This is a genomic window from Burkholderia sp. AU16482 (assembly GCF_002223285.1).
GTDB lineage: Bacteria > Pseudomonadota > Gammaproteobacteria > Burkholderiales > Burkholderiaceae > Burkholderia > Burkholderia semiarida.
The window spans coordinates 733,599-789,157 of record NZ_NKEY01000003.1 but is presented as its reverse complement, the minus strand read 5'-3'; the positions used below and the strand labels follow the sequence as shown (position 1 = coordinate 789,157).

Sequence of the window (55,559 nt, the reverse complement as noted above, 5' to 3'; positions counted from 1 at the left end):
CATGACTGTTGTTCTCCGTCATCAGCCGAAACGGCCGGTGATGTAGTCTTCCGTTTCCTTGCGCACCGGCTTGATGAAGATCTTTTCGGTTTCGCCGAACTCGATCAGCTCGCCCAGGTACATGTAGGCCGTGTAATCCGAGCAGCGCGCGGCCTGCTGCATGTTGTGCGTGACGATCACGACCGTGTAGTCGCTCTTCAGCTCCGCGATCAGCTCCTCGATGCGGCCCGTCGAGATCGGGTCGAGCGCCGAGCAAGGCTCGTCGAGCAGCAGCACTTCCGGCCGGATCGCGATGCCGCGCGCGATGCACAAGCGCTGCTGCTGGCCGCCCGACAGCCCGTAGCCGCTCTGGCCGAGCTTGTCCTTCACTTCGTTCCACAGCGCGGCCTTCGTGAGCGCCCACTCGACGCGGTCGTCCATTTCCGAGCGCGTGAGCTTTTCGAACATCTTCACGCCGAACGCGATGTTGTCGTAGATCGACATCGGGAACGGGGTCGGCTTCTGGAACACCATGCCGATCCGCGCGCGCAGCAACGAGATGTCGCGCTTCGTCGTCAGCAGGTTCTCGCCGTCCATCAGGATTTCGCCTTCGGCGCGCTGCTCCGGATAGAGCGCGAACATCTTGTTGAACGTGCGCAGGAGCGTCGACTTGCCGCAGCCCGACGGGCCGATGAACGCCGTCACCTTCCCTTCGGGAATGCGCAGGTTGATGTTCTTCAGCGCGTGGAACTTGTTGTAGAAGAAGTTGAGGTTGTTGACCTCGATCTTCGCGTTCAGCGGCGCGAGCGGACGGCCGTGCGCCGCGTCTTGCGTGCCGGCGGGCGCAGCAGTGCGCTCGACGGGATTCAGGTGGCTTTCTGCCATATTCATCGGATTGCTCCGCCGTTACTTTTTCGAGAAGATCGAGCGCGCCAGGACGTTCAGTCCGAGCACCCCGAGCGTAATCAGGAACACGCCCGCCCACGCGAGCGACTGCCACTCCGCGAACGGGCTCATCGCGAACTTGTAGATCGTGACGGGCAGGTTCGCCATCGGCTGGCTCATGTCGACCGAGAAGAACTGGTTCGACAGCGCGGTGAACAGCAGCGGCGCCGTTTCGCCGGCAATCCGCGCGACCGCGAGCAGCACGCCCGTCACGATCCCGCCGACCGACGCGCGCAGCGTGATCTTCAGCACCATGCGCCACTTCGGCGTGCCGAGCGCGACGGCCGCTTCGCGCAGCGCGTTCGGCACCAGCTTCAGCATGTTCTCGGTCGTGCGGATCACGATCGGAATCTGCAGCAGCGCGAGCGCGATCACGCCGGCCCAGCCCGAGAAGCGCCCCGACTTCGCGACGACGATCGCGTACACGAACAGGCCGATGACGATCGACGGCGCCGACAGCAGGATGTCGTTGATGAAGCGGATCGTGCTCGCCAGCAGGTTCTTCTGCCCGTATTCGGCGAGATAGACGCCCGCGAGGATGCCGATCGGCGTGCCGACCAGCGTGCCGAAGCCGCACAGCAGCAGGCTGCCGACGATCGCGTTCGCGAGACCGCCGCCTTCCGTGTTCGGCGCCGGCGTCGATTCGGTGAACAGTTGCAGCGACAGGCCGCCGACGCCGAGGTGCACCGTGGTGTAGAGAATCCACACGAGCCACAGCAGGCCGAATGCCATCGCGGCGAGCGATGCGGTGAGCGCGATCGCGTTGATGGCCTTGCGCTTGCGCTGCAGGCGGTTGCGCATCGCGTCGAGCACGGCGCCGTCCGGCCCCGGGAAATTCATGATGGGCTCGCTCATTTCTTGCCCTCTCCCTTCTCGAGACGAAGCAGCAGCAGTTTGGAGATGGACAGCACGATGAACGTGATCACGAACAGGATCAGCCCGAGTTCCATCAGCGCGGACGTATGCAGGCCCGGTTGCGCTTCCGCGAATTCGTTCGCGAGCGCCGACGTGATGCTGTTGCCCGGCGCGAACAGCGACACGCTGTCGAGCAGGTTCGTGTTGCCGATCACGAAGGTCACGGCCATCGTTTCGCCGAGCGCGCGGCCGAGGCCGAGCATCACGCCGCCGATCACGCCGGTCTTCGTATAGGGCAGCACGACCTTCCACATCACTTCCCAGGTCGTGCAGCCGATTCCGTATGCCGATTCCTTCAACAGCACCGGCGTGACCTCGAACACGTCGCGCATCACCGACGCGATGTACGGGATGATCATGATCGCGAGGATCACGCCGGCCGCGAGGATGCCGATGCCGATCGGCGCGCCGGACGTCAGCGGGCCGAGCACCCACACGTCCTTGAACAGCCGGCCGATCGGCTTCTGGAAGTACTCGGCGAAGATCGGCGCGAACACGAGCAGGCCCCACATGCCGTACACGATCGACGGAATCGCGGCGAGCAGCTCGATCGCGATGCCGAGCGGACGGCGCAGCCACACGGGCGCCAGCTCGGTGAGGAACAGCGCGATGCCGAAGCTGACGGGCACCGCGATGACGAGTGCGATCAGCGACGTCACGAGCGTGCCGTAGATCGGCACGAGTGCGCCGTAAATGTCCGAGTTGGGATCCCACTCGGATTGCCACAGGAAGCCGAGGCCGAACTTCTGGATGGTCGGCATCGACGCAATGATCAGGGAAACGATGATCCCGCCGAGCAGCAGCAGGGTCACGATCGCGGCGAGCCGCGCAAGGCCGCCGAACAGGACATCCCCGAGACGGCTCGGCGCGCGCTGCTGCGCAGCGTCGGGCGATCGTGAGGACGTGTATGAAATATCAGACATGGGTGCCTGCTTTGGATCGCCGGGCGCCGTGACGCCCGGCCTTACCGCACACACTGCCCGACCGGCGCGGCCGGGCAGCGAACCGCTGGATCGCTTACTCGGCGGCGACCGGCTTGCCCGACGCGTCGGTCACCTTCGTCTTCCATTGCTTGCGGATTTCCGTCTCGACCGTCGCCGGCAGCGAGATGTAGTCGAGGCTGTCGGCAGCCTTCTCGCCGTTCTTGAACGCCCAGCTGAAGAACTTCAGCGTTTCCGCGCCCTGCTCCGGCTTGTCCTGCTTCGCGTGCAGCAGCACGAACGTCGCGCCGACGACCGGCCAGGCTTCCTTGCCCGGCTGGTTCGTCAGGATCTGGTAGAACGACTTCGACCAGTTCGCGCCTGCCGCCGCGGCCTTGAACGTTTCCGTCTTCGGCTCGACCACCGTGCCCGTCGAATTCTTCAGGGCCGTGTAGACCATGTTGTTCTTCTTCGCGTACGCCCATTCGACGTAGCCGATCGCGCCCGGCAGGCGCTGCACGAAGGCCGCGACGCCGTCGTTGCCCTTGCCGCCCGTGCCCGTCGGCCAGTTGACCGTCGTGCCTTCGCCGATCTTCGACTTCCACTCGTCGTTGACCTTCGACAGGTAGTTCGTCCAGATGAAGCTCGTGCCCGAACCGTCGGCGCGGCGGACCACGGCGATGTCCGTATCCGGCAGCTTGACCTTCGGGTTCAGCGCGGCGATCGCCGGGTCGTTCCACTTCTTGATCTTGCCGAGGTAGATGTCGCCGAGCACCGGGCCCGACAGCGTCAGTTCGCCGGCCTTCACGCCCGGCACGTTGACGACCGGCACCACGCCGCCGACCACCGTCGGGAACTGGAACAGGCCTTCCTTCGCGAGCTCTTCATCCTTCAGCGGAGCGTCCGAACCGGCAAAATCGACCGTCTTCGCGACGATCTGCTTCAGGCCGCCCGACGAACCGATGCCCTGGTAGTTGACCTTCGAACCGCCGGACTGCTGGTAGTCGGCAGCCCATTTCGTATAGATCGGCATCGCGAACGTGCTACCTGCGCCCGTGATGTCGGCAGCGTGGGCGGCGACGGCGAAAAGCGCGCCAGCCAGGCCGGCAATCGCGGTTTGCATCAATTTCATGAGACCTCCAGTGTGTGAGCGGATGACTACGGCACCGCGAAGGTTAGGGGCTGCTCATGACGGTAATGTGACAATCGATGAAACTGGCGTGACAGTAACATGACTGGTTGAAAGGGAGTATGGGGTGGCGCGCCGGCGGCGCAGCGGCGGTGATGGCGGCAAGAATTGCCTGCCTCGGAGGGCGGACGGACGCCGTTTTCACCGGTGGGCGGGCGCGTCGTGGCGTGGCGTCAGCCGGGGCGGGAAGCCCGGTGCGGAGGCTGGCCGGCTTCCGGGGTCGGATGCGTGATTTGAGCGGAAGACTGCGTGGGCGGAAGGTCAGCTCTATCAGTACGGCAAACCTTTGCGTCCGACAAAATCACGGCGCCCGAAGGCGCCGCACGCAAATTCGTCAGAGCCGGCGCGCGGGCGGTCGAACCACCGCGCGCCGCTGACATGGATCAGCTCGTCGCCGCCCGCACCGCGTCGGCAATCGCCTCCGCATGGCGCGCCGCATCGGCCGCCTGCTGCGCTTCGACCATCACGCGCAGCACGGGCTCCGTGCCCGATGCGCGGATCAGCACGCGTCCGCTACCGGCAAGCGCGGCTTCGGCGGCATCGATCGCGGCGCGAATCGACGCGCTGCCCTTCCAGTCGGCGCCCGGCTTCATCCGCACGTTGATCAGCTTCTGCGGGAATAGCGTGACGCCGTCGAGCATCTGTGCGAGCGTGCGGCCGCTGCGCTTCAGCGCGGCCAGCACGAGCAGCGCCGACACGATGCCGTCGCCGGTCGAATGCCGGTCGAGCGACAGGATGTGGCCCGACCCTTCCGCGCCGAGCTGCCAGCCGTGCTCGCGCAACTGCTCGAGCACGTAGCGGTCGCCGACCGCCGCGCGGACGAACTTCACGCCCTCGCGCTGCAGCGCGACTTCGACGGCGAGATTCGTCATCAGCGTGCCGACCGCGCCGTCGACCTTGCCGTCGGTCGCGATCCGATCCTTCACGAGCACGTAGAGCAGTTCGTCGCCGTTGTACAGCCGACCGGTCGCGTCGACCACTTGCAGGCGGTCGGCATCGCCGTCGAGCGCGATGCCGAGATCGGCGTGGTTCGCCCGCACCGCACGCACCAGCGCGTCCGGCGCGGTCGCGCCGACGCCGTCGTTGATGTTGAAGCCGTTCGGCGCCACGCCGATCGGAATGACGTCCGCGCCGAGTTCGTGGAACACGTGCGGCGCGATCTGGTACGCGGCGCCATGCGCGCAATCGATCACGAGCTTCAGCCCGCGCAGGTCGAACGCGGCCGGGAACGTGCTCTTGCAGAATTCGATGTAGCGGCCGGCCGCGTCGTCAAGGCGGCGCGCCTTGCCGAGACCGTCGGACGCCGCGCATTCGAGCGGCTTGTCGAGCCACGCTTCGATCGCGGCTTCGGTGTCGTCGGGCAGCTTGTTGCCGGCCGCCGAGAAAAACTTGATGCCGTTGTCGTGATACGGGTTGTGCGACGCGCTGATCACGACGCCGGCCGACAGACGCAGCGCGCGCGTCAGGTACGCGACGCCGGGCGTCGGCATCGGGCCGGCCAGCATCACGTCGACGCCGGCCGCCGAGAATCCGGCCTCGAGCGCGGCTTCGAGCATGTAGCCCGACACGCGCGTGTCCTTGCCGATCAGCACCGTCGGACGCGAGCCCGCCGCGACGTCGGCCGAGCCGGCCAGTACCTTGCCGGCCGCATAGCCGAGACGCAATACGAAATCCGGCGTGATGGGCGCTTCGCCCACCGTGCCGCGAATGCCGTCCGTGCCGAAATATCGACGTCCCATGGGGTCCTTCCTCCTTCGTTTTTCTGACTTGCTTATCGTTGCCGCGCGGCTGCGCGCACGGCATTCCAGACTTTGAGCGCATCGACCGTCGCCGCGACGTCGTGCACGCGCACGATCGCGGCACCGCGCTCGACCGCGCACAACGCGGCCGCGACGCTCGCCGCGACGCGCTCCACCGGCGGCTTGCCGCCGATCACCGCACCGAGCATCGACTTGCGCGACATGCCCGCGAGAATCGGATAGGCGCGCCCGTCGGGGCGCGCGGGCGCCGTGTCCGGCAACGCGGCCAGCAGCGCATAGTTGTCGTCGACGACCGCCTTGCCGAACCCGAAGCCGGGATCGACGCAAATGCGCTCCGCCACCACCCCCGCGTCGCGCAGCGCCTGGGCGCGCGCGGCGAGAAAATCGCGCACGTCGGTCACGACGTCGCCGTAGTCAGGTTCGCCGGCCTGCATCGTCTGCGGCTCGCCCAGCATGTGCATCGCGCACAGCCCGCTGTTGCCCTCGCGCACCGCGTCGATCGCACCCGGCTGGCGGAACCCCCAGATGTCGTTGATCAGGTCCGCGCCGGCGGCCAGCGCCGCACGCATCACAGCCGGCTTGTAGGTATCGATCGACAGCGGCACGTTCAGCGGCCGCAGCGCCTCGACGAGCGGAATCACGCGCGCGAGTTCCTCGTCGAGCGGCACGGGTGGTGCGCCGGGGCGCGTCGATTCGCCGCCGATATCGAGCAGATCCGCGCCTTCGGCAATCATCCGTTCGGCCTGGCGCAGCGCATCGTCGCGCGCGAGGAAGCGGCCGCCGTCGGAAAACGAATCGGGCGTGGCGTTGAGGATGCCCATCACGAGCGGGCGTTCGAACGTCAGTTCGAAGCGGCCGCACCGGAGCGGCGCGGGAATGAACGGGGACACTGCGGAATCGGACACGAGCAACGGACGTGGATGAATGCAAAACGGGCCGGTGTGAAGCCACACCAGCCCGTATACGGCGCTAAAGCGGAGATTATGCCGCCGGCGACGCCGGCGCCGGCGCGGTGCCCGGCTTGACCTCGGCGGCGGCGCTGCCGCCGCCCGACGAATCGCCGCCGACAGCCGGCGAGCTCTTCGGCGAGCGCGGCGGACGACCTTCCATGATGTCGTTGATCTGATCGGCGTCGATCGTCTCCCACTCCATCAGTGCGGCCGTCATCGCTTCGACCTTGTCGCGGTTCTCTTCGAGCAGGCGGCGCGCGAGGTTGTACTGTTCGTCGAGCACGCGGCGGATTTCCGAATCGACCTTCTGCTGCGTCGCTTCCGAGATCGTGCGCGTGAAGCCGCGGCCGAACGGCGACGCATCGTTCTCGTCGTCGACGTACACCATCGGCCCGAGCGCGTCGGTCATGCCGAATCGGGCGACCATCGCGCGCGCCGTCTGCGTGGCCTTGTTGAAGTCGTCCGATGCACCGGTGCTGACGAGGTTCATGAACAGCTCTTCGGCCACCCGGCCACCGAACAGGATCGCGAGGCGGTCGAGCAGGTAATCCTTCGAATACGTCTCGTTGTCATGCTCCGGCAACTGCCACGTGACGCCCAGCGCGCGACCGCGCGGGATGATCGTGACCTTGTGCACCGGGTCGGCCTTCGGCAGCAGCTTCGCGATGACCGCGTGGCCCGACTCGTGATACGCGGTGGCGCGCTTCGCTTCCTCGCGGATCACGGCCGACTTGCGCTCCGGACCCATGAAGATCTTGTCCTTCGCGTCCTCGAAATCCTGCATCTCGACGATGCGCTTGCCGCGACGGGCGGCGAACAGCGCAGCCTCGTTCACGAGGTTTGCGAGATCGGCGCCCGAGAAGCCCGGCGTGCCGCGCGCGATGACCGCCGCGTCGACGTCGTTCGCGATCGGCACCTTGCGCAGGTGCACGCGCATGATCTGCTCGCGGCCGCGGATGTCGGGCAGCCCGACATAGACTTGGCGGTCGAAACGGCCCGGACGCAGCAGCGCCTTGTCGAGCACGTCGGAACGGTTGGTGGCGGCGATCACGATCACGCCCGAGTTCGCCTCGAAGCCGTCCATCTCGACGAGCATCTGGTTCAGCGTCTGTTCGCGCTCGTCGTTGCCGCCGCCCATGCCGGCGCCGCGATGACGGCCGACCGCGTCGATTTCGTCGATGAACACGATGCACGGCGCATGCTTCTTCGCCTGCTCGAACATGTCGCGCACACGAGCCGCGCCGACACCGACGAACATTTCGACGAAGTCCGAACCCGAGATGCTGAAGAACGGCACCTTCGCTTCACCCGCGATCGCGCGGGCGAGCAGCGTCTTGCCGGTACCCGGAGGGCCGACCAGCAGCACGCCGCGCGGAATGCGGCCGCCCAGTTTCTGAAATTTCTGCGGATCGCGCAGGAAGTCGACGAGCTCGGACACTTCTTCCTTCGCTTCGTCGCAGCCCGCGACGTCGGAGAAGTTCACCGCGTTGTTGTTCTCGTCGATCAGCCGCGCACGCGATTTCCCGAACGAGAACGCGCCGCCTTTGCCGCCTCCCTGCATCTGCCTCATCATGTAGAACCAGAACACGATGATCAGGATCGTCGGCCCGAGGTAGTACAGCGCGGACATCAGCGCGTTCGGCTCGTCGTCGGCCTTGCCGCTGACCTGCACGCCGTACTTCATCAGATCGCCAACCATCCAGATGTCGCCGGGCGACACGATCTGGTATTTCTGGCCATCAGCCGGAGTGACGGTGAGGTTGCGCCCCTGAACGATGACGTTCTTGACCTTGCCGTTCTTGGCGTCATCCATGAACTGCGAATAGGACACGCCTTCCTGGACGCGGGGCTTGTCGAACTGCTTGAACACCGTAAACAGCACCAGTGCGATCACCAGCCACACCGCTGCCTTCGAAAACATATTGTTGTTCAAAGCACCACTCCTTCACTCGTAGACGAGCGCCTACATTTTCCTTGCGGCGCCCCTCGGTCATTCTAATCCAGTCCGACCACCCCTGCCATAAGCATTGACAACCGCCGCGATAGCGCTTCGCTTGTCCGGCAAGGGCCGGAGCCCGTTTGCGGCAGCGCCTGCGCGTCAGCGCGGATGCTTCAGCTGCCGACCCAAAATGAACGTTTCGGACGATTTGTCGCGAGATGCCTTGGGCTTGCGCGGCGCGACAACCTTAAACTGCTGTTTGAACTTCTCGACGATCTGGCTGTAGCCGCTGCCGTGAAAACACTTCACGAGCAGTGCACCGTCCGGCTTCAGATGGTTCTGCGCGAATTCGAGCGCCAGATCGCAGAGATGCTCGATACGCGCCGCGTCCGCCGACGCCACGCCTGAGAGGTTGGGGGCCATGTCGGAAATAACAAGGTCCACCGCGCGGCCTTCGAGCACTTCTTCGAGCCGGTGGAGGACGTCGTCCTCGCGGAAGTCGCCCTGCAGGAAATGGACGTCGGCGATCGGCTCCATCGGCAGGATGTCGAGCGCAACGATCGTGCCGTCGATGCCGCCCTCGCGCTCCGCGTCGCGCTTCTTGCCCTGCGCGAGCTTGTTGCGCGCATACTGGCTCCAGCTGCCCGGCGTCGCGCCGAGATCGACGATCACCTGGCCCGGACGGATCAGCTTGTCCTGTTCGTCGATTTCCTTCAGCTTGTACGCGGCGCGCGCGCGATAGCCCTCCCGCTGCGCCATTTTGACGTACGGGTCGTTGATGTGGTCGTGCAGCCAGTGCTGGTTGAAGCGGTTTTTTGCCATTCGAAAGAGAGATTGCTGCCCATTGCTTCGTGAAGCCGCGCTTTTAGCGGATAATACGCGTCTTCTTCGCGCGGCTGCGGCCCCTTTTCAGGCCCAAGCCGCGATTTTACGTGGTTTCGGCGCACGGCTGACGCGGTATCGCCCCGCGATCGCTTTTCAGTCAGCGCGCCCTTATTTAGATTTCGACATTTCCATGCCCGCCCTTTCGCTTTCTCCCGCCGAGCGCTCCGCGCTGCGCTCCCAGGCCCATGCGCTCAAGCCCGTCGTGCTGATCGGCGCCGAAGGGCTGACCGACGCCGTACTGAAGGAAATCAAGGTGCACCTCGACGCGCACCAGTTGATCAAGATCCGCGTGTTCGGCGACGAGCGCGACGAACGCATCGCGATTTACGACGAGATCTGCGACCGTCTGAACGCGGCCCCGATTCAGCATATCGGCAAGCTGCTGGTGATCTGGAGGCCGGAAGCCGCGGCGGCCCCGGCCCGCGGCCGCCGTGCCGGCGCGCTGCCGAGCGCGGCGGAAGCCGCCGACGACAAGAAAGGCCGCGCGCCGCGCACCGTCAAGGTCGTCAAGGTGTCGCCGAACGCGAGCCCCGTGCGCCGCCCGCGGCCCGTGAAGGTCACGGTGCGCGGCAACGAGCGTGTGACGGCGGGCGGCACCGTGAAGCGCGCGAAAAAGCGGCAGGCCAGCACCAAGCGGCCGTTCCAGGACAAGTAAACCGCTTGCGCGGCACGGATGCCCGTGCCGCCCTGCCCCGTCGTTGCGCAACGCGCAACGACGGGCGCTCAGGCTTCGCGCGCCGGCAGGCGCCAGATCAGCATCAGCCCCAGCACGCTCTCGACGAGATAGAACACGCTCGAGACGCCGTGCAGCATCCCGAAGCGGCTCGCATACGGCGAATTCGCGATATCGGTGCCCGCGTCCATCGCGGCCACCCGCAGCGCGTTCATGAACGGCTGCAGCGCAAAATACCCGACCAGCACGCACACGACCATCGCGGCGACGATCCAGCGCACGCGGCGATACTCGTTGCCGCCCCGCCGCACCTGCTGGTTCGACAACGCGAGCAGCAGCACGCCGCACACGATGCCGACGATCGCCTCGATGCGGAACAGCTGGGCGGCGACCGAACCGGCCGTCATCCGCTCCAGCGTCTTGAACAGGACGGGCGCTACCGCATACCCGATCGTCAGCAGGCTGCCGACCCATACGGCCGACAGCAGACGGAACACGCGATGCGGCATCACGTCGCCCCGCTTCAGATGTAGCTGACCGAGATGATTTCGTACTCGCGCACGCCGCTTGGCGCCTGCACGGCCGCGACGTCGCCTTCGGACTTGCCGATCAGCGCGCGCGCGATCGGCGAGCTGACCGAGATCAGGCCGTGATCGATATCGGCTTCGTCGTCGCCGACGATCTGGTACTTGACCGTGTCGCCCGACTCGAGATCCTCGAGTTCGACCGTCGCGGCGAACACCACGCGGCCATCGGCGTCGAGCACCGTCGGATCGATGATTTGCGCGGCGGACAGCTTGGATTCGAGTTCCGCGATGCGGCCCTCGATAAAGCCCTGCTTTTCCTTCGCTGCGTCGTATTCGGCGTTTTCGGACAGATCGCCCTGTGCGCGGGCCTCCGCGATCGCGTTGATCACGGCCGGCCGCTCGACGGACTTGAGGCGCTGCAATTCATCGCGCAGTTGCTCCGCGCCACGCTTTGTCAACGGAATGGTGCTCATAAACGGCTCAATCGCTAAAAACGGCTATAAAAAAAATCACCGCGATTAAGCGCGCTTCCGATGCACTGGAAACACCGCCTAATCGCGGCACGTGTTGCTTCGACAGGTAACTGAACGCTTAGTTTAGGCGAGCGTGAAGACCTTGTAAATCATAGACTTCCAGATCCTTCAGGTAGCGCAGGCCCTCGACGGCCGCGCGCGCGCCCGACATCGTCGTGTAGTACGTGACCTTGTGCGCCTGCGCGCTCATGCGGATCGAACGCGAATCGGCGATCGCCTGGCGCGTCTCGTCGACCGTCGTGAACACGAGCGCGATCTCGCCGTTCTTGATCATGTCGACGATGTGCGGACGCCCGTCCTTCACCTTGTTCACGACCTTCACCGGCACGCCGGCCGCTTCGATCGCGGCAGCCGTGCCCTTGGTCGCGACGATCGGGTAGCCGAGGTCGTGCAGCATGCGCGCGACTTCGACGGCCTTCGGTTTATCCGCGTCCATCACGGTCAGCAGCACCGTGCCCGACTCCGGCAGGCGCGAACCGGCCGCGAGCTGCGACTTGAACAGCGCTTCGCCGAACGTGCGGCCGACGCCCATCACTTCGCCGGTCGAACGCATTTCAGGCCCGAGGACCGGGTCGACGGTCGGGAACTTCACGAACGGGAACACCGCTTCCTTCACGCTGAAGTACGGCGGCTCGACTTCCTTCGTCACGCCCTGCTGCGCGAGCTTCTGGCCGACCATCGCGCGCGCCGCGATCTTCGCGAGCGGCAGGCTGGTCGCCTTCGACACGTACGGCACCGTGCGCGACGCGCGCGGGTTCACTTCCAGCACGTAGATGATGTCCTGCTTCGAGCCGTCCGCCTGCGGCACCTGCTGGATCGCGAACTGCACGTTCATCAGGCCGACCACGTTCAGCGCCTTCGCCATCGCGCCCGTCTGCCGCTTCAGCTCGGCCACGGTTTCCTTCGACAGCGAGTACGGCGGCAGCGAGCATGCCGAGTCGCCCGAGTGGACGCCCGCCTGCTCGATGTGCTCCATCACGCCGCCGATGAACACGGCTTCGCCGTCGCAGATGCAGTCGACGTCGCACTCGATCGCGTCGTTCAGGAAGCGGTCGAGCAGCACCGGCGAATCGTTCGACACCTTCACTGCCTCGCGCATGTAGCGCTCGAGGTCGCGCGGCTCGTGGACGATTTCCATCGCGCGGCCGCCGAGCACGTACGACGGACGCACGACCAGCGGATAGCCGATTTCGTCGGCCAGCGCGAGCGCTTCGTCCTCGGCGCGCGCGGTGCGGTTCGGCGGCTGGCGCAGGCCGAGGTCCTGCAGCAGCTTCTGGAAGCGTTCGCGGTCTTCGGCCGCGTCGATCATGTCCGGCGACGTGCCGACGATCGGCACGCCGTGCGCCTCGAGGTCGAGCGCGAGCTTCAGCGGCGTCTGGCCGCCGTACTGGACGATCACGCCGACCGGCTTTTCCTTGTCGACGATCTCGAGCACGTCCTCGAGCGTCAGCGGCTCGAAGTACAGGCGGTCGGACGTGTCGTAGTCGGTCGACACCGTTTCCGGGTTGCAGTTGACCATGATCGTTTCGTAACCGTCCTCGCGCATCGCGAGCGCCGCGTGCACGCAGCAGTAGTCGAACTCGATGCCCTGGCCGATCCGGTTCGGGCCGCCGCCCAGCACCATGATCTTCTTGTTGGTGGTCGGCTGCGCCTCGCACTCTTCCTCGTAGGTCGAGTACATGTAGGCCGTTTTCGTCGCGAACTCGGCCGCGCACGTGTCGACGCGCTTGTAGACCGGGCGCACGTTCAGCTCGACGCGGCGGCGGCGGACGTCTTCCGGCGTCGCGCCGAGCAGCTTCGCGAGGCGGCGGTCGGAGAAGCCGCTCTGCTTCAGGTAGCGCAGCTCGTCGAACGTCAGCGACGCGAGCGTGCGGCCCACGAGCGCCTTTTCCTTCAGGATGATCTGCTCGATCTGCTCGAGGAACCACGGGTCGATCGCGGTTTCCGCGAAGATTTCCTCGGCCGTCATGCCGATGCGGAACGCATCGCCGACGTACCAGATGCGGTCCGGGCCCGGCTCGTGGATCTCGATCGCGATCTCGTCGCGGTTGGTCGACTTCTCGTCGAGACCGTCGACACCGACCTCGAGGCCGCGCAGCGCCTTCTGGAACGATTCCTGGAACGTGCGGCCGATCGCCATCACCTCGCCGACCGACTTCATCTGCGTGGTCAGGCGCGAATCGGCTTCGCGGAACTTCTCGAACGCGAAACGCGGGATCTTCGTGACGACGTAGTCGATCGTCGGCTCGAACGACGCCGGCGTCTGGCCGCCGGTGATTTCGTTCTTCAGCTCGTCGAGCGTGTAGCCGACCGCCAGCTTCGCGGCGACCTTCGCGATCGGGAAGCCGGTGGCCTTCGACGCGAGCGCCGACGAACGCGACACGCGCGGGTTCATTTCGATGACGACCATGCGGCCGTCCTTCGGGTTGATCGAGAACTGCACGTTCGAGCCGCCCGTATCGACGCCGATCTCGCGCAGCACCGCGAGCGATGCGTTACGCAGGATCTGGTATTCCTTGTCGGTGAGCGTCTGCGCGGGAGCCACCGTGATCGAGTCGCCGGTGTGCACGCCCATCGGGTCGAGGTTCTCGATCGAGCAGACGATGATGCAGTTGTCGGCGCGGTCGCGCACGACTTCCATCTCGTATTCCTTCCAGCCGAGCAGCGATTCTTCGATCAGCAGCTCGCGCGTGGGCGACAGGTCGAGACCGCGCTTGCAGATCTCCTCGAACTCTTCGCGGTTGTATGCGATGCCGCCGCCCGAGCCGCCGAGCGTGAACGACGGGCGGATCACGACCGGGTAGCCGCTGCCGCCCGTCTCCGCCATGATCTGCGCGTGCACCTGGATCGCTTCTTCCATCGAATGCGCGATGCCCGACTTCGCGGAGCCGAGACCGATCTTGGTCATCGCCTCCTTGAACTTCTGGCGGTCCTCCGCCTTGTCGATCGCTTCCGGCGACGCGCCGATCAGCTCGACGCCGAACTTCTCGAGCACGCCGTGGTGGTGCAGGTCGAGCGCGCAGTTCAGCGCGGTCTGGCCGCCCATCGTCGGCAGGATCGCGTCCGGGCGCTCCTTCTCGATGATGCGCGCGACGACTTCCCACGTGATCGGCTCGATGTAGGTCACGTCGGCCGTGTTCGGGTCGGTCATGATCGTCGCCGGGTTGCTGTTGACGAGAACGACCTTGTAGCCCTCCTCACGCAACGCCTTGCAAGCCTGCGCGCCCGAATAGTCGAACTCGCACGCCTGGCCGATGATGATCGGGCCGGCGCCGATGATGAGGATGCTCTTGATGTCTGTGCGTTTTGGCATGGCTTGTGAATTCAATAAGTAATCGTTGTCGTGGGTCGGCCGGCGGCGCTCAGCTCATGGTCGCGAGCGCCAGCTTCACCGAGAAACCGATGAACAGGCCGCCCACGCTGCTCGCCGCGCCTGCCGCGAGCTTGCGGCGGCGGCGGAAATGCTCGGCGAGCCGCGCGCCCGCGAAGATCAGCGTGCTCAGGTACAGGAAGCTCGCGCATTGCGCGATCGCCCCGAGCACGACGAACGACAGCGCGGGATGCGGGAATGCCGGGTCGACGAACTGGATGAAGAACGAGATGAAGAACAGGATCGCTTTCGGATTCAGCAGGCTCACGATCAGCGCTTTCCGGAACGGTTTGTCGAAAGACCGCTCGCCGTCGACAGCCTGCCGGGCCTCGACCGGCGCATCGCCGCGTGCGCGCAGCTTGCTCCACGCGCTGCGCAGCATCCCGGCGCCGATGTACAGCAGGTACGCGGCGCCGCCGTACTTGACGACGGAGAACAGCAGCGGGTTCGCCTTCAGCAGCGACGCGACGCCCGCGGCGGACAGCACCATCAGCACGGTATCGCCGACGAACACGCCGCAGGCCGCGCGATAGCCGGCCTTCACGCCGCGCTGCGCGGCGAGCGACAGCACGTACATCGAGTTCGGCCCCGGCAGCAGGATGATGAAGATCACGCCGAACACGTAGGTCCAGATATCCGTGATGCCGAGTGCGTGGCCGAACATGATGTGAATCTCCCGTCCTTCGGTTGCGTCGATGACGTTAAGCGGTGCGCTGCTTCGCCGCGTCCATCAGCGCGGTGAAACGGTCGAACAGGTAGCCGATGTCGTGCGGGCCGGGCGACGCTTCCGGGTGACCCTGGAAGCAGAATGCCGGCTTGTCGGTCAGCTCGAAGCCCTGCAGCGTGCCGTCGAACAGCGACACGTGCGTCACGCGCGCGTTGGCCGGCAGCGAATCGGCGTCGACCGCGAAACCGTGGTTCTGCGACGTGATCACGACGCGGCCGTCGCCGAGATCCTTCACCGGATGGTTCGCGCCGTGGTGGCCCGTCTTCATCTTCAGCGTCTTCGCGCCGACCGCGAGGCCCATGATCTGGTGGCCGAGGCAGATGCCGAAGGTCGGCACGCCGCGCTCGATGAAGGCCTTCGTGGCCGCGATCGCGTAATCGCACGGCTCCGGATCGCCGGGGCCGTTCGACAGGAAGATGCCGTCCGGATTCAGCGCGAGCGCGTCTTCCGCACTGGCCTGGGCCGGCAGCACCGTCACGTGGCAGCCGCGCTCCGCGAGCATGCGCAGGATGTTGTACTTGACGCCGAAGTCGTACGCGACGACGCGGTACTTCGGCGCTTCCTGCATGCCGTAGCCGCCTTCGAGGCGCCATTCCGTCTGCTTCCACTCGAACGGCTTGGTGGTCGACACGACCTTCGCGAGATCCATGCCGGCGAGGCCCGGGAACGAGCGCGCCAGCTCGATCGCCTTCGCTTCGTCGTCGGAACCCGTCAGGATGCAGCCGTTCTGCGCGCCCTTGTCGCGCAGGATGCGGGTCAGCTTGCGGGTATCGATGCCGGCGATCGCGACGACGCCTTCGTCGCGCAGGTAGTCGCCGAGCGTGCGGTCCATGCGGAAGTTCGATGCGAGCGTCGGCAGATCGCGGATGATCAGGCCGGCGGCATGGACTTTCGTGGCTTCGACGTCTTCGGCGTTGACGCCGACGTTGCCGATATGCGGATAGGTGAGCGTGACGATCTGGCGCGAGTAGCTCGGATCAGTCAGGATTTCCTGATAGCCGGTGATCGCGGTATTGAACACGACTTCGCCGATCGTATGGCCTTCGGCCCCGATCGAATAACCACGAAAGACCGTGCCGTCGGCGAGTGCAAGCAAGGCGGGAGAAAAAGACGGCAACACGGGAGGCTCCTTGGGGAACACCCTGCTGCCGACCTGTTTACCCTGCCGCGCGAGCGCCGCGCTGCGTGGGCGCGCGCGGTCGCTTGCTGGACGCGGCCTGCGTTGTCGAGACGCGAACCCGGCGCGTGGCGCACGAGGCTTCGCGGCATCGCCCGGCTGGCGGCGTGCGGCGGATGAACGGGATGAATGAGGTAGGCGCTAGGGTGCGAGGTTGATCAGCACAAACTTTCAAATTATAGCCTGAAAATGGGCCTATCTTCAATTGATATGGCCGTCCGATCATGGGCGCGCCGCGCTCGGCGGCGCGGCGCGGCGTGCTGCGGCCCCGTTTCCGCGGCCGCCCCACCCGTGAGCGTACCGCCGGATCAGTGCGCTTGGCCAGCGCCGCGCGCGGGCCACACGTACCAGACTGCGCTCGCGAGCTGCAGCGCGAGCAGCACGCCCCACGCGGTGAAGTGCGCGGCGGCCGGATAACGGCCGTCGACCGCCGGCCAGTGCGACAGCACGGCGCCGACGCCGATCTGGAACGCAAAGATCAGCAGGAAGATCACGAGCGTGAGCGTCGTGTTCGCACGGCCGATCAGGTGAGCGGGAAAGTGGCCGGCCATCACCGCGTAGGTCAGGATGCCCACGCCGCCGAACATCCCGTAGGCGGCCCACAGCACGGCCGGCGGCAACGGCACGCGCGCGACGATCGCGAGCTGCGTCGCGACGAACAGCGCCATGCCGATGCCGCAGGTGGCGTAGACCGACACGCCGCGCCGCTCGAGCACGCGCGCCGCCGCACCGAAGCCGACGCAGCCGGCCATCATCGCGAAGCCGAGCACCGACACGAGGCGCGCGGCATGCGGCGCGTCGAATCCGCCGACATCGCGCAGATACGGCCCGACCCACAGCGACTGCATCGCGTAGAACACGCCCTGCGTGACGACGGAGAACGACGCAATCTTCCAGAACGCGCGGCTGCCCAGGATATGCCACGTGCCCTTGAACTGGCCGACGAGCCCGCCCTGGTGGCGCGCCTGCTGCGCGTCGGGCGCGCCGATGCCGATCGACGCCGCGACGGCCACCGTCAGCACCGCGAGGCCGAAACAGATCGCACGCCAGTTCGCCCAGCCGAGCAGCCAGGTCAGCGGCGAGCCGACCATCACGCCGCCGAGGCCGCCCACGGCCATCACGAGGCCGTTGACGAGCGGCAGCCGGCCGACCGGGAAATGCTGCGCGAGCGCCTTGAACGCCGCGCCGAGACACACCGATACGCCGACGCCGATCAGCAGGCGGCCGACCATCATCGCGCCGATGCCGTGCGCCGTGCCGAACACGGCCGCGCCGGCCGCCGCGAACAGCAGCATGCCGGCCGTGACGCGACGCGGGCCGTAGTGGTCGAGCATCACGCCGGCCGGGATCTGCGCGCCCGCGAAGCCGAGGAAATAGAGACTGGTGAGCAGGCCGAGATCGGCGGCCGACAGGCCGAGCTCGTGCGTGACGAACGGCGCGAAGCCCAGATTGACGCCGCGAAACACATACGAGACGAAATACCCGACCGAAAACAGCGCGAGCACCCTCACCTGCACCGACGACATCGCTTCCCCTTGTCATATGAAGACGCGCGACGCAGCGCCGCCGCGCCGCGCACAAACGAACGAACGCACAAACGAAAACGCCGTCACCTCGGTGACGGCGTTTCGTCGAATTCGTCGGATGATAGCGCAATCGTGCGGGCCTCACCGGCCGTTACGTCGCGCGGCAGCCGCGCTCGCTTCGCTTACTTCTTCTTGCCCTTGTGCGCGGCGGCCCTGGCCGGCGCGGCTTTCGCGGGCGCGGCCTTCGCCGGCTTCGCCGACGACTTGGCGGCGCCGCCGCGCTTGCCGCCGTGCGACTTGCCGCCCACCGCCAGGCTCGCGCGCTCGATGCGCGCACCGCCCGTCGACGTCGCGATCCGCTCCGGACCGGGTTCCGCCGGCACCGCGCGGCCGACCGGCACGTGCAGCACGAGCGCCTGGCCCGGCATCGCGAGATCGCGGTGCGTACGGTTCCACGCCTTCAACTGGCCGACCGATACGCCGTAGCGGCCGGCGATCGCCGCCATCGACTGCTTGCGGCGCACGCGGATCAGCATCTTGCGCGTGTCGGGGACGTCCGGCTCCATCGCGAGCGCGCCGTTTTCGGCGACGTCGGCGCTGATGTCCTCGTCATCGTCATCGCCGCGCGGCACGACGATCGTCGAGCCCGGCTTCAGGCGCATGCCGGCCGGAATCTTGTTGACCGACATCAGCGTATCGGCGTCGACGCCGATCTTCTCGGCGATCGCGGCCGGGCGCGCGCGTTCGCTGACCGTGTAGGTGGTCCACGACGACAACTGGCCGCTGTAGGCTTTCAGGTTCTTCTCGAACGCGGACGCGTTGTCGAACGGCAGCAGGATCTGCGGCTCGGTCGCGCCGAGGATCACCGGCTTCGAGAACGACGGGTTCAGCGAGCGGAACTCGTCGAGCGGCAGGTTCGCGAGCTTCGCGGCCACCGCCACGTCGATGTCGCGCGACGTCGTGACCGTCACGAAATACGGGTGGTTCGGGATATCCGGCAGCGCGAGGCCATACTGCTGCGGGCTCGCGATGATGTTCTTCACCGCCTGCAGCTTCGGCACGTAGTTGCGCGTCTCGTTCGGCATCCGCAGGTTCTGGTAGTCGGTCGGCAGCCCGGCCGCCTGGTTGCGCGCGATCGCGCGCTGCACGTTGCCTTCGCCCCAGTTGTATGCGGCCAGCGCCAGATACCAGTCGCCGAACATGTCGTGCAGGCGAGACAGGTAGTCGAGCGCGGCGCTCGTCGACGCGAGCACGTCGCGGCGCTCGTCCTGCCACATGTTGCGCTTCAGGTTGTACGTGCGGCCGGTGCCGGGCATGAACTGCCACATGCCGGCCGCCTTCGCGACCGACAGCGCCTGCGGGTTGTACGCGGACTCGATGAACGGCAGCAGCGCGAGCTCGGTCGGCATGTGACGCGCCTCGAGCTCCTCGACGATGTGATACAGGTACTTCTGCGAGCGCTCGGTCATGCGCTGCACGTAATCGGGACGCTGCGTATACCAGGTCGTCTGCATGTCGACGAGATCGCTCTGCAGGTCGGGCATCTGGAAGCCGCGGCGGATGCGCGCCCAGAGATCGGAGTCTGCAGTGGTCAGGTCGCCGACGGATTGCTTGTCGACGTCGACAGTTTCTTTGGCGGTGGCTGATTTACGGAGGTAGTTGGACGTCGCCTGCGAATCGGCGGCGTTGTTGGCGACAGGGGGCTGGCTCGCACACGCGGCGAGTAGCAGTACCACCATCGCACTCAATATAAGTCGCATGAAAATCTCGGCTTCCGACGGCTGGAAATTGCAGGCGATACTACGGAAGTGCGTGCTTCACGTCAATAAAAACACCGAAAACTCAGCGAAATCCTACATTTGGAGCAATTTTTACAGATACCGCTTGAGCTTTGGAGTCCTCCGGAAAACGTCATCGGAACCGGTTTTTCCATTCGCGCATCAGCGTGAATGCCGTCAGACGATCCGTCACCGTTTCGTGCAGCTCGGCCTCGAGCGTCGCGTGGATCGCCGCGCTGTCGGCCCGCATGAACGGGTTGACGGCACGCTCGTGCGCGATCGTGGTCGGCAGCGTCGGCACGCCGCGCGCGCGCAGCGCCTGCGCGTCGTCGCGCCACGCGGCCAGTGCCGCATTGCCGGGCTCGCACGCGAGCGCGAAGCGGATGTTCGACAGCGTGTATTCGTGTGCGCAATGCACGCGGGTGTCGCCGGGCAGCGCCGCGAGCGCGTCGAGCGACGCGAGCATCTGCGCGGGCGTGCCTTCGAACAGGCGGCCGCAGCCGCACGAGAACAGCGTGTCGCCGCAGAATACGTGCGGCACCGCGTTGCCCTGCCCGGCCGCGCGTCGACTTGCCGCGCCTTCGCCGGCCGCTTGAAAATACGCGATGTGACCGCGCGTATGGCCCGGCACGTCGAGCACGTCGAACGCGATGGCCGGCGCGTCGAGCGTCACGCGATCGCCGCCTGCAAGGGGCCGCGTGACCACGCCGATCGCTTCGGCCGCGGGGCCGTAAACGGGCAGCGGCGCATCGTCCGGTTGGCTATTGCGCAGCGCCTCGACACCGCCGACGTGGTCGGCATGGTGGTGCGTGAGTAAAATAGCGGTCAACCGCCAGCCTCGTTCGGCAAGAACCCGGCGTACGGGGGCGGCTTCACCCGGGTCGACGGCGATCGCATCGCGGCCGTCCGAGACGAGCCAGATATAGTTGTCTTCGAATGCCGGAACCGGCACGTATTCCAGCTCGTTCATGGGCGCGCAATCATCGTTATGTCTGACCGTCAAATTATAGACTGGCCTGCCTGGACCGACTCGCCGCCCGGCCGCTACGTGCTGGGCTGGGAACAGGCGCAGCTCGACCGGATCGTGTCCGACGTATTCGGATTCCACGCGCTGCAGCTCGGCCTGCCGCAGCTCGACGCACTGCGCGAGAACCGCATGCCGTATCGCGGCCTGGTGCTCGACCCGGCGAGCGGCGCAAGCGCGCCGTACCAGTATCCGTGGGCGGGCGAAGCGCACACGGCAGGCCATGCGCCCGCCGATCGCAGCACGACGTGGTGCGACCTGCTCGACCTGCCGTTCGAATCGCAAAGCGTCGACCTGATCGTGATGCCGCACACGCTCGAATTCACGTCCGACCCGCACCGCCTGCTGCGCGAGGCCGAGCGCGTGCTGATGCCGGAAGGCCAGCTCGTGATCACCGGCTTCAATTCGCTCAGCCTGTGGGGCATGCGGCAGACGTTCGGGCGCATGGCGAACCGCCCGTTCGTGCCGGCCACGCGCGACCAGATCGCATTCATCCGGCTGAAGGACTGGATCAAGCTGCTCGGTTTCGACCTCGAACGCGGCCGCTTCGGCTGCTACCGGCCGCCGCTCGCCACCGACCAGTGGCTGGCCCGCTACGGCTTCATGGAGGCCGCCGGCGACCGCTGGTGGCCGATCTTCGGCGCCGTCTACATGGTGACGGCCGTCAAGCGCGTGCGCGGCATGCGCCTCGTCGGCCCGATCAAGATGAAGAAGCCCGTTCTCGCACCGGGCCTGACGCCGGCGGCCTCCCCGACCACCCATCAAGAACGTTCATGACAACCGACACCATCGACATCTATACCGACGGCGCCTGCAAGGGCAACCCCGGCCCTGGCGGCTGGGGCGCGCTGCTGCGCTACGGCGACAAGGAAAAGGAACTGTACGGCGGCGAGCCGAACACGACCAACAACCGCATGGAGCTGATGGGCGTGATCGCCGCGCTCGAAGCGCTGAAGCGGCCCTGCCACGTGATCGTCCATACCGACTCGCAGTACGTGCAGAAAGGCATCAGCGAGTGGATTCACGGGTGGAAGAAAAAAGGCTGGGTCACCGCGGCGAAGACGCCCGTGAAGAATGCCGACCTGTGGAAGCGGCTCGACGCGCTCGTCGCGCAGCACGAGATCGAGTGGCGCTGGGTCAAGGGCCACGCCGGCCATCCCGAAAACGAGCGCGCGGACGCGCTCGCGAACCGCGGCGTCGAATCGCTGGCCGCCTGACGGCCGGCCGCCTTCTCCTGTTTTTGTTGCTTTTCCCGACATGCGCCAGATCATTCTCGATACCGAAACCACCGGCCTGAACGCCCGCACGGGCGACCGCCTCATCGAAATCGGCTGCGTCGAGCTGCTGAACCGGCGGCTCACCGGCAACAACCTGCACTTCTACGTGAATCCCGAGCGCGACAGCGATCCGGGCGCACTGGCGGTGCACGGCCTCACGACCGAATTCCTGAGCGACAAGCCGAAATTCGCGGAAGTCGCCCACCAGATCCTCGACTTCGTGAAGGACGCCGAGCTGATCATCCACAACGCGCCGTTCGACCTCGGCTTTCTCGATGCCGAATTCGCGCGGCTCGGCCTGCCGCCGTTCACCGAGCATTGCGGCGGCGTGATCGACACGCTGGTGCAGGCCAAGCAGATGTTCCCCGGCAAGCGCAACTCGCTCGACGCGCTGTGCGACCGCTTCGGCATCAGCAACGCGCACCGCACGCTGCACGGCGCATTGCTCGACTCGGAGCTGCTCGCCGAGGTATATCTCGCGATGACGCGCGGCCAGGACAGCCTCGTGATCGACATGCTCGACGACGCGGGCGCCGACGGCGGCGCCGCGAACGGCCAGCGCGTCTCGCTCGCCGCGCTCGACCTGGCCGTGGTGGCCGCGAGCGACGACGAGCTTGCCGCGCACCAGGCTCAGCTCGACGAGCTCGACAAGTCGGTCAAGGGCACCTGCGTGTGGCGCCAGTCCGCCGCCGCGGATACCGCCGAAGCGGCCTGACGCACGCGGCCCGCGCCGCGGCCGCGCTCACGCGCGCGGCTGCAGCGCGATGACGGCCATCCCGCCGAGCGCGAGCACCGCGCCGGCCACGTCCCAGCGGGTCAGCGCGACGCCGTCGACCACCCGCAGCCAGATCAGCGCCACCGCGATGTACACGCCGCCGTACGCGGCATACGTGCGCCCCGCCGCGCTCGGGTGCAGCGTCAGCAGCCACGCGAACAGCGCGAGCGACAGCGCGGCCGGCACCAGCAGCCAGGCCGGGCGGCCGGCCTTCAGCACGAGCCACGGCAGGTAGCAGCCGACGATTTCGGCCAGCGCGGTAGCGGCGAACAGCGCCGCGATCCTCATCAGTTCGGTCATCCGGTTCCTCGCGAATTCAGCCCCGTCGCGACGGGCGGCACGGCCGCGCCGCGCGCCGCCGATCATACCCGAGCGGGCCGCGCCGGATGCCCCGCCAGGCGGGCGATCCACGGCAATTTGCACGATCGTCCGTCATCGTGCTATCATGTCTCCCGTTTCAACATTCAATCTCTGTCTTTTCGATTTTGAGAGAAGTCCGTCCGCACGACGCGGGCCGGTGCCTCGATCGAAATTGCATCCACAGGAAAGCCCGCCCGACAGGCCCGCTTTTCTCGTTTCGCTGCCCCTCCGGGGCGTTGCCGGAAGCCGGACTCCTCGTCCGCACCGGCATCCGCCGCTTGCATCACGCGGCCCATTCTTCATGAGCGCACTGTCGCGACGGCCCATCGGGCCCGCGTCGAAGCAGCCCCTTGGCCCTTTGCTGCCCGCTGCGCAGCAACTGCTCGATGGTCTGCCCCGACGCGCAGCATGCGACACCGCGCTCGCCGGCAAACCGTGTCGGACGGCCCGCCCGTTCCGGCGCTGTCAAAGGAGTGCATGACCTTGACCGCAACACACGTCAGCCCGACCGCTGTCTCTTCTCCCGCTTCGCCGTCCGGCGACGCCCCCCTCACCGCGGACGACATCACCGTCGTCGACCAGAGCCTGCTCAAGCGCGCCGTCAGCGCGATGGCGATCGGCAATGCGATGGAATGGTTCGACTTCGGCGTCTACAGCTATATCGCCGTCACGCTCGGCAAGGTGTTCTTCCCGTCCAGCAGCCCGTCCGCGCAGTTGCTCGCCACCTTCGGCACGTTCGCCGCCGCGTTCCTCGTGCGCCCGCTCGGCGGCATGGTGTTCGGCCCGCTCGGCGACCGCATCGGCCGCCAGCGCGTGCTCGCCGCCACGATGATCATGATGGCCGTCGGCACCTTCGCGATCGGCCTGATCCCGAGCTATGCGTCGATCGGCATCATGGCCCCGATCCTGCTGCTCGTCGCCCGCCTCGTGCAGGGCTTCTCGACCGGCGGCGAATACGGCGGCGCCGCCACCTTCATCGCCGAGTTCTCGACCGACAGGCGCCGCGGCTTCATGGGCAGCTTCCTCGAGTTCGGCACGCTGATCGGCTATGTGCTGGGCGCGGGCGTCGTCGCGCTGCTCACCGCGTCGCTGTCGCAGGAAGCGCTGCTGTCGTGGGGTTGGCGCGTGCCGTTCCTGATCGCCGGCCCGCTCGGTCTGATCGGTCTCTACATCCGGATGAAGCTGGAGGAAACGCCCGCGTTCAAGCGCCAGGCCGAAGCGCGCGAAGCGCAGGACAAGGCCGTGCCGAAGGCGCGCTTTCGCGAGACGCTGTTCGCCAACTGGCGCGCGCTGCTGCTGTGCGTCGGCCTCGTGCTGATCTTCAACGTGACCGACTACATGGTGCTGTCGTACCTGCCGAGCTTCATGTCGTCGACGCTGCACTTCGACGAATCGCACAGCCTCGTGCTGGTGCTGCTCGTGATGGTGCTGATGATGCCGATGACGCTGTACGCCGGCCGCCTGTCGGACAAGGTCGGCCGCAAGCCGGTGATGCTCGCCGGCTGCGTCGGCCTGCTGGTGCTGTCGATCCCGTCGCTGCTGCTGATCCATGCGGGCACCACCGCGTCGGTGTTCGGCGGCCTGCTGATCCTCGGCGTGCTGCTGTCGTGCTTCACCGGCGTGATGCCGTCGGCGCTGCCCGCGCTGTTCCCGACCGAGATCCGTTACGGCGCGCTCGCGATCGGCTTCAACGTGTCGGTGTCGCTGTTCGGCGGCACGACGCCGCTGGTGACCGCGTGGCTCGTCGACGTGACGCACAACCTGATGATGCCCGCGTATTACATGATGGGCGCCGCGTTGATCGGCATCGTGTCGGTCGTCGCGCTCGCCGAATCCGCGCGCCAGCCGCTGAAGGGCTCGCCGCCGGCCGTCGCGACGCGCCGCGAAGCGCATCAGCTCGCTCGCCAGTTGCGCGAGGAGGACGACGAATCGGAGGTCTACGGCGTCGCGACGCCGGCCCGCGCGTAAGCGTCGCTCAATGAAAAAGCCCCGGCCGAAGCCGGGGCCCGATCGAAACCGATCCCGCCCGACCGGCTTGCGCCGGCCGGGCTTTTTTTCATTCGATCGACGCGAACGCGCTCATGCCCGCGCTTCGCAGTCACGGCAGAAGATCAGCGCGCGCGACCGCGACACGGCCGCCTGCGCACCGCGCGCCGCGACGATCAGCCCGACCTGGCCGAGATTGAAATCGCGCTCGACCATCAGTTGCGTCAGCGCGGCAAGCGGCAACACGACGGACGGGTGGTACAGGCTCGATTCGATCAGGGCTTTCATCATCGGCTCCATCTGGCAATGCGTGATTTGATGGAGTGGATTCTAGGGATCGGTCGACGCCGGATAAACAGCGCGAATGCGAAGTCACTTGTCAGCCGTCGAGAACAATCGGCAGCGGCTTGCCGGACAAGGCCGCGCGGCGGCCGACAGCGGTCTGCGAGCGCCCGGCGGACCGCTTCGAAGCCGAGGGCCCGTTCACGCCGGTAACGGGCTTGCGCCGGCCCTATGCGAGCGGCGTGTCGACGAAGGCCGGCAGCGCTTCGGCGCGCGCGGAATGCGCGGCGAGCGCCGGATAACGGGCCGGATCGATCCGCGCGAGCACCGGGTAGTCGGCCGCCATGAACTGCGTGAAGCGCCACGCCACCGCGACCGTCACGTCCGACTGCAACGGTCGTGCGCCGCCGAACCAGCCGTCCGTGGCGGCGGCCAGCGGCTCCAGCGCGCCGTACGCGCCTTCGAGCTGGCTCAGCACGCGTTCGATCCATGGCTCATGCTGCCTGTCCGACGGGCGCAGCGCCTGCTCGTAGACGAGCTGCACGGTTTTCTCGGCCGCGGCGAGCGCGAACCCGATCGGCACCAGCGCGCGCAGCCGGGCATCGACGGCGTCGGGCAACAGGCGCCGCTCCGGCGCGGCCAGGTGGTCGAGATAGTCGACGATCAGCGACGAGTCGAGCAGCGTCGCGCCGCCGTCGGTCACGAGCGTCGGCGCCTTGACGGCCGGGTTGAGCGTCCTGAACCGTTCGAGATGACGGAACACCGAGATCGACTCGTGTTCGAACGGCAGGTCGAGCAGCTTCGCCGAAATGGCGACACGGCGCACGAACGGGGAATCCAGCATGCCGATCAGCTTCATCGCAAACGCTCCGTTTCGAGGGAATGGGACCGACGACTGTAGCAGCGTCGCGCGGCGGCGCCTAGCGCGCCCGTCCGCGTGATGCAGATCAGCCGCCCGCACATCCGGCTCCCGCTGCCCGGCCACAGTGACCATAATGCAGATTCACGCTCCTTCCGCCCCAGGGTCCGCCATGTGGTATGCCGTCGTCGAGCAGCAGCGGGAATGGATGCGCGCATGGCGCGCGGCGACGCGGTACGCGTTCGACGCATGGCCCGCGGCGTCGCTGCCGCATGCCGCGTCGTCGTGCTACGACGACCTGTTCGAGCCGCTGCTCGGGCCGCAGGCCGCGCCACCGGGCTTCGATCTCGCGTGGCCCGGCGTCAGCGAGCAGGTCGTCGCGCACACGCCGTTTTGCGACCTGCGGCGCTTCGCGCACGACGACGCGCGCCGCACGGTGCTGCTGTGCGCGCCGCTCGTCGGGCACGCGGCCGTGATGATGCGGGAAACCGCGGAAACGCTGCTCGCGGACGGCGACGTCTGCGTGACCGACTGGCGCAATGCGCGCGACGTGCCGCTCGCGGCGGGCCGTTTCGGGCTCGACGAGTACGTCGCGATGCTCGACGATTTCGTCGGCATGCTCCAGCGCGACGCCCGGCCGCTGCACGTCGTCGCCGTGTGCCAGGCGACCGTGCCGGCGCTCGGCGCACTCGCGCTGCGTGCCGCGCGCGGGCTCGCGCCGCCCGCGAGCGTCACGCTGATCGGCGGCCCGATCGATGCGCGCCCGAACCCGAGCGCGCTCGGCGCCGCGGCCGCCGCCCATTCGCTCGACTGGTGCCGGCGCCACCTGATCGACGTCGTGCCGCCCGGCTTCGCCGGGCACGGTCGCCACGTGTTTCCGACCTATCTGCAACAGGGCGAGATCGCGCTGCTGTATCCACAACGCTTCCTGACGCTGATCGAGACCTACGCGCTCGCCGCTTCCCGCTTCGACATGACCGGACTCGCCGACGCACGGCGGGCGCTGCGCGAATACACCGCGCTGCTCGACATGCCGGCCGACTATTTCCTCGACACGGTCGACGTCGTGTTCCAGCGCATGCTGCTCGCGACCGGCGCGTGGCGCGTGCGCGGCCGGCGCGTCGAACCGGCCGCGCTGCGCGACGCCGCGCTGCTGACCGTCGAAGGCGCCTGCGACGCGGTCACGGGCGCCGGCCAGACGCATGCGGCGCTCGACCTGTGCAGCGGCCTCCGCGCCGACGAGCGCCATCGCGTCGACATCGACGATTGCGATCACTACGGGCTGTTTACGGGGCCTCGCTGGCACGGCAACGTCCATCCGGCGCTGCAGCGCGTGTTCGCGCTGGCGGAAGCCCGCCGACCGCGCCAGCGCCCGCGCCGAAGCCGTCGGACATGACCCCGTGTCAGGGGCGCGTCAGGTCGAGCAGCGCGCGCACCTCGTCGTCGCTCGTCTGATCGAAGCGCGCGTAGAACTGGCTGATCCCGAAGAACCGTAGCGGCTGCGACACCGCGACGAACGCGTCGGCCAGACCGTCGAACGCATGCGCGGCCCCCGCCGGCGCCACCGGCACCGCCGCGACGATGCGCGCCGGGTGGCGCTCGCGCAGCGCCTGCAGCGCGACACGCATCGATGCGCCGGTCGCGACACCGTCGTCGACGACGATCGCGAGGCGCCCTTCCACCGCCAGCGGCGGCGCGGCGCCACGATACAGCGCTTCGCGGCGATGCAATTCGGCCGTCTCGCGCGCGATCACGTCGGCGAGTTGCGCGTCCGATACGTCCATCGCGCGGATCGTCGAGCGTTGCAGATGTGTCGCGCCGCCCGTCGCGATCGCGCCCATCGCGAGCTCGGGGTCGAACGGCACGCCGAGCTTGCGCACGACCAGCACGTCGAGCGGCGCGCGCAGCGCGCGCGCGACCGGATACGCGACGGGCACGCCGCCGCGCGGCAGCGCGAGCACGACGACATCGCCGCGCCCCGCGTATTCGCGCAACGCGTCGGCCAACTGGCGGCCGGCCTCGGCGCGATCGGCAAAACTGGGTTCGGTCACGAGCGGCTCCCTGCCCTTGCGCCGGATGCGCGCAACCCGCGCCGGCGCCTGTCCACGAGCATGGTTCATCGGTCGCACCGACGCAAGCAGGGTCAAACCGGCGCGCGACGCGCCGGAGGAAGGTCAGAGGCCGGCGGCCTGCCGGTACAGCCGCCAGAACGACTGCGCGTAGGACTGCGCGAGCTCGGGCGCGCGCCGGAACACGTTCACCGTGTCGGCCCGCTCGGCCGCGCCGTCGGACAGCGTCGTCAGCGCGACGCTGTCGTCGACGATCACGAAGCGCGACGCGGGGCCGCCGTGCCGCGAATCGATCGCGACGTCGATGCCAGCGGATTTCAGATAGCCGGCGCCGCTGGTCTTGCCCGCGCGCGGCGGGCGCACCAGCACGACACGTACCTCGATCCCGCGCGCGCGGGCCGCGCGCAGCGCGCTCGCGACCGCCGGCGACACCTGCGTGTAGCCGGCCAGCAGCACGCGGCGCTGTGCCTGTTCGATCAGATCGACGGTCGCGTCGGCCGCCGCGTTGTCATACGAAAAGTACGTGCCGACCGATGCGGCGTCGGACGGAATCTGGCTGGCGTGGACACTCGTCGCGCAGCAGAACGCGGCGAGCAGGATGGCGGCTGGTCTCATGGCGGGCGCCATTGTAGCGACGCCAATTCGCGTGGCAAGAGGCGGCCGCGACGCTGCTGCGCCGGCGCAACACACCGTGCGAAAGCGGTGCCCGACGGCTGGGTTTCAAGCCGGGTTTCGACCGGGTTTCGACCCGTCGGTCAGCCGCCCGCGACGCGCGCGAGCCAGCTCGTCACGCCGTCGACGGAACGGAAATCCGCGAGGCTGCGCGCAGGCAGCGCGGGATATGCGCCGCCGGCCATCTCGGCCAGCGCGCGCCCCGGGCCGAGTTCGAGAAACGCGGTTGCGCCGGCCTCGACGCACGCCGCCAGACAGGCCGCCCACTCGACCGGCTCCGCGATCTGCCGCGCGAGCTTGTCGAGGCCCGTGTCGACGTCGAGCACCGACGCGCCGTCGATCCCCGAGAACAGCCGCGTGCCGGGCAGCGGCCGGCGCACGCGCGTCGCGGCCAGCGTCGCGCGGAATGCCGGCACGGCCGCCGCGAGCCGGCGCGTGTGCGACGCGATCCGCACGCAGACGGGCGCGACGCGCAGCGCACCGGCTCGCAGCGCGGCGTCGGCCACGGCATCGACATCGGCGTGCCGCCCCGCGACCACGAACGCATCGCCGGGGTTCGCGATCGCGATGGCCGCGTCGCGGCCCTCGCACAGCCGCGCCAGCTGCGTGCGCGTCAGGCCGCGCACGAACACCATTCGCTCGTCGCCGCCGCTCGCGGCATCCATCGCGCGTGCACGCGCATCGGCCAGATCGAGCGCGTCGTGCGGGTCGATCATCCCCGCGACACTCCACGAGCCGACCTCGCCGACGCTGTAGCCGGCGACGCAGCGCCGGCGCGGCCACACCGCGTCGAGCAGTGAAGCCGCCGCGAGCGCGTGGAGCGTGCAGAGAATCTGCGCGGCGCGGTTTTCCGTCAGCGCGTCGGGCCCGGCCTGCCGGACCCACGTGCGCGGATCGTCGCCGAGCAGCCGGCCCGCATGCGCGAACAAAGCGTCGGCCTGCGGCGCCGCCCCGGTCAGGTCGAACATGTCGGCGCGCTGTGCGCCTTGCCCCGAACACAGGATGGCCAGCGTCATCGCACGTGCCCTTCGGCTTCGAGCACATCGACGAACACGCTCATCGCGAGCAGGTCGGCTGCCCCGCCGGGGCTCAGCCGGCGCGCGACGAACGCCCGATGCGCGGCCGCCGCGCGCAGCCGCCAGTCGCGCGCCCGCACGCCGCCACGCGCGACGAACGCACGGGCTGTCGCGCGGGCGAAATCGAGGCCGTCCTGCCCGCCGCGGTGCAGCAGATTCGTGTCGTCGAGCGCGGCGATCAGCGCGAAGCATGCGGCGACCCGCGCGGCTTCCGGATCGTCCGGCAGGTCGCGCCGGGCGCGGCGCAGCGCGGGCAAGCCGACCGCGTACACGGTCGGGAAGCCGTCGGCCGCCTCGCGACGCGCACCGCCGACACCGTAGCGGCGGCTCGCGCGCTCGCCGTGGCTGTCCGGCAGACGCGGGCCGCCAAGGATCTCGGCGCCCCAGCGGCGGGACACGAACGCGCCGAGCGTCGTCCCGTCCGGCGCCGCGTCCGGTATCGCGCGCCGGCCGGCGGCCGCGCACAGCAGCCCGAGCCCGAAGATCGCGCCGCGATGCGTATTGACGCCGCCGGTCGCGGCGAGCATCGCGTGCTCGGCGCGCAGGCCGATCTTGCGCAGCACGGCCATGTCGGCGTCGCGTGCGCCGGCGTCGACGAGTTCCGCGAAGTACGGCCGCAGCACGGCGGCGCTGCGCGCGAACGTCGCGGCATCCATGTCCGTATGACTGCCGGTGTCGACGTGACTGACGAGGCCCGGCTTCGGATAGGTATCGATCTCGAGCACGAGGCTGCGCTCGGCCAGCGCGGCGATGCGCTCGGCATCGGACGGCGCGGCGACGCGGCAGGCGGCTCGTGCGTTCACCGCGTGCCTCCGGTGAAGGCGTCGGCGCGCATCAGTTCGACGGCGATCGCCGTCTTCACCGCGACGTCGGGCATCCGCGCGTGCAGTTCGCGCCAATTGACGCCCGCGCCGTCGGCGCGCAGCAGTTCGCCGTCGATGCGCATCGGCGCGCGCGCGTCGATCGCCGCGAGACCGTCGAGCAGCGGCGCGAGCGATGCGGCATCCGGCAGCGGAAACACGATGTCGAGATCGGACGATGCGCTCAGGTAAGAGTCACCCGTCAGCGCCTGCCATGCAAGGCTGCCGAACACGCGGCCCTGCACGCCGCAGCGCGTGCCGAGCGCATCGAGCTCGCGCAGCGGCGCATGCCAGGCCGCGGGCGCGGCGGCGAGCACGTCGGTCAATGTGGGAAGCGGGCCGACCGTCGCGAGCGCGTCGGCGGTCACGTTCAGCGCGATGCGCCGCTTGCCCGCCGACGGCGGCAGCGGCAGGCCGAGCGGCACGCGGCCGGCGTCGGCTTCATCCGGCGACGCGCGACGCACGATCAGCTGTCGGCCGTGTTCGGCCCAGGCGCGCACGAGCGGATCGCTCGCGAGCGCGGGGTCGCGGGCAAAGGCCGCGCCCCACCCGGCCGCCGTCAGCGTGACGAGCGTGTGGCGGCGCAGCGGCAGCTCAGCGTGCGGCACGCGCGAGTGCCTCGACGCGGGCGGCGACGTCGGTCGCCACCGGCCGGCCGCGCGCCGCGCGCCGGTCGACGCGCTCGGCCGGCTTGCCGAGCCATTCGCCGACCTGCGCGTCGAGCGCGCGGGACGGATCGAGCACGGCGTCGACGGCGCCCATCTTCACGAGGTTGTCGAGCCCCGGCGCGAACACCGGCGTCGAACGCGCCATCTCCTTCAGCACGTCGATCGGCAGCTTGGTCACGCGCGACATCGACGGCAGATCCATCACCTCCGGCTCGGCGCCCGGCACCGCGAGCAGCGTGCGCGTCGCGAGCGCGGTCGCGATGAATGCGCCAGCCGCCGTGTGGCCGTACAGCACGCCGACCGTCCGGTGTCCGGCGAGATCCGCGTGCATCAGGCACTTCGCGAGATGCGACAGCCCTTCGTTCAGGCCGAGCAGCTCGTCGCGCTTGCTCATCCGCTGGCTGTCGCTGTCGACGAGCACGAGGATCGGCGTGTCGCCGCCGCGCGCGACCGTGTCGAGCACGCGCGACGCCAGCGTCAGCGCCTCGTCGATGCCGAACGGCAAGCGATCGGCCACACCGATCACGTCGACGCGCGTACCGGCCAGTTCCGCGTGGCCCGTGAGCAGGCCGCCATGACGCGCAATCGAATGGCCGGCGGGAAACAGCGCGTTCAGTACTTCATCGAGCGTCATGCCGGGCCTCCTGTAACTGGTCGGCGAGCTTCGCGAATGCATCGTCGGGCATGCCGGGAATCGCTTCCGGCTTGTCGGCGCCGAGCGCACGCCACACGTCGAGTGCGTCCTCGCAGCCGCCGAACCGTTCGATCCGCGCTTCGAGACGCGCCTGTTCCGCGCGCAGCATTGCCGCATCGAACGCCGGCGCGCGGCCGATCAAATCGAGCGCGGCCGCGCGAAACGCGTCCGGCGTATCGGCCACGTAGCGATCGGCGCCGCCGATCAATCGCCGGTGCTTGCCGCCCATCGTGCGCCAGATCAGCGCGCGATCCTTCGAATCGAATTCCTCGACGCCGCGGTTGGTCTCGATCACTTCGGGGCCCGACACGCTGATGCGCCCCTGTTCCGACACCGCGAGCGCCGAACAGCACGCGGCGAGCAGCCCGCCGCCGCCATAGCAGCCCGCGCGCCCGCCGATCAGCCCGATCACCGGCACGCCGGCCGCACGCGCGTCGACGAGCGCGCGCATGATCTCGGCGATCGCGAGCTCGCCCGCGTTCGCTTCCTGCAGCCGCACGCCGCCCGTATCGAACAGGATCAGCACCGGCTTGCCGACGTCGCGTGCGGCGCGCAGCAGCCCGGTGAGCTTCGCGCCGTGCACTTCGCCGAACGCGCCGCCCATGAAGCGGCCTTCCTGCGCGGCGACGAACACCGGCCGGCCGTCGAGCCGGCCATGGCCGACCACCATCCCGTCGTCGAACTGCCGCGGCAGGTCGAACAGCGGCAGGTGCGGACTCGTCACGCGCTCGGCCGGCCCGAGGAATTCGCTGAAAGTGCCCGCGTCGAGCAGGCCGTCGATGCGCTGTCGCGCCGATGCTTCGTACCAGCTCGCCGCGTTCGGGACGAACGCCGGCGCGTCGTGGATCGCGTCGCTCATCATGCGTCCCCCTCGATCGCGCGCACGGCCTGCGCGAGCCGCAGCGACACCATGTCGGGCCGCGCGCCGCCGTCGTTGATCGACAGCTTCAGGCCGCCCGGCGTGCGCCGTTCGACGAAATCCGACACGACGGCCTGCCAGACCGCGCCGAAGCCGACGGCCGCGGTGCGGATGTCGATCTCGCATTCGTTGCCCGGCAACACACGCTCGACGAGCACCTCGAGGTTGCCGGACGCGACCACGCCGACGAGCGCCGCGGCCTGCTCGCCCTTCGCGCGTTCGCGCGCGGTGAAGCGGTAGTTCAACTGTTCCATGCCCTCTTCCTCACCAGTTGCGGAACCGGGCCGGCGGCGCATAGAGCCCGCCCGACCAGTGCACGAGATCCTTGATCGAACGCGCGGCGAGCCAGCGACGGTCGGCGTCGAGCGGATCGATGCCGAGATCCTCCGGGCGGCGGATCACACCGCGCTCGCGCAGCCGCTCGACCATCCTCTTGTCGCGGCCACGGCCGACGTCCGTATAGCCGGCGACGCCGCGGATCGCATGCTCGCGTTCGTCCTTGTCGCGGCACATCAGCAGGTTCGCGATCCCTTCCTCGGTGACGATGTGCGTGACGTCGTCGCCGTAGACCATGATCGGCGCGAGGTCGAGCTGCAGCTTGTCGGCGAGCTTCAGCGCGTCGAGCTTCTCGACGAACATCGGCACGTTCTTGTCGCCGAACGTCTCGCCGATCTGCACGACCAGCTTGCGGCCGCGCCGCAGCGCCGCCGGCGTGTCCGGGTCGGCTTCCGCGCCGGCCTTCAGCCACGGCTCGCTCGGATGGCGCCGGCCGCGCGCGTCGCTGCCCATGTTCGGCGCGCCGCCGAAGCCGGCGATCCGCTCGGCCGTGACCGTCGACGAATGGCCGGACAGGTCGATCTGCAGCGTCGAGCCGATGAACATGTCGCACGCATAGAGGCCGGCCGTCTGGCAGAACGCGCGGTTCGAGCGCAGCGACCCGTCGGGGCCCGTGAACCACACGTCGGAGCGCGCGCGGATGTAGTCGTCCATCCCGACCTCGGAGCCGAAGCAGTGGATCTGCTCGACCCAGCCCGATTCGATCGCGGGGATCAGCGTCGGATGCGGATTGAGCGCCCAGTGCGTGCAGACCTTGCCCTTCAGCCCGAGCTTCGCGCCGTAGGTGGGCAGCAGCAGCTCGATCGCGGCCGTGTTGAAGCCGATCCCGTGGTTCAGGCGCTTGATCCCGTACGGCTCGTAGAGGCCCTTGATCGCGAGCATCGCGGTCAGGATCTGCGTCTCGGTGATCGCGGCCGGATCGCGCGTGAACAGCGGCTCGACGTAGAACGGCCGGCCGGCCTCGACGACGAAATGCACGCGGTCGCCCGGGATGTCGACGCGCGGCACCTTGTCGACGATGCGGTCGACCTGGGCGATCACGATGCCGTCCTTGAACGCGGTCGCCTCGACGACGGTCGGCGTGTCCTCGGTGTTCGGGCCCGTGTACAGGTTGCCGTCGGCGTCGGCGCTCACGGCCGCGATCAGCGCGACCTGCGGCGTGAGATCGATGAAGTAGCGGGCGAACAGTTCGAGATAGGTATGCACCGCGCCGAGCGCGATCTTGCCGCCGAACAGCAGCTTCGCGATGCGCTGCGATTGCGGGCCCGAATACGCGAAGTCGAGCCGCTTCGCGATGCCGCGCTCGAACACGTCGAGATGCTCGGGCAGCACGACGCCCGACTGCACCATGTGCAGGTCGTGGATCTTCGCGCTGTCGACGTCGGCGAGCGCGACGGCGAGCAAGTCGGCCTGCTTCTGGTTGTCGCCTTCGAGGCATACGCGGTCGCCCGGCCGCAGCACCGCTTCGAGCAACGCGACGGTGTCGCGCGCGTCGACCCGCTTGCCCCGCGCGTAAGCCGCGCCGGCCGCGAGCCGGGCATCGCGCGCTTGCCGCGCGTGATTCCATCCGGTCATGAACAGTTCTCCGCTTCGAGGGTTCAGCGGCATTCTAAGCCTGGCGCCGCTGTCGATTGATGATGTTGCCGAATGCGACTCAGAGGACGCCGCGATGGATGCGGCCCGCGCACGGGCCACTCGCATGGCCTCACGCGCCGACCAGCGCGCGCGTCGTGAAGAACAGCACCGACGGCCCGAGCAGGCAGCCCACGCCGGTATGGAACGTCGCGACCAGCGCACCGTACGGGACGAGCCGGCGATCGGTCGCGGCAAGGCCCGCGCTCACGCCGCTGACGGTGCCGGCCAACCCGCCGAAGATCATCGCGGAACGCGGCGTCTTCAGCCCCATGAAATTGGCCGCGACCGGCGTGCCGACCATCACGATGATCGCCTTCACGAGCCCCGTCGCGATGCTGAGCGCGATCACGTCGGAGCTCGCGCCGATCGCCGCACCCGTGACGGGCCCGACGATATAGGTGACGGCGCCCGCGCCGATCGTCGTCATGCTGACCGCATCGGTATAGCCGAACGCACGCGCGACGCACGCGCCGACGATGAACGGCAGCACGGTGCCGAGCAGCAGCGACACGACGCCGACGAGCCCGGCCTTGCGCGCCTCGGTCGGCTGCACTTCGAACGCGGTCGCGACGATCGCGAAATCGCGCAGCATCGCGCCGCCCATCAGGCCGATGCCGGCGAACAGCTTGACGTCGGCCAGCCCCTTCTCGCCTCCGGTGAATGCGCCGCCGACGTAGGCGAGCACGAGGCCGATCACGATCGCGATCGCCGAGCCGTGCACGCGGCCGAACGTGAGCTTGCGCGACGCGATCGACGACAGCCACATGATCAGGCCGACCAGCGCGAACGACGCGACGAGCCCGTTGTGGGCGACGGTTTTTTCGAGCATCTGCAGCATGGCGGCCTCCGTTACCGTTCTTCGAATTGCGGCACGCCCGCGAAGGCCGTGTCGTCGCGGCCCGTGCGCGCGAGCACCGCGATGCAGCATGCGCAGATCGCGACCGCGCCGACGGCGGCCAGCAGCGCGACCGGCCCGCCCTTGAGCGCGGCGACGACGTTCTGGTTCGCGGCCATCGCGACGACGACCGGGATGTACATCGCCCCCCAGAAGCCGACGCCCGCTTCGGTCTCCTTCGGCAGCCAGCCGCGCCGGTGCAGCCACAGGCGCAGGCAGATCAGCAGCAGCATCGCGATACCGACGCCGCCGACGTTGGTCTTCACGCCGATCGCGCTGCCGAGCAGGTCGCCGAGGAACAGTCCGGCCAGGTGGCAGAACGCCAGCAGCGCGGTTCCATAGATGATCATGAGTCGTCTCCAGTCTCTTCGTGACGGGCGCCTGACGCGTGCGGGAGCCAGGCCCGCACGCCGATCCCGGGCGGACTGTGTGTCTCCTGCGGCGGGGCGCCGCGGCCCGGCGGCTCGTCGTGCGAGCGCGTTCTCGGGGTCGATGGGATGATGCGGTTTCGGGCCGGACGCCGGATGGCTTAGACTGATCGATGCAGCCGGCGGCGCGACACGGGCTACGCGTCCGGTGTCCCCCGTTTCGCGGAGGCCGCACGGGCGCGTGATCCGATACTAGCGCCGCAAAATCCGGCCATTTATGAAGTTGTCGAAACCGATTCAGTGGATTTAGCAATGCGTCCGTTACCGCCCGAATTGCTGCGCAGCTTCGTCGCCGTCGCCCAGTCCGGCAGCTTCACCGCCGCGTCCGAACGCGTGAACCTGTCTCAATCGACCGTCAGCCAGCATATCCGCCGCCTCGAGGAGCTGCTCGACCGGCCGCTGTTCGAGCGCGACACGCGCAACGTGCACCTGTCGCAGCACGGCGACGCGCTGTTCCGCTACGCGGTGCGCATCCTCGAACTGATGGACGAGGCCGTCACGTCGGTATGCGGGCCGCCGCTATCGGGCAAGGTGCGGCTCGCGATGTCGGAGGATTTCGCGTCGGCGCACCTGACGGCCGCGCTCGCGAGCTTCGTGCAGCGCAACCCGGACGTCGAGCTCGCGATCTCGACCGGGCTGTCGGGCGACCTGTTCGACGCGCTCGACGAAGGCCGGCACGATCTCGTGTTCGCGAAGCGCATCGCCGGCAGCCGGCGCGGCCGCGTGATCCGCAGCGAACCGCTGTACTGGTGCACCGGCCCCGATTCGCGGATCACCGGCCACGAGGCCGTGCTGCCGCTCGCGATGCATCCGGAGCCGAGCGTGTCGCGCCGGCGCGTGCTCGAATCGCTCGAAGCCGTCGGGCGGCCGTACCGGATCGCCGTCGTGAGCAGCAGCATCGCGGTGTTGCGGGCGGCCGCGAGCGCGGGGCTCGGCGTCAGCGCGTTCGCCGGCTACGTGATCCCGGCCGGGCTCGCGCGGCTCGACGCGGGGCTGCCGGAGCTCGGCGAACTCGAATACGTGATCGACCGCCCGGCGGCCGCGTCGCGCTCGACGCTCGCGCTGGAAGCCACGCTGATCGCGGCGGCGGCCGAGTTGTAACGGCACCGCACGGGGCGCGGTCGCGCCCGCACCTGACAGCGTTGCCCGGAACGCGTCATCGTCCGCGCAGCACGCGCTCGCGACAATGGGACCCAACGGAATGCACCGCACATCGCCGCGCGCATCCGCTACCCCGTCCCCTTGATCGGAGCCCGCCATGAACAACGCCCTGCGATTCGCCGTCGCGACCGCCGCAGCCGCCTTGCTGTCCCCCGCCTTTGCCCAGACCGACGCGTCGGCCCCCGCACAGGGCCTGACGCGCGCGGAAGTCATCGAGCAGCTCAAGCAGGCCTATCTCGACGGCGAACTGCCGACCAACGACGGCAACTATCCGCCAAACGCCGCGACGCGCGCACGCAACCGCGAACTCGTGCAGGCCACGAGCCCCGCGTGGCTGGCCCACGTGCCGCCCGCCAGCCAGGGGACGTCGCAGCAATAACCGACGCCGCCGCGCGTGCACGACCGGACCAGGATCAAGGCAGGAAGCTGCGGCGCCGCTCGTCGATCAGCTCGACGAGCAGCCGGTCGCGCTCCGCCGCCAGCGCCTGCATCGAGCGCTCGCCCTGGATCGCGCGCAGTTCGTCGGTCAGCTTGCGATCGACCTCCGGATCGAACGACGGCGTGCCGAGGTCGTCCCACCAGCTCGCGATCGGCCCCGACAGGTGTTCGAGGAAGTGCGCGATCCCGCCCGCGCCGCCGCCGAGATGATAGGTCAGGCACTGCCCCATCAGCCCCCAGCGCAGGCCGGGGCCCCACGCGACGGCCTTGTCCGCGTCGGCGACGCTCACGACGCCTTCGCCGACGAGGTGATACACCTCGCGGAACAGCGCGGCCGCGAGCCGGTTCGCGACGTGGCCGGTCATCTCCTTGTTGAGCACGATCGTCTGCTTGCCGAGCGCATCGTAGAACTGCTTCACGCGCGCGATCACGTCGGGGTCCGTCGCATCGCCGCCGACCAGCTCGACGAGCGGGATCAGGTGCGGCGGATTGAACGGATGCGCGATCAAGCAGCGCTCCGGATGCTTCGCGCACGCGGTCTGGATCTCGGACATCTTCAGGCCCGACGAACTCGACGCGATCGGCACGTGCGCGGGCAGCACGTCGTCCATCTGGCGATAGAGCGCGCGCTTCAGGTCGAGTCGCTCGGGGCCGTTCTCCTGCACGAAGTCGACGCCGTCGAGCGCGCGCACGAGATCGGCGTCGAACGACAGCCGCGCGGCAAGTTCGGCGGCCCGCTCGCCGAGGAAGGCGGCGAGCGCGTCGCGCAGCCGCTGGTCGGCCTGCGGCGCCGGGTCGGTCGCGACGACGTCGAAGCCCTGCGTCAGGTAGAAAGCGGCCCAGCTCGCGCCGATCACGCCGGCGCCGACGATCGCGATACGTCGAATGTCCATGGTTGTCCCGTGTGGTTGGTCTGCGGATATGCCGCGGCGATTGTCGCATCGAATCCCGTGCGCATGCGTCGACGCGGGGATTGCCCATGCCCTCTTGAAATGCGCGGCGGCGGCCACTAATTAAGCGTCGTCGGGCAGTGCCGCATCCAACGCACCGCCCCCGTTATCGACCTCGTGGAGCCCCCGTCGCGCCCGCCGCAGGCGTCGCGCGGTCACGTCTCCCGCGTTCCCTGTTCAGGAGGACCAACATGAGCGGTATCCATCACGGCTACGATCTGTTCGACGAATTCGCCCGCGTGCAGCGGCAGATGGCGAGCCTGCTCGGCGAGCGCCCGTCCGGCATCCGTGCGGGGCGCGCCGGCGCGTTTCCCGCACTCAACGTCGGCGCCACCGACGATGCGATCGAGATCGTCGCGTTCGCACCCGGCATGGCCGCGAGCGACTTCGACGTGTCGATCGACAAGGATCTGCTGACGATCAGCGGCGAGCGCAAGCCGGCGCCGCGCGAAGGCGACGACGTGCGCACGTATGCGCAGGAGCGCTTTCACGGCGCGTTCCGCCGCGTGGTCGAATTGCCGCGCGACGCGGACCCCGACCAGGTCAGCGCCCGCTACGAAAACGGCTGCCTGCTGATTCGCGTCGGCCGGCGCGAAGCATCGAAGCCGCGTGCGATCACGATTCAGTAATCTTCAGGATACCGACATGAACACGAACCCGACCCTGGCCGAACGCCACCCGAGCACCGTTCACGCTGCCGCCGCCGAAGCCGCGCGCCGGCCCGCGATCACGCCGTCCGTCGACATCGTCGAGGACGCGCGCGGCGTCACGTTGCGGGCCGACCTGCCCGGCGTGCCGCGCGACAACCTCGACGTGAAGGTGCACGACAATACGCTGACGATCGAAGCCGCGACGCAATTCGACGCGCCGGCCGACCTGCGCATGCGGCACGCGGAAGTACGCGCGACGCGCTATGCACGGTCGTTCGTGCTGAGCGCCGACCTCGACACGTCGCGGATCGACGCGAACCTGCGCGACGGCGTGCTGACGCTGACGATTCCGCGCCGCGAGGAAACGCGTCCGCGCCGCATCGACGTGACGGCCGGCCATGCGTAAGCATCGGCGCGTGTGCTGACGCGACGCGCATGAAAAATCCCCGCCCCGGCGCGATGCCGGGCGGGGATTTTTCACATCGGGCCGCGCGCGTTCGGGCACGCGAACGGCCGCTTCAATCGAAATCGAACAGATCGAACACCGACTTCTTGTGACGCCGGCCGTCGTGCCGATAACGCTCGTCGTGCGAGCGGCCGTCGCGCCCCCAGCCGTCGTCGCGGCCGCGCGGCGCGTGCGCATCGTGTTGCGCCGGCGCGGCGTCGCGGCGAACCGGCGCGTCACCGGTTTCGCGGGCGATCAGCTTGTCGAGTTCGCCGCGATCGAGCCACACGCCGCGGCAGGTCGGACAATAGTCGATCTCGATCGACTGGCGCTCGGCCATCAGCAGGTCGGGCGTCTTGCAGACAGGACATTTCATCGCGATTCTCCTTTCCGTGCGAATTTCATCCGGATTCCGTATGAGGCGCGCGAGCCGGCCGCCGCGGCGGCCGGCATCCCGCGTGCCGCGTCAGTCGCGCGCCGCGTGCGCGGCCCGCTTCGCCTTCGCGCGCCGCGCGAGCATGTTCATGCCCTCGACGAACGCCGAGAAGGCCATCGCCGCATAGATGTACCCCTTCGGCACGTGCGACCCGAACCCTTCGGCGATCAGCGTCATGCCGATCACGACCAGGAACGACAGCGCAAGCATCACGATCGTCGGGTTGCGGTCGATGAAGCGTGCGAGCGGCTGCGCGGCGAACAGCATCACGGTCACGGCGACGATCACGGCGACGAACATGATCGGGACGTGCTCGGTCATGCCGATCGCGGTCACGATGCTGTCGATCGAGAACACGATGTCGAGCATCACGATCTGGCCGATCGCGGCCCACATCGTCAGGCCGGCCGCGCCGGCGGCCCCGCCCGCGCCGTCGCCGTCGTGCGACACGTGGTGATGGATCTCGGTGGTCGCCTTCCACACGAGGAACAGGCCGCCCGACAGCAGGATCATGTCGCGCCACGAGAACGCATGGTCGAACAGCGTGAACACGGGTTCGGTGAGGCTCGCGATCCACGCGACGCTGCCGAGCAGCGCGAGGCGCATCACCAGCGCGAGCGCGATGCCGAGGCGCTGCGTGCGTGCGCGCTGCGCTTCGGGCAGCTTGTTGCTGAGGATCGAGATGAAGATCAGGTTGTCGATGCCGAGCACGACTTCCATCACGACGAGCGTCAGGAGCGCGGCCCAGACGGCGGGGTCGGTGGCAAGCGTCAGCAGATAGTCCATGGGATGGGCGGATACGAAAGTGGAAAACCCGATGATATGCCGCTCCGTACTTCGGAAAAATCAGAGAGAATCTGACTTCAGGTTCGTTTTTTTCGATATATCGTGCTCCGATGCTGAATTTTCGCCATCTGTACTATTTCTGGGTCGTCGTGAAGGAAGGCGGTTTCGCGCGTGCGGCCGGCCGGCTGGACATGGCCGTGCAGACGATCAGCGCACAGGTGCGCGAGCTGGAGAAATCGCTCGGGCACCAGTTGCTGCGCCCTGCCGGGCGCGGCGTCGCGATGACCGACGCCGGGCAGGCCGCCTTCGCGCGCGCGGAAGTCATCTTCGAGATGGGCCGGCTGATTCCCGACGACGTGCGCGCGGCGGCCAGCCGGCCGACCGTGCGGCTCGCGGTCGGCCTCGCGGACGGCATCTCCAAGCTCGCCGCGCACGCGATCCTGGCCCCGGTGCTCGACACGCCCACGCTGCGGCTGCTGTGCCACGAGGGCGAGCACGACGCGCTGCTCGCGGAACTCGCGCTGCATCATCTGGATCTCGTGCTGGCCGGCCAGGGCGCGCCGTCGGGGTCGAACCTGCGCGTGACGAGCGAGCGGCTCGTGGCCTCGCCGGTCGACTGGTACGGGCCCGCGGCGCTCGTCACGCCGGCCGCGCGGCAGCGCTTTCCGCAGTGCCTGGCCGAGCTGCCCGTGCTGCTGCCGACCGCGCATTCGGCGTTGCGCGCCCGCCTCGACCTGTGGCTGGAAAACGAGCGGATCGTGCCCCGCGTGGCCGGGGAGTTCGAGGACAGCGCGCTGATGGCCGTGTTCGCGGCGCGCGGCCTCGGCGTGTTCCCGCTGAGCGAACTCGGCGCGAACGATGCGTCGCTGCTGCGCGGGCTCAGGCGGCTCGGGCAGGCGGGCGACGTGACCGAGGAGATCCACGCGATCCGCTCGCGGCGCGGCGAACATCATCCGCTGACGTCGCGATTGCTGGCCGCGGCGCGCGGCGCGCCGGCCGACTGAAGCGAGCCGCGACATCAAACGAAACTATAATGTCGCCCCGGCCATACGAGATGTGCGCGTGCGCCCATCCGGGCATCGCCCTTGCGCCACCTCTCGCCGAGCCTTCTGAAAGACGCCATGCACAACCGATTTCGCCTGTTTTCCGTTTCGTGCGCGCTCGCGGCCGCGACCGTGCTGGCGGCATGCTCGTCGCCGCCCAAGCCGATCTACCAGCAGGAACAGTTCGACGCGACCACCAGCCCGTATGCGCATACGTTCCACTCGAAATCCGACGCGGCCTGCGAGGCCGCGCGGCGCGCGCTGCTGAGCCAGGGCTACGTGGTGTCGTCGTCGCGCAACGACGCGGTCGACGGCAGCAAGAATTTCCAGCCGAGCAACGACATGCACGTCGTGATCGAGTTTCACGTCGTGTGCGCGGACGCGACCGCGGACGGCTCGTCGAGCATCGCATACGTGAACGCGGTGCAGGACCGCTATACGCTGAAGAAGTCGAATACGTCGGCCAGCGTCGGCCTCAGCGTGTTCGGCTCGCTGTCGCTGCCGATCGGGTCGAGCGACGATGCGCTCGTGAAGACCGCGAGCGAGACGATTCCCGCCGGCGTGTTCTATGAACGCTTCTTCACGCTCGTCGACCATTTCCTGAAGATCGACCCGGCGCGGCGCGACCGCGCGACCGTGAAGGCCGCCGAGAAGGAGCCCGTCGCGCCGCTGCCCGAACCCGCGCCGACGCCGCAGGGTGAACCGATGAAGATGACGACGCCGGTCGTGCCGACGCCGCCCGCGGCGCCCGTGCCGCTTTCGGTGCCGGGTGTCACGCCGGGGTCGGGCGCGAATGCCGTGCCGGCCGCGGCATCGGCCGTCGCGGCGCCCGCCGCGATGCGCGCTGCCGCGCCGGCGGCGGCGTCCGGGCCGGTGCCGGCTTCGGCTGCCGGCCCGGCGCCTGCATCGGCGCCTGCTCCCGCTTCGGCTGCCGCGCCGGCTTCGGCGCCGAAGCCGGGTTCCGGCCCGGCAACCGCGCCGGCACCTTCGCCGACCTCCGGTTCGACGGCCGCGCCGGTCTCCGCGCCCGCATCTGCCTCGGCTCCGGCGGCAGCGCCGGCCACCGCGACGCCGTCATCGGCCGCTCCCGCGTCTTCATCGGCAGCATCCGCGCCCGCATCGGCATCGGCGCCGTCGAGCGCATCGCCTGCAACGGCGACCGACAACCCCGTCGCATCGTCCGCGCCGTCCGGCGCGAGCGCCCCCACCGCGAACTGATCGCACTCCCGTATCGTCGCGCCCGGCCGCATGCGGCGCAGCGCGACGGCACGCCCGCCTTGCGCACCGTTCCTGAAGTCGTTTCTGCCTATCCGGCCGTACGCCGGCCGCACTTGGCCGTGCGGGGTTGACGGAAAGGCAACGTCGACGCGTCACGGTGAGCCACGTATGCCCCAGGCTCGCAGTCACCCCGCGAAAATCGCAAAACGATCCGTCGTCCCGCGACTGCGCGGCTCGCCGGCGCCCCGCCTACCGCAACGTCGCGCGCAGCGTCTGCAGATCCTCGACGGTGGCGGTCACGCCGCCGCAGACGATCACCGCGATGTCGGACGCCGACGCGAGCACCGGCACCGGCTGCTCGAGCACGGCCAGTGCAGCGCCGCACGCCGGCTCGACGACGATCCTGTGCTCATCGAGAAACCGCAGCGACGCGGCCACCGCGTCGGCATCGGACACGACGACCGGATGGATCGCGTGACGCGTCGCCCATTCGACCGCCGCGTCGCACGGCCGCTTCGCGCCGAGCGTCGTCGCGATGCTGGCGATGGCCGGCAATTCAACCGGGCGCCCCTGCGCGACCGAGCGTGCATAGCAGTCGGCGCCTGCCGTTTCGGCCGCGACGACCGGCACGTCTTGCCAGCCGTTGCGCGCCAGCCCTTCGAGCACGCCGCACAGCAGGCCGCCGCCGCCGACCGCGAGCACGACCGCGTCGGGCTTCGGGCCGACCGCCGCCATCTCGTCGATCATCGTCGCGTGGCCCTGCCACAGCACGCGGTCGTCGAACGGATGCACGAATGCATCGTGCCCGTCGAGCGTCGACTGCGCGAACGCGTTCGCCTCGGCCCAGCTCGCGCCGTGCACGACGAGTTCCGCGCCTTCGACGCGGATCAGTTCGCGCGCCCGGGCCGATGCGCTTTCCGGCACGACGACGCGCACCGGCACGCCGAGTTCGCGGCCGCAATACGCGACCGCGATGCCCGCGTTGCCGCCCGACGACGACACGAACCGCCGCGCCCCGGCCGCATGGCGCGCCTCGCACACGGCGCCGATGCCGCGCAGCTTGAACGAGCCCGACGGCTGCAACGCGTCGAGCTTCAGCCGGATAGTCCTGCCGAGCCGGCGGGACGCGATTTGCGAGCGGATATAAGGCGTCGGGATATGAAGCGGCATGGGACGGAACGCAAGGGGAAACGGAGGAAACTCGCACGACTCGCGAGCCAGGAAGCGGATGCGGCAATGACGGTCATCGTACGGCAGGCGCGCCATGCTTTCCAATACCATCGAATGGCATTTGCTATGCTTACCAGACATATCAACGAACCCGACCGGACACCGCATGCGCCAGATCGAACTGCGTCACCTGCGCTACTTCGTCGCCGTCGCCCAGGCCGGCAGCGTGATGGCCGGCGCCCGCGCGGTGGGCATCGTGCAGCCCGCGCTGTCACGGCAGATCCGCGAGCTCGAAGATGCGATCGGCACGCCGCTGCTGGTCCGTCGCGCGACCGGCGTCACGCTCACGGCGGCCGGCACGAGCTTCCTGCACGATGCGACCGGCCTGCTCGCGATGCTGCAGGACAGCCGCGAGCGCGCGTTGCGCAGCGCGGCCGGCCAGCTCGGCGAACTGCGGCTCGGCGCGCTGCCGAACTGCCTGCCGCTGCCGATCGTCGCGAACGTCCTCAAGGCGTTTCGCGATGCGTGCCCGGATGTGAAACTGTCGATCGCGCCGATGCTGTCGGCCGAACAGGCGAGCGCGCTGACGCGCGGCCAGCTCGACGCGGGGATCATGGCGTGGCGTCGCGAGGAAGCGCCTCACCTGACGGGCGTGCGGCTACTGAGCGACCGCTTCGTGCTCGCGATGCCCGCGCCGCCGGGCGGCCGCTTCGTCGCACCGCGCGCGCTGGCCGACGTCGCGAACGAACCGTTCGTCTGGTTCGATGCGCAGCGTTCCGCCGCGCACCACCGCTTCCTGATGACGCAGTGCCAGCAGGCCGGCTTCACGCCGCGCATCGCGCAGGTCGGCAGCGACATCCCGACGCTGATCGGCCTCGTCGCGGCCGGCATGGGCTGCGCGTTCGTGCCGGAAAGCGCGTCGCCGACCTGCCCGCGCACGGTCCGGCTCGTCGCGCTCGACGAACTCGCGAGCCGCTTCGACATCGAGTTCGTGTTCGACGGCGCGGCGGCGGCCCCGTCGCCCGTCGTCGCGCGGTTTCTCGCGGCGGTCCGCGACGCGGCCGGCGAATCGGGCTGAGCGCATGCCGGATGCATCGGCGCGCGCTCGGGCGACACGACTTGCGGCGCCGGCCGACGGGCCGACGGACGGAATCCGACTTCCGTCATCGCGTCGTTTTTGATGCTGTAGCACGGCGAACGACACAGCCGCATCATCGAAAAATCTTTCAGAACGCCGACGGACGACGCGACGACACCGCAATTCTCAAATTGACACCAAAAACGGCCGTTTAACGCCGATTCGAATCGTCATGGCCCGAAATATACTGCGCGCGCATCCAACCCTCGTGCCAAAGAGAGGATGCGTTTCCGCCCCGGCCATGGACCCCCTGTGGTCGGGGCTTTTTTGCTGCCGACGCTGGCAGTTCGACGCTTTCCAGCCCCTTGTGCGATGCCGGTCCCGTCGAAGCACCATCCGAGGGCCACGGCGCGCACACCTCCCCGCACCCTGCATTGTTGACATCAAATCAAGATAATTTCGTCCGAATGCGGCTTTTTCCGCAAAAGTAATGCAGGCACACTTCGGCTGTCCTCAATGGCTTCGTGCCGTTGTCCCACGATCACAGGAGTCCACCGCGTGAACCCCACGACTTCCTCTCCTTCCCGTCCCGGCGGCGGCGCCGCGCTGCCGCTGCTGGCGCTCGCCGCCGGCGCGTTCGGCATCGGCACGACCGAATTCTCGCCGATGGGCCTGCTGCCCGTGATCGCCGAAGGCGTGCACGTGTCGATTCCGCAAGCCGGCATGCTGATCAGCGCGTATGCGATCGGCGTGATGGTCGGCGCGCCGCTGATGACGCTGCTGCTCGCGCGCTGGTCGCGCCGTTCCGCACTGATCGCGCTGATGTCGATCTTCACGATCGGCAACCTGCTGTCGGCCGTCGCGCCGGACTACACGACGCTGCTGCTCGCACGTCTCGTGACGAGCCTCAACCACGGTGCGTTCTTCGGGCTCGGCTCGGTGGTCGCGGCAAGCCTCGTGCCGCGCGAAAAGCAGGCCAGCGCGGTCGCGACGATGTTCATGGGCCTGACGATCGCGAACGTCGGCGGCGTGCCGGCCGCGACCTGGCTCGGCCAGATCATCGGCTGGCGCATGTCGTTCGCCGCGACCGCGGGCCTCGGCCTGATCGCGATCGCCGGCCTGTTCGCCGCGCTGCCGAAAGGTGAAGCCGGCAAGATGCCCGACCTGCGTGCCGAACTCTCCGTGCTCACGCGCCCGGTCGTGCTCGGCGCGCTCGGGACGACCGTGCTCGGCGCCGGCGCGATGTTCACGCTCTATACGTACGTCGCGCCGACGCTCGAACACCTGACGGGCGCGACGCCCGGCTTCGTGACCGCGATGCTCGTGCTGATCGGCGTCGGTTTCTCGATCGGCAACATCGCGGGCGGACGCCTCGCCGACCGCTCGCTCGACGGCACGCTGATCGGCTTCCTGTTGCTGCTGATCGCGACGATGGCCGCGTTCCCGCTGCTTGCGGCCACGCATGCGGGCGCCGCCGTCACGCTGCTGGTCTGGGGGATCGCGACGTTCGCGGTCGTGCCGCCGCTGCAGATGCGCGTGATGCGCGCGGCCCATGAAGCGCCGGGCCTCGCATCGGCGGTGAACATCGGCGCGTTCAATCTCGGCAATGCGCTGGGCGCCGCCGCGGGCGGCGCGGCGATCTCGGCCGGATTCGGCTACGCGGCGGTGCCGCTCGTCGGCGCGCTGATCGCGGCCGCCGGCCTCGTGCTCGTCATGCTGCAGATCACGCAGCGCCGCCGCTCGCCGGCCGCCGCGAATTCGTAAGCGCGGGCACGCCCGGGCCATCTGGAATCTTCCGCGTGCATGCTCACGGCCGCGCCATGCGGCCGTTTTCATTTTCGGCGTGCGCTCGGTTCGACGGCCCGGTCAGCGCCGAGCGCCAAACCCGCCGAAAAACGCGCGTGCGTTCGCGTCGAGACTCTCGAGGTGATAGCCGCCCTCCTGCACGATCACCGTCGGCAACCCGAGCGCGCCGATCGCGCCGCCGAGCCGCCCGAACCCGTCGGTCGTGACCGCGACCTGCGATTGCGGATCGTCCTTGTAGATGTCGAAGCCGAGCGCGAGCACGAGCGCATCGGGCTGGAACCGCGCGAGCGCGCGCAGCGCGTCGTCGAGCCGCTCGAAGAACGCCGACTCCGGCGCGCCGTGCGGCATCGGCAGGTTGAGGTTGAAGCCGTCGCCGGCCCCCGTTCCCGTCTCGTCCTCGTAACCGGCGACGACCGGGTAGAAGTTGGTCGGGTCGCCGTGGATCGACACGTACAGCACATCGTCGCGGCCGTAGAAGATCTCCTGCACGCCCTGCCCGTGATGCATGTCGGTATCGAGGATCGCGACGCGCCGATGGCGGCCCAGCAGCGCCTGCGCGGCGATCGCCGCATTGTTCAGGTAGCAGAAGCCGCCGGCCGCGTCGCGGCGCGCATGATGGCCGGGCGGCCGGCACAGCGCGTACGCTTCGCGCGCGCCGTCGTTGACGTCGGCCGCGGCCGCCAGTGCGCCCTGCGCGGACCAGTACGCCGCGCGCCATGTGTTCGCGCCCACCGGGCAACTACCGTCGGCCAGATAGCGCGCGGCTTTCGCGAGCACGCCGCGCAACGGATTCGGATCGCGCACGAACACGTTCGACATCACTTCGTCGCCCCAGTCGTCGGGCATCTGCTTCCAGTCGCGGTGCGCGTCCTCGAGAAAGCGCAGGTAGTTCATGTCGTGCACGGCCGCGATCGGTGCGGTGCCGCGGTCGGCCGGCTCGCGCACGTCGAAGTCGAGCGACCGGACGGCCGCGACGAGCCGCGCCGCACGTTCCGGCACTTCCTGCGGTTCGCGCATCCGGCCGCGCGACAGGTAGCTGCGCGGGTGGTGCAGCAATTGTTCGGGATGGAAATAGGTTTTCATCGGAATCCTCATCGATTCGCCGTTTCAGGCATCGTGCGTGGCCGCCGCCGCGTCGACGCGCGCCGCGATTCCCGCGCGCGCCAGCACCGCATGGAGCAGCACGTTCGTGCCGCGCGTCACGTCGTCGGGCAATGCATCCTCGGCTTCGTTGTGCGACAGCCCGTCGACGCACGGGATGAACACCATCGCGGTCGGGAAGCGGCGCGCGAGCAGGATTGCGTCATGGCCGGCGCCGCTCACGATCCGCTCGTGCGTGTAGCCGAACGCGGCAGCAGCCTGCGCGACCAGCCCGACACACTCGCGGTCGAACGGCGTCGCCGGGCTGCGCCAGCAGGTCTCGACCGACACCTGCACGCCTCGCGCGGCGGCCACGCGAGCGCAGGCGTCGCGCAGGTCGCGCTCCATCGCATCGACTTCCGCATCGTCGTGATGACGCAGGTCGACCGTGAACGTCAGGTCGCCGGCAATCGTGTTGCGCGACGCGTGGCGGATGCCAACCTGCCCGATCGTCGCGAGCCCGCGCGGCGCGTAACCGGCGACGATCCGCTCGAGTTCGAGCGCGATTTGCGCGCTCGCGAAATACGCATCCTTGCGATACGGCATCGGCGTCGTGCCCGCGTGCGCGGCCACGCCCGTCACCGTCACGTCGAGCCAGCGGATCGCCTGCCCGCCGGTGACGATGCCGATCGTCGTGCCGTTCGCTTCGAGCACGGGGCCCTGTTCGATGTGCGCCTCGAAATATGCATCGACCGCCCCGCCCGTGGCGCGCGTGCCGCGGTAGCCGCACGCGTCGAGCGCCGCGCCGAGCGTGACGCCGTCGGCGTCCTGCTTCGCGAGCGCATCGTCGAGCGGCAACGCGCCCGTGAACACGGCCGAGCCGAGCATCGCCGGCGCGAAACGCGCGCCTTCCTCGTTGGTCCAGGACACGATCTCGAGCGGCTTGTCGGTCGCGATGCCCGCGTCGTTCAGCGTGCGCACGAGTTCGAGCGCGGCGAGCACGCCGTACACGCCGTCGAAGCGACCGCCTTCGGGCTGCGTGTCGAGATGGCTGCCGATCAGCACCGGCGCGGCGTGCGCATCGGCGCCCTCGCGCCGCGCGAACAGGTTGCCGACGGCATCGACGCTCACCGTCAGCCCCGCGTCGCGGCACCATTGTGTGAACAGGTCGCGCCCGCGGCGGTCGTCATCGGTGAGCGCGAGGCGCCGTACGCCGCCGCGCGGCGTCGCGCCGACGCGCGCCATGTCGGCAAGGCTCCGCCACAGGCGGGCGCCGTCGATTTCCAGCAGGTCATCCATAAGAATTCCGTATCGATTCGTGCGTTGAGGGTCAATGCGAGCCGAGCGCTTCGGCGGCGGCCGGCTGCGCGGCACGGCGCGCGTCGAGTGCGACGATGCAGAGCAGCGAAACGCCGGCGAGACACGTGTAGAACACCGCGAGCGGCCACCACTGGCCCGTGAAGCGATGCGCGAGCCACGTGCCGACGAGCGGCGTCAGGCCGCCCGCGATCGCGCCGCAAATCTGGTAAGCGAGCGAGATCGCCGAATAGCGCACGTGCGCGGGAAATACGTCGCTGACGAAGCCCGCGATCACCGAATAGAAACCGGCCATGCAGACGACGGCGAGTGCGATGCCGGCGATCAGCGACGCGGACGTGCCGCCCTGCACGAGCATGAACATCGGATACGGCGACAGCATCGCGAGCAGCGCCGCGAGCTTCAGGAAGCGCGCGCCGCCGATGCGCTCGGCGATCCACGCGGCGAGCGGCTGCGCGAAGAACTGGATGATCGCGACCGCGAACAGGCTGTCGAGGATCAGCGAGCGCGAGACGCCGACATACTGCGTCGTGTACGCGATCATGAACGTGTTCGTGAAATAGACGCCCGCGATGCCGATCGTGTTCGCGCCGATGCAGAGCAGCACGAGCCCCGACGCGGAGCGGAACACTTCCGCGACCGGCAGCTTCACCGTGCGGTTGGCTTCCTTCACCCGCGCGAATTCCGGCGACTCGTTCACGCCGAGCCGGATCAGGATGCCGACCACGAGCAGCACCGCGCTCGCGAGAAACGGCAGGCGCCAGCCCCACGCGAGGAAGTCGGCCTTGTCCATCGACGTGACCGCGCGGAACGCGACCAGCGACAGGATCAGCCCGGCCGGGCTGCCGAGCTGCGCGAACGACGCGAAAAACGTGCGGCGCCCCTGCGGCGCATGCTCGCCCGCCATCAGCACCGCCCCGCCCCACTCGCCGCCGACCGCGATCCCCTGCACGACGCGCAGCGCGACGAGCAGCACCGGTGCAAGGATGCCGACCTTCGAATAGGCGGGCAGCAGCCCGACGCACACGGTTGCGACGCCCATCATCATCAGCGTCGTCATCAGCGCCTTCTTGCGGCCGATGCGGTCGCCGAGATGGCCGAAGATCACGCCGCCGAGCGGGCGCGCGAAGAAGCCGACCGCGAACGTCGCGAACGATGCCATCGTGCTGACGAACGGGTCGTGCGACGGGAAATAGAGTTCGCCGAACACGAGCGCGGCGGCGGTCGCGTAGATGTAGAAGTCGTACCACTCGATCATCGTGCCGATGAACGCGGCCGTCGCGGCGCGTGCCGGCTGGCGGGCGGAAGGAAGGGACTGGCTCATGCGGGCTCCTGACGCGCGCCGCGGCGGGGCGGCACGCAATATCGTGACGACGGCCGTCTGTCGCGGCCTCGCGCCGCACGCTGCGGCGCCCCTCCTTTATCGGTGGCCGCAAATCATTAGTCAAATTTCAAGTTATTATTCGCCGTATAAATTCAACTAATGACTAGCCGCCGCCCTGCCCGGAGACCCGATGCGCCCCGATCTCGCCCCGTTCCTGAACGACCGCCTCGACTGGAACCTGCTGCGCACCTATCTGGTGATCATGCAGGAGCGCAGCGTGAGCCGCGCGGCGGCCCGCCTGCACGTCACGCAGCCGGCCGTGAGCCAGGCGCTGCGGCGGCTCGAGGAGACGCTCGAGCGCCGGCTGATCGAGCGGCGCGGCGCGCACTTCGCGCCGACGCCGGCCGGCGAAGCCGTGTACCGGATCGCGAGCGACATCTACGGCGGCATCTCGCGCCTCGAAACCGAAATCGACGACAGCACGGCCGATCTGACCGGCTCGATCCGGCTGCTGACGGTGAGCCGCATCGAATCGCCCGTCTACGACGAATTCCTCGCGGATTTCCATCGTGCGTATCCGCGTATCGATCTGCAGATCGAAGTAATGCGCTCGTCGGACATCCTGTCGTCGCTGCTGCAGAAAACGGCCACGGCCGGGCTCGGCCTGTGCCGCACGCCGCACGACAAGCTGGAGATGCGCTGCTTCCTGCGCCAGCGCTATGCGATCTACTGTGGCCGCCATCACCGGCTGTTCGGGCAGACGCAGTTGCGGATGGACGATCTGCTCGCGGAGAATTTCGTGTCGTTCACGAGCGACCAGATCGGCGACAGCCTGTCGCCGCTCACCGTGTTCCGTGACCAGAAGGGTTTCACGGGGCGTATCGTCGCATCGTCGCCGAGCCTCGACGAAGTGCGTCGGCTGATCTTCGCGGGCTACGGGATCGGCTGCCTGCCCGAGCACATCGTGCGCGACGACATCGCGCAGCAGCGGCTGTGGCGGCTGCCGCCCGACGACGGGCTCGTCGACGTCGACGTGTTCCTGCTGTGGCATCGCGACCGCAAGATGAATGCGGCCGAGCACGCGTTTCTCGACGCGATGGAGCGCTGCATGCAGCGCTACTCGCTCGCGCAGCGGCTGGGGAAGTGACGGCGCGTGGGCGGCGCCCGGCCCGGCGCTCGAGCCGGCGGCGTGCCGGCCCGATGCGCGACGCGTGTCGTCAGTGGTGAACTTCGCCGCGTTCGAGCGGCAGGATCAGGCGCTCGGGAATGCTGCGTCGCGACGCGCGGGCGCCGACGTAATACAGCACGGCCGGCACGACGAGGCCGAGGATCCACGAGATGTCGGTGCCGCCGAGCGCGTCGACGAGCGGCCCCGTGTAGATGTGCGTCGACATGAACGGCAGTTGCACCAGGATGCCGATCACGTAGATCGCGATCGCCATCCCGTTCCAGCGGCCGTAGCGGCCGTCCGGATCGGACAGCGCCGGCACGTCGTAGCGCGAACGCGTGAAGCAGTAGTAATCGACGAGGTTGATCGCGCTCCACGGCGTGAAGAACGCGAGCAGGAACAGGATGAACGCGGTGAATTCCTTCAGGAACGAATGACGGCCCGCGAGCGCGATCAGCGTCGACACGCAGATCATCCCGAGGATGTACACGAGGCGGCTCTTCGACGACACCGCGCCCTTGCCGCGAAAGCCGCTGACGATCGTCGCCATCGACATGAAGCTGCCGTACGCGTTGAGCGCCGTCACCGTCACCTTGCCGAACGCGATGCTGAAATACAGCAGCGCGGCCACGGCGCCCGTCGAGCCCAGGCCGACGATGTACGACACTTCATGGTGCGCGAACTGGCTGCCGGCGAGCGCGGCCGCGAACACGCCGAACACCATCGCCGCCTGCGCGCCGATCACCGAGCCGAGGCCGACCGCGAGAAACGTCGCGACCGACGACGTCGCGCGCGGCAGGTAGCGCGAATAGTCGGCCACGTACGGGCCGAACGCGATCTGCCACGACGCGGACAGCGACATCGCGAGCAGGAAGCTCGCCAGCGAGAAATGCTTGTTCGCGAGCAGCGCGCCGACGTCGTGGTTCGCGAACAGTTGCGCGAACATGTAGATGAACGCGACGATGCCGACCACGCTCGCGATCCGGCCGACGAAGTGAATCGCGCGATAGCCGAACACAGTCAGCACGACGATCACGGCCGCGAACAGCAGGATGCCGGCCGCGTCGTCGACGTGCAGCAGTTGCGCGACGGCCTGCCCGGCCAGCACCGAGCCGCTCGCGGAAAAACCGATGTACATCAGGCACACGAGCACGATCGGAATCATCGCGCCGTACACGCCGAACTGCACGCGGCTCGAGATCATCTGCGGCAAGCCGAGCTGCGGGCCCTGCGCGCCGTGCAGCGCCATCACCGCGCCGCCGACCAGTTGGCCAAGCAGCAGCGCGACCAGCGACCAGAACACGTCGCCGCCGAGCACGACCGCGAGCGCGCCCGTGACGATCGCGGTGATCTGCATGTTCGCCGACAGCCACAGCGTGAACTGGCTCAGCAGGCCGCCGTGGCGCTCGGCGTCGGGAATGAAGTCGATCGAGCGTACCTCGATCAGTCCGCCGGCTTTTCCACTGGAATTCGTTGACACGGGTCGATCTCCACGATACTCAGGACCACACATGGTTTGAACGGGACAGGAAGCTGCGCGCCACTCTTTCGGCTCCGCGAATGCGGGGCGCCGTGGATCGCCGGCATGCACCACGCACGCATGGTCCGCACGCTGGCGCGCAAGCGGCACGATGGGTGCCGACATTGCCAGCGGATGATCTTGTATATACAACTTACGAGATATCGGTGATTACCCGGTATCGACGGATTTTCGAAATCGTCCCGGCAATTGCGGCGCGCCCGCGCAGTTTCGGCGCGAGCCGGATGTCGGGAAAATGAAAGTTCGGCTGGCCGGGGGCGGTCGATCGGGCGCAGCCGTCACTGCACGGCAAGCGCGGACGAATGGCCTGCCGAGCGCACCGCCCCGGCCGCGTCAGACGAGCCGGTCGGATGCGACGACCCGCACGCCCGGCCGTGCGTCGATCGCCGCGTCGAGCAAGGCGCGCGCAATCCGCGACGCGGGATTCACGCGCCACTTCACCGGCAGCACCGGTGCGGCGGCGCTCAGCGCGAACACCAGCAGCCGTTCGCCGAATCGAAACTCGTCGCGGCTGCCGCCGATCAGGCCCGGTCGCACGTACGTGAGCGAATCGAACCCGACGCCGGCGAGCGCCTGTTCGACCTCGCCCTTCACGCGGTTGTAGAAGATCCGCGAAGCAGCATCCGCGCCGAGTGCGGAATTCAGCACGTAGGTTGGCGTGCCGTGCCGGTGCGCGAGCCGCGCGACCGCGAGCGGATAGTCGTGATCGACGCGCCGGAAGGCCGCCTGCGAACCGGCCGCCCGCATCGTGGTACCGAGCGTGCAGATCACGGCATCCGCGCGCCACCAGTCGGCCGCGTCGGGCAGATGGTCGAAATCGACTTCCAGCGCGCGCATCTTCGGATGCGGCGACAACGGCCGGCGCGCGAGGACGATCACCTGATCGACTCGCGCATCGGCCAGCGCGGCTTCGAGGACGTGGCGCCCGACGAGTCCGGTCGCACCGACGAGCAGCAGTTTCATGTCCGCTATTCCGTGTGGAGGGAGCCTGCGTTGGCGGACCCAGGCGGCCCGGTTTCCGGCTATCGACATGATCGTCGGCCGACGCGGCGGCGGCAACCCTCCCCTCGTCTCGAAAAATTACGGCGCTGTCGGGTGCGGTCGAATGCGGCGCGGCCGGCGCTGCCGTTGCGCGCGTTCCCGACCCGGCGTGCGAGTACGGGCAACCGGATCGGATCGGCTTCGGGACCGGCGCGTGCCGATACCGATGAACAACATGAAGTCCATCAGACGCCGCGAGCGCCGCCGATACGTGCGTGACGCACCGGCGGCGCCCCGTCAGGCGATGACGTCAGACATGCAGCGCATGCCCGAGCGCACGCAACGCCGCTTCCTGGAGCG

At 68.6% G+C, this 55,559-nt stretch carries 56 protein-coding genes (2 of these 56 cut by a window edge); 15 read left to right on the top strand and 41 right to left on the bottom strand.

What is annotated here, in order from left to right; translation table 11 throughout:
• The 9 genes from phoU to CFB35_RS06200 all read right to left on the bottom strand — a co-directional run.
• Positions 1-3 carry the 5' portion of a phosphate signaling complex protein PhoU gene (gene phoU, locus CFB35_RS06245; RefSeq protein WP_059573864.1) on the bottom strand. 702 nt of this gene lie to the left of the window's left edge, so 3 of the gene's 705 nt are visible here — the first part of the coding sequence; its start codon is at positions 1-3; its stop codon lies beyond the left edge, outside the window.
• Between the two features lie 18 nt (positions 4-21).
• Positions 22-870 (bottom strand): phosphate ABC transporter ATP-binding protein PstB, encoded by an 849-nt coding sequence (gene pstB, locus CFB35_RS06240; protein WP_006490515.1) that lies wholly within the window; start codon positions 868-870, stop codon positions 22-24.
• A 15-nt stretch (positions 871-885) separates the two neighbouring features.
• A complete protein-coding gene (gene pstA / locus CFB35_RS06235) occupies positions 886-1,779 on the bottom strand; it encodes a phosphate ABC transporter permease PstA (protein ID WP_059573866.1) in 894 nt (297 codons plus the stop codon).
• Positions 1,776-2,762, bottom strand: coding sequence for a phosphate ABC transporter permease PstC (pstC, locus tag CFB35_RS06230; RefSeq protein ID WP_089464666.1), 987 nt, complete (start codon positions 2,760-2,762; stop codon positions 1,776-1,778). The genes pstA and pstC overlap by 4 nt, the downstream gene beginning before the upstream one ends.
• Positions 2,763-2,856: 94 nt before the next feature.
• Positions 2,857-3,891, bottom strand: coding sequence for a phosphate ABC transporter substrate-binding protein PstS (gene pstS / locus CFB35_RS06225; protein WP_059644229.1), 1,035 nt, complete (start codon positions 3,889-3,891; stop codon positions 2,857-2,859).
• A gap of 440 nt (positions 3,892-4,331) precedes the next feature.
• Entirely contained in the window at positions 4,332-5,687 is a 1,356-nt protein-coding gene (gene glmM, locus CFB35_RS06215; RefSeq protein ID WP_089464665.1) for a phosphoglucosamine mutase, read from the bottom strand.
• Positions 5,688-5,719: 32 nt separating this feature from the next.
• Positions 5,720-6,661, bottom strand: coding sequence for a dihydropteroate synthase (gene folP, locus CFB35_RS06210; RefSeq protein ID WP_089464664.1), 942 nt, complete (start codon positions 6,659-6,661; stop codon positions 5,720-5,722).
• A gap of 28 nt (positions 6,662-6,689) precedes the next feature.
• Entirely contained in the window at positions 6,690-8,591 is a 1,902-nt protein-coding gene (ftsH, locus tag CFB35_RS06205; protein ID WP_059573871.1) for an ATP-dependent zinc metalloprotease FtsH, read from the bottom strand.
• Positions 8,592-8,756: 165 nt separating this feature from the next.
• Positions 8,757-9,419, bottom strand: coding sequence for an RlmE family RNA methyltransferase (locus tag CFB35_RS06200; RefSeq protein WP_059573872.1), 663 nt, complete (start codon positions 9,417-9,419; stop codon positions 8,757-8,759).
• 193 nt (positions 9,420-9,612) lie between these two features.
• Between CFB35_RS06200 and CFB35_RS06195 the strand changes: the two genes are divergently transcribed.
• A complete protein-coding gene (locus tag CFB35_RS06195; protein WP_012328238.1) occupies positions 9,613-10,137 on the top strand; it encodes a YhbY family RNA-binding protein in 525 nt (174 codons plus the stop codon).
• Positions 10,138-10,205: 68 nt separating this feature from the next.
• Here the strand turns inward: CFB35_RS06195 and CFB35_RS06190 are convergent, their stop codons facing one another.
• From CFB35_RS06190 to gloB, 8 genes are all read right to left on the bottom strand, one after another.
• Positions 10,206-10,664 (bottom strand): DUF4149 domain-containing protein, encoded by a 459-nt coding sequence (locus CFB35_RS06190; RefSeq protein WP_059573873.1) that lies wholly within the window; start codon positions 10,662-10,664, stop codon positions 10,206-10,208.
• Between the two features lie 14 nt (positions 10,665-10,678).
• Entirely contained in the window at positions 10,679-11,155 is a 477-nt protein-coding gene (greA, locus tag CFB35_RS06185; protein ID WP_006476345.1) for a transcription elongation factor GreA, read from the bottom strand.
• Between the two features lie 118 nt (positions 11,156-11,273).
• Entirely contained in the window at positions 11,274-14,528 is a 3,255-nt protein-coding gene (carB, locus tag CFB35_RS06180) for a carbamoyl-phosphate synthase large subunit (RefSeq protein ID WP_059573874.1), read from the bottom strand.
• A gap of 49 nt (positions 14,529-14,577) precedes the next feature.
• Positions 14,578-15,249: a leucine efflux protein LeuE gene (gene leuE, locus CFB35_RS06175; protein WP_059573875.1), complete on the bottom strand. Its 672-nt coding sequence runs from the start codon at positions 15,247-15,249 to the stop codon at positions 14,578-14,580.
• 37 nt (positions 15,250-15,286) lie between these two features.
• Positions 15,287-16,432 carry a glutamine-hydrolyzing carbamoyl-phosphate synthase small subunit gene (gene carA / locus CFB35_RS06170; protein WP_059573876.1) on the bottom strand — a complete coding sequence of 382 codons (1,146 nt, stop codon included), beginning with the start codon at positions 16,430-16,432 and terminating at the stop codon, positions 15,287-15,289.
• Between the two features lie 365 nt (positions 16,433-16,797).
• Complete coding sequence (locus CFB35_RS06160; protein WP_089464663.1) at positions 16,798-18,015, bottom strand: nitrate/nitrite transporter; 1,218 nt, start codon at positions 18,013-18,015, stop codon at positions 16,798-16,800.
• Between the two features lie 182 nt (positions 18,016-18,197).
• Positions 18,198-19,775, bottom strand: a complete 1,578-nt coding sequence (locus CFB35_RS06155) for a transglycosylase SLT domain-containing protein (protein ID WP_089464662.1) — start codon at positions 19,773-19,775, stop codon at positions 18,198-18,200.
• A gap of 151 nt (positions 19,776-19,926) precedes the next feature.
• On the bottom strand, positions 19,927-20,763 hold the full coding sequence (gene gloB, locus CFB35_RS06150) for a hydroxyacylglutathione hydrolase (RefSeq protein WP_060011511.1): 837 nt from the start codon (positions 20,761-20,763) through the stop codon (positions 19,927-19,929).
• A gap of 18 nt (positions 20,764-20,781) precedes the next feature.
• Here gloB and CFB35_RS06145 point away from each other — a divergent pair, with 18 nt between their 5' ends.
• The 3 genes from CFB35_RS06145 to dnaQ are packed head-to-tail and all read left to right on the top strand — an operon-like array spanning position 20,782 to position 22,809.
• Entirely contained in the window at positions 20,782-21,594 is an 813-nt protein-coding gene (locus CFB35_RS06145) for a class I SAM-dependent methyltransferase (RefSeq protein ID WP_059573880.1), read from the top strand.
• Positions 21,591-22,034, top strand: a complete 444-nt coding sequence (rnhA, locus tag CFB35_RS06140) for a ribonuclease HI (RefSeq protein ID WP_059573881.1) — start codon at positions 21,591-21,593, stop codon at positions 22,032-22,034. Before CFB35_RS06145 ends, rnhA begins: the two co-directional genes overlap by 4 nt.
• Positions 22,035-22,074: 40 nt before the next feature.
• On the top strand, positions 22,075-22,809 hold the full coding sequence (dnaQ, locus tag CFB35_RS06135; RefSeq protein WP_059573882.1) for a DNA polymerase III subunit epsilon: 735 nt from the start codon (positions 22,075-22,077) through the stop codon (positions 22,807-22,809).
• 27 nt (positions 22,810-22,836) lie between these two features.
• Here dnaQ and CFB35_RS06130 read toward each other — a convergent pair whose 3' ends face one another.
• A complete protein-coding gene (locus tag CFB35_RS06130; RefSeq protein WP_011545077.1) occupies positions 22,837-23,169 on the bottom strand; it encodes a YnfA family protein in 333 nt (110 codons plus the stop codon).
• A gap of 537 nt (positions 23,170-23,706) precedes the next feature.
• On the opposite strand from CFB35_RS06130, the gene proP reads away from it, so the two are divergent.
• Positions 23,707-25,197, top strand: a complete 1,491-nt coding sequence (gene proP, locus CFB35_RS06120; protein WP_089464661.1) for a glycine betaine/L-proline transporter ProP — start codon at positions 23,707-23,709, stop codon at positions 25,195-25,197.
• A gap of 111 nt (positions 25,198-25,308) precedes the next feature.
• On the opposite strand, the gene CFB35_RS06115 is transcribed toward proP, so the two are convergent.
• Both CFB35_RS06115 and CFB35_RS06110 read right to left on the bottom strand, forming a co-directional pair.
• Positions 25,309-25,515, bottom strand: a complete 207-nt coding sequence (locus CFB35_RS06115; protein WP_059573884.1) for a hypothetical protein — start codon at positions 25,513-25,515, stop codon at positions 25,309-25,311.
• A 211-nt stretch (positions 25,516-25,726) separates the two neighbouring features.
• On the bottom strand, positions 25,727-26,356 hold the full coding sequence (locus CFB35_RS06110; protein ID WP_089464660.1) for a glutathione S-transferase family protein: 630 nt from the start codon (positions 26,354-26,356) through the stop codon (positions 25,727-25,729).
• Between the two features lie 172 nt (positions 26,357-26,528).
• Here CFB35_RS06110 and CFB35_RS06105 point away from each other — a divergent pair, with 172 nt between their 5' ends.
• The gene (locus CFB35_RS06105; RefSeq protein ID WP_089464659.1) at positions 26,529-27,752 is read left to right on the top strand and encodes a polyhydroxyalkanoate depolymerase; all 1,224 of its coding nucleotides are present in this window, start codon (positions 26,529-26,531) and stop codon (positions 27,750-27,752) included.
• Between the two features lie 7 nt (positions 27,753-27,759).
• Here the strand turns inward: CFB35_RS06105 and CFB35_RS06100 are convergent, their stop codons facing one another.
• From CFB35_RS06100 to madL, 11 genes are all read right to left on the bottom strand, one after another.
• A complete protein-coding gene (locus CFB35_RS06100; protein ID WP_089464964.1) occupies positions 27,760-28,407 on the bottom strand; it encodes a phosphoribosyltransferase in 648 nt (215 codons plus the stop codon).
• A 123-nt stretch (positions 28,408-28,530) separates the two neighbouring features.
• Complete coding sequence (locus CFB35_RS06095; RefSeq protein ID WP_060313507.1) at positions 28,531-29,052, bottom strand: phospholipase D-like domain-containing protein; 522 nt, start codon at positions 29,050-29,052, stop codon at positions 28,531-28,533.
• A gap of 128 nt (positions 29,053-29,180) precedes the next feature.
• Positions 29,181-30,113 (bottom strand): acyltransferase domain-containing protein, encoded by a 933-nt coding sequence (locus CFB35_RS06090; RefSeq protein WP_060965827.1) that lies wholly within the window; start codon positions 30,111-30,113, stop codon positions 29,181-29,183.
• Positions 30,110-30,976, bottom strand: coding sequence for a triphosphoribosyl-dephospho-CoA synthase MdcB (gene mdcB, locus CFB35_RS06085; protein WP_089464658.1), 867 nt, complete (start codon positions 30,974-30,976; stop codon positions 30,110-30,112). The genes CFB35_RS06090 and mdcB overlap by 4 nt, the downstream gene beginning before the upstream one ends.
• A complete protein-coding gene (gene mdcG, locus CFB35_RS06080; protein WP_089464657.1) occupies positions 30,973-31,641 on the bottom strand; it encodes a malonate decarboxylase holo-[acyl-carrier-protein] synthase in 669 nt (222 codons plus the stop codon). The genes mdcB and mdcG overlap by 4 nt, the downstream gene beginning before the upstream one ends.
• Positions 31,628-32,335: a biotin-independent malonate decarboxylase subunit gamma gene (mdcE, locus tag CFB35_RS06075; protein WP_089464656.1), complete on the bottom strand. Its 708-nt coding sequence runs from the start codon at positions 32,333-32,335 to the stop codon at positions 31,628-31,630. Before mdcE ends, mdcG begins: the two co-directional genes overlap by 14 nt.
• On the bottom strand, positions 32,322-33,257 hold the full coding sequence (locus tag CFB35_RS06070; protein WP_089464655.1) for a biotin-independent malonate decarboxylase subunit beta: 936 nt from the start codon (positions 33,255-33,257) through the stop codon (positions 32,322-32,324). Before CFB35_RS06070 ends, mdcE begins: the two co-directional genes overlap by 14 nt.
• Positions 33,254-33,568, bottom strand: a complete 315-nt coding sequence (gene mdcC / locus CFB35_RS06065; RefSeq protein ID WP_006485317.1) for a malonate decarboxylase acyl carrier protein — start codon at positions 33,566-33,568, stop codon at positions 33,254-33,256. Before mdcC ends, CFB35_RS06070 begins: the two co-directional genes overlap by 4 nt.
• A gap of 10 nt (positions 33,569-33,578) precedes the next feature.
• The gene (gene mdcA / locus CFB35_RS06060) at positions 33,579-35,225 is read right to left on the bottom strand and encodes a malonate decarboxylase subunit alpha (protein ID WP_060011730.1); all 1,647 of its coding nucleotides are present in this window, start codon (positions 35,223-35,225) and stop codon (positions 33,579-33,581) included.
• Between the two features lie 130 nt (positions 35,226-35,355).
• A complete protein-coding gene (madM, locus tag CFB35_RS06055) occupies positions 35,356-36,123 on the bottom strand; it encodes a malonate transporter subunit MadM (RefSeq protein ID WP_006476364.1) in 768 nt (255 codons plus the stop codon).
• An 11-nt stretch (positions 36,124-36,134) separates the two neighbouring features.
• Positions 36,135-36,530, bottom strand: coding sequence for a malonate transporter subunit MadL (gene madL / locus CFB35_RS06050; protein ID WP_059573893.1), 396 nt, complete (start codon positions 36,528-36,530; stop codon positions 36,135-36,137).
• A gap of 330 nt (positions 36,531-36,860) precedes the next feature.
• Between madL and CFB35_RS06045 the strand changes: the two genes are divergently transcribed.
• Positions 36,861-37,709 carry a LysR substrate-binding domain-containing protein gene (locus CFB35_RS06045; protein ID WP_059573894.1) on the top strand — a complete coding sequence of 283 codons (849 nt, stop codon included), beginning with the start codon at positions 36,861-36,863 and terminating at the stop codon, positions 37,707-37,709.
• 157 nt (positions 37,710-37,866) lie between these two features.
• Positions 37,867-38,148, top strand: a complete 282-nt coding sequence (locus CFB35_RS06040) for a DUF4148 domain-containing protein (protein ID WP_089464654.1) — start codon at positions 37,867-37,869, stop codon at positions 38,146-38,148.
• Between the two features lie 34 nt (positions 38,149-38,182).
• Here CFB35_RS06040 and CFB35_RS06035 read toward each other — a convergent pair whose 3' ends face one another.
• Positions 38,183-39,100, bottom strand: coding sequence for a 3-hydroxyacyl-CoA dehydrogenase NAD-binding domain-containing protein (locus CFB35_RS06035; RefSeq protein WP_089464653.1), 918 nt, complete (start codon positions 39,098-39,100; stop codon positions 38,183-38,185).
• A gap of 248 nt (positions 39,101-39,348) precedes the next feature.
• Between CFB35_RS06035 and CFB35_RS06030 the strand changes: the two genes are divergently transcribed.
• Both CFB35_RS06030 and CFB35_RS06025 read left to right on the top strand, forming a co-directional pair.
• Complete coding sequence (locus CFB35_RS06030) at positions 39,349-39,786, top strand: Hsp20/alpha crystallin family protein (RefSeq protein ID WP_060965820.1); 438 nt, start codon at positions 39,349-39,351, stop codon at positions 39,784-39,786.
• Between the two features lie 16 nt (positions 39,787-39,802).
• On the top strand, positions 39,803-40,213 hold the full coding sequence (locus CFB35_RS06025) for an Hsp20/alpha crystallin family protein (protein ID WP_059644168.1): 411 nt from the start codon (positions 39,803-39,805) through the stop codon (positions 40,211-40,213).
• A 112-nt stretch (positions 40,214-40,325) separates the two neighbouring features.
• Here the strand turns inward: CFB35_RS06025 and CFB35_RS06020 are convergent, their stop codons facing one another.
• Positions 40,326-40,628, bottom strand: a complete 303-nt coding sequence (locus tag CFB35_RS06020; RefSeq protein WP_089464652.1) for a zf-TFIIB domain-containing protein — start codon at positions 40,626-40,628, stop codon at positions 40,326-40,328.
• A 90-nt stretch (positions 40,629-40,718) separates the two neighbouring features.
• Positions 40,719-41,474 (bottom strand): TerC family protein, encoded by a 756-nt coding sequence (locus CFB35_RS06015; RefSeq protein WP_059573900.1) that lies wholly within the window; start codon positions 41,472-41,474, stop codon positions 40,719-40,721.
• Positions 41,475-41,584: 110 nt separating this feature from the next.
• Between CFB35_RS06015 and CFB35_RS06010 the strand changes: the two genes are divergently transcribed.
• Positions 41,585-42,478 (top strand): LysR family transcriptional regulator, encoded by an 894-nt coding sequence (locus CFB35_RS06010; protein WP_059644163.1) that lies wholly within the window; start codon positions 41,585-41,587, stop codon positions 42,476-42,478.
• Positions 42,479-42,595: 117 nt separating this feature from the next.
• The gene (locus CFB35_RS06005) at positions 42,596-43,735 is read left to right on the top strand and encodes a DUF2242 domain-containing protein (RefSeq protein ID WP_059573902.1); all 1,140 of its coding nucleotides are present in this window, start codon (positions 42,596-42,598) and stop codon (positions 43,733-43,735) included.
• A 249-nt stretch (positions 43,736-43,984) separates the two neighbouring features.
• Here the strand turns inward: CFB35_RS06005 and CFB35_RS06000 are convergent, their stop codons facing one another.
• Positions 43,985-44,905: a pyridoxal-phosphate dependent enzyme gene (locus CFB35_RS06000; RefSeq protein ID WP_089464651.1), complete on the bottom strand. Its 921-nt coding sequence runs from the start codon at positions 44,903-44,905 to the stop codon at positions 43,985-43,987.
• Positions 44,906-45,071: 166 nt separating this feature from the next.
• On the opposite strand from CFB35_RS06000, the gene CFB35_RS05995 reads away from it, so the two are divergent.
• Together CFB35_RS05995 and CFB35_RS05990 are read left to right on the top strand one after the other, a co-directional pair.
• A complete protein-coding gene (locus tag CFB35_RS05995) occupies positions 45,072-45,983 on the top strand; it encodes a LysR family transcriptional regulator (protein WP_089464650.1) in 912 nt (303 codons plus the stop codon).
• A gap of 558 nt (positions 45,984-46,541) precedes the next feature.
• Complete coding sequence (locus CFB35_RS05990) at positions 46,542-47,747, top strand: MFS transporter (RefSeq protein WP_089464649.1); 1,206 nt, start codon at positions 46,542-46,544, stop codon at positions 47,745-47,747.
• A gap of 102 nt (positions 47,748-47,849) precedes the next feature.
• On the opposite strand, the gene CFB35_RS05985 is transcribed toward CFB35_RS05990, so the two are convergent.
• Genes CFB35_RS05985 through CFB35_RS05975 form a run of 3 tightly spaced genes read right to left on the bottom strand, consistent with a single transcriptional unit; the run spans position 47,850 to position 51,510 of the window.
• Positions 47,850-48,872: a histone deacetylase family protein gene (locus tag CFB35_RS05985; RefSeq protein ID WP_059573906.1), complete on the bottom strand. Its 1,023-nt coding sequence runs from the start codon at positions 48,870-48,872 to the stop codon at positions 47,850-47,852.
• Between the two features lie 24 nt (positions 48,873-48,896).
• Positions 48,897-50,168: a Zn-dependent hydrolase gene (locus tag CFB35_RS05980; protein WP_089464648.1), complete on the bottom strand. Its 1,272-nt coding sequence runs from the start codon at positions 50,166-50,168 to the stop codon at positions 48,897-48,899.
• Positions 50,169-50,199: 31 nt separating this feature from the next.
• Complete coding sequence (locus tag CFB35_RS05975) at positions 50,200-51,510, bottom strand: MFS transporter (protein ID WP_059573908.1); 1,311 nt, start codon at positions 51,508-51,510, stop codon at positions 50,200-50,202.
• A 190-nt stretch (positions 51,511-51,700) separates the two neighbouring features.
• On the opposite strand from CFB35_RS05975, the gene CFB35_RS05970 reads away from it, so the two are divergent.
• Positions 51,701-52,657, top strand: a complete 957-nt coding sequence (locus CFB35_RS05970) for a LysR family transcriptional regulator (RefSeq protein WP_059644144.1) — start codon at positions 51,701-51,703, stop codon at positions 52,655-52,657.
• 70 nt (positions 52,658-52,727) lie between these two features.
• Here CFB35_RS05970 and CFB35_RS05965 read toward each other — a convergent pair whose 3' ends face one another.
• From CFB35_RS05965 to lpdA, 3 genes are all read right to left on the bottom strand, one after another.
• The gene (locus tag CFB35_RS05965) at positions 52,728-54,158 is read right to left on the bottom strand and encodes a cytosine permease (protein ID WP_060965812.1); all 1,431 of its coding nucleotides are present in this window, start codon (positions 54,156-54,158) and stop codon (positions 52,728-52,730) included.
• A gap of 393 nt (positions 54,159-54,551) precedes the next feature.
• Positions 54,552-55,181 (bottom strand): NAD(P)H-binding protein, encoded by a 630-nt coding sequence (locus CFB35_RS05955; protein WP_060313443.1) that lies wholly within the window; start codon positions 55,179-55,181, stop codon positions 54,552-54,554.
• 328 nt (positions 55,182-55,509) lie between these two features.
• Positions 55,510-55,559 carry the 3' end of a dihydrolipoyl dehydrogenase gene (gene lpdA, locus CFB35_RS05950; RefSeq protein ID WP_089464646.1) on the bottom strand. It continues 1,342 nt past the right edge of the window, so the window shows 50 of its 1,392 coding nt (coding positions 1,343-1,392); its start codon lies beyond the right edge, outside the window; it ends in the stop codon at positions 55,510-55,512.

Bases quoted from the DNA above. Each gene is read 5' to 3' on its own strand.
- CFB35_RS06110 (WP_089464660.1), bottom strand. From the start codon at position 26,356: ATGAAGCTGATCGGCATGCTGGATTCCCCGTTCGTGCGCCGTGTCGCC.
- CFB35_RS06095 (WP_060313507.1), bottom strand. From the start codon at position 29,052: ATGGCGCCCGCCATGAGACCAGCCGCCATCCTGCTCGCCGCGTTCTGC.
- CFB35_RS06160 (WP_089464663.1), bottom strand. From the start codon at position 18,015: ATGTCGTCGGTGCAGGTGAGGGTGCTCGCGCTGTTTTCGGTCGGGTAT.
- pstS (WP_059644229.1), bottom strand. From the start codon at position 3,891: ATGAAATTGATGCAAACCGCGATTGCCGGCCTGGCTGGCGCGCTTTTC.
- CFB35_RS06195 (WP_012328238.1), top strand. From the start codon at position 9,613: ATGCCCGCCCTTTCGCTTTCTCCCGCCGAGCGCTCCGCGCTGCGCTCC.
- CFB35_RS05985 (WP_059573906.1), bottom strand. From the start codon at position 48,872: ATGAAAACCTATTTCCATCCCGAACAATTGCTGCACCACCCGCGCAGC.
- CFB35_RS06015 (WP_059573900.1), bottom strand. From the start codon at position 41,474: ATGGACTATCTGCTGACGCTTGCCACCGACCCCGCCGTCTGGGCCGCG.
- CFB35_RS05970 (WP_059644144.1), top strand. From the start codon at position 51,701: ATGCGCCCCGATCTCGCCCCGTTCCTGAACGACCGCCTCGACTGGAAC.
- CFB35_RS06040 (WP_089464654.1), top strand. From the start codon at position 37,867: ATGAACAACGCCCTGCGATTCGCCGTCGCGACCGCCGCAGCCGCCTTG.
- glmM (WP_089464665.1), bottom strand. From the start codon at position 5,687: ATGGGACGTCGATATTTCGGCACGGACGGCATTCGCGGCACGGTGGGC.
- leuE (WP_059573875.1), bottom strand. From the start codon at position 15,249: ATGTTCGGCCACGCACTCGGCATCACGGATATCTGGACCTACGTGTTC.
- CFB35_RS06105 (WP_089464659.1), top strand. From the start codon at position 26,529: ATGTGGTATGCCGTCGTCGAGCAGCAGCGGGAATGGATGCGCGCATGG.
- CFB35_RS06020 (WP_089464652.1), bottom strand. From the start codon at position 40,628: ATGAAATGTCCTGTCTGCAAGACGCCCGACCTGCTGATGGCCGAGCGC.
- pstB (WP_006490515.1), bottom strand. From the start codon at position 870: ATGAATATGGCAGAAAGCCACCTGAATCCCGTCGAGCGCACTGCTGCG.
- CFB35_RS06200 (WP_059573872.1), bottom strand. From the start codon at position 9,419: ATGGCAAAAAACCGCTTCAACCAGCACTGGCTGCACGACCACATCAAC.
- pstC (WP_089464666.1), bottom strand. From the start codon at position 2,762: ATGTCTGATATTTCATACACGTCCTCACGATCGCCCGACGCTGCGCAG.
- CFB35_RS05955 (WP_060313443.1), bottom strand. From the start codon at position 55,181: ATGAAACTGCTGCTCGTCGGTGCGACCGGACTCGTCGGGCGCCACGTC.
- proP (WP_089464661.1), top strand. From the start codon at position 23,707: ATGACCTTGACCGCAACACACGTCAGCCCGACCGCTGTCTCTTCTCCC.
- mdcA (WP_060011730.1), bottom strand. From the start codon at position 35,225: ATGACCGGATGGAATCACGCGCGGCAAGCGCGCGATGCCCGGCTCGCG.
- CFB35_RS06190 (WP_059573873.1), bottom strand. From the start codon at position 10,664: ATGCCGCATCGCGTGTTCCGTCTGCTGTCGGCCGTATGGGTCGGCAGC.
- CFB35_RS06145 (WP_059573880.1), top strand. From the start codon at position 20,782: ATGTCTGACCGTCAAATTATAGACTGGCCTGCCTGGACCGACTCGCCG.
- CFB35_RS05975 (WP_059573908.1), bottom strand. From the start codon at position 51,510: ATGAGCCAGTCCCTTCCTTCCGCCCGCCAGCCGGCACGCGCCGCGACG.
- carB (WP_059573874.1), bottom strand. From the start codon at position 14,528: ATGCCAAAACGCACAGACATCAAGAGCATCCTCATCATCGGCGCCGGC.
- CFB35_RS05980 (WP_089464648.1), bottom strand. From the start codon at position 50,168: ATGGATGACCTGCTGGAAATCGACGGCGCCCGCCTGTGGCGGAGCCTT.
- CFB35_RS06025 (WP_059644168.1), top strand. From the start codon at position 39,803: ATGAACACGAACCCGACCCTGGCCGAACGCCACCCGAGCACCGTTCAC.
- CFB35_RS06130 (WP_011545077.1), bottom strand. From the start codon at position 23,169: ATGACCGAACTGATGAGGATCGCGGCGCTGTTCGCCGCTACCGCGCTG.
- CFB35_RS06070 (WP_089464655.1), bottom strand. From the start codon at position 33,257: ATGATGAGCGACGCGATCCACGACGCGCCGGCGTTCGTCCCGAACGCG.
- dnaQ (WP_059573882.1), top strand. From the start codon at position 22,075: ATGCGCCAGATCATTCTCGATACCGAAACCACCGGCCTGAACGCCCGC.
- CFB35_RS06010 (WP_059644163.1), top strand. From the start codon at position 41,585: ATGCTGAATTTTCGCCATCTGTACTATTTCTGGGTCGTCGTGAAGGAA.
- pstA (WP_059573866.1), bottom strand. From the start codon at position 1,779: ATGAGCGAGCCCATCATGAATTTCCCGGGGCCGGACGGCGCCGTGCTC.
- CFB35_RS05995 (WP_089464650.1), top strand. From the start codon at position 45,072: ATGCGCCAGATCGAACTGCGTCACCTGCGCTACTTCGTCGCCGTCGCC.
- CFB35_RS06155 (WP_089464662.1), bottom strand. From the start codon at position 19,775: ATGCGACTTATATTGAGTGCGATGGTGGTACTGCTACTCGCCGCGTGT.
- mdcC (WP_006485317.1), bottom strand. From the start codon at position 33,568: ATGGAACAGTTGAACTACCGCTTCACCGCGCGCGAACGCGCGAAGGGC.
- CFB35_RS06030 (WP_060965820.1), top strand. From the start codon at position 39,349: ATGAGCGGTATCCATCACGGCTACGATCTGTTCGACGAATTCGCCCGC.
- madL (WP_059573893.1), bottom strand. From the start codon at position 36,530: ATGATCATCTATGGAACCGCGCTGCTGGCGTTCTGCCACCTGGCCGGA.
- rnhA (WP_059573881.1), top strand. From the start codon at position 21,591: ATGACAACCGACACCATCGACATCTATACCGACGGCGCCTGCAAGGGC.
- madM (WP_006476364.1), bottom strand. From the start codon at position 36,123: ATGCTGCAGATGCTCGAAAAAACCGTCGCCCACAACGGGCTCGTCGCG.
- CFB35_RS06000 (WP_089464651.1), bottom strand. From the start codon at position 44,905: ATGCCGCTTCATATCCCGACGCCTTATATCCGCTCGCAAATCGCGTCC.
- CFB35_RS06005 (WP_059573902.1), top strand. From the start codon at position 42,596: ATGCACAACCGATTTCGCCTGTTTTCCGTTTCGTGCGCGCTCGCGGCC.
- CFB35_RS06035 (WP_089464653.1), bottom strand. From the start codon at position 39,100: ATGGACATTCGACGTATCGCGATCGTCGGCGCCGGCGTGATCGGCGCG.
- CFB35_RS06115 (WP_059573884.1), bottom strand. From the start codon at position 25,515: ATGGAGCCGATGATGAAAGCCCTGATCGAATCGAGCCTGTACCACCCG.
- CFB35_RS06090 (WP_060965827.1), bottom strand. From the start codon at position 30,113: ATGACGCTGGCCATCCTGTGTTCGGGGCAAGGCGCACAGCGCGCCGAC.
- greA (WP_006476345.1), bottom strand. From the start codon at position 11,155: ATGAGCACCATTCCGTTGACAAAGCGTGGCGCGGAGCAACTGCGCGAT.
- CFB35_RS06045 (WP_059573894.1), top strand. From the start codon at position 36,861: ATGCGTCCGTTACCGCCCGAATTGCTGCGCAGCTTCGTCGCCGTCGCC.
- gloB (WP_060011511.1), bottom strand. From the start codon at position 20,763: ATGAACGAGCTGGAATACGTGCCGGTTCCGGCATTCGAAGACAACTAT.
- mdcE (WP_089464656.1), bottom strand. From the start codon at position 32,335: ATGACGCTCGATGAAGTACTGAACGCGCTGTTTCCCGCCGGCCATTCG.